This window comes from Paractinoplanes hotanensis (assembly GCF_023717965.1).
GTDB lineage: Bacteria > Actinomycetota > Actinomycetes > Mycobacteriales > Micromonosporaceae > Actinoplanes > Actinoplanes polyasparticus.
The window spans coordinates 1-57,671 of record NZ_JAMQOL010000065.1 but is presented as its reverse complement, the minus strand read 5'-3'; the positions used below and the strand labels follow the sequence as shown (position 1 = coordinate 57,671).

General features: G+C 71.0%; 46 protein-coding genes (1 of these 46 running past the window's edge). 29 read left to right on the top strand and 17 right to left on the bottom strand.

The genetic code is table 11. The features are described 5' to 3' along the window. The 4 genes from LXN57_RS40060 to LXN57_RS40045 form a co-directional block, all read right to left on the bottom strand. Window positions 1-871, bottom strand: the 5' portion of a protein-coding gene (locus LXN57_RS40060) for a VWA domain-containing protein (RefSeq protein WP_251803517.1). Its footprint begins 338 nt before the window's first position; the window shows 871 of its 1,209 coding nt (coding positions 1-871); the start codon lies at window positions 869-871; the stop codon falls past the left edge of the window. After that, window positions 868-3,633, bottom strand: coding sequence for a DUF5682 family protein (locus tag LXN57_RS40055; protein ID WP_251803515.1), 2,766 nt, complete (start codon window positions 3,631-3,633; stop codon window positions 868-870). Before LXN57_RS40055 ends, LXN57_RS40060 begins: the two co-directional genes overlap by 4 nt. After that, window positions 3,626-4,687, bottom strand: coding sequence for an ATP-binding protein (locus LXN57_RS40050; RefSeq protein WP_251803514.1), 1,062 nt, complete (start codon window positions 4,685-4,687; stop codon window positions 3,626-3,628). Before LXN57_RS40050 ends, LXN57_RS40055 begins: the two co-directional genes overlap by 8 nt. Window positions 4,688-4,754: 67 nt before the next feature. After that, on the bottom strand, window positions 4,755-7,529 hold the full coding sequence (locus tag LXN57_RS40045) for an SWIM zinc finger family protein (RefSeq protein WP_251803512.1): 2,775 nt from the start codon (window positions 7,527-7,529) through the stop codon (window positions 4,755-4,757). Between the two features lie 100 nt (window positions 7,530-7,629). Here LXN57_RS40045 and LXN57_RS40040 point away from each other — a divergent pair, with 100 nt between their 5' ends. Next, the gene (locus LXN57_RS40040) at window positions 7,630-8,274 is read left to right on the top strand and encodes a Rossmann-fold NAD(P)-binding domain-containing protein (protein WP_251803510.1); all 645 of its coding nucleotides are present in this window, start codon (window positions 7,630-7,632) and stop codon (window positions 8,272-8,274) included. Between the two features lie 11 nt (window positions 8,275-8,285). Here LXN57_RS40040 and LXN57_RS40035 read toward each other — a convergent pair whose 3' ends face one another. Beyond that, window positions 8,286-9,287, bottom strand: a complete 1,002-nt coding sequence (locus tag LXN57_RS40035; RefSeq protein ID WP_251803508.1) for a glutathione S-transferase family protein — start codon at window positions 9,285-9,287, stop codon at window positions 8,286-8,288. Between the two features lie 118 nt (window positions 9,288-9,405). On the opposite strand from LXN57_RS40035, the gene LXN57_RS40030 reads away from it, so the two are divergent. The 4 genes from LXN57_RS40030 to LXN57_RS40015 all read left to right on the top strand — a co-directional run bounded on the left by LXN57_RS40030 (window position 9,406) and on the right by LXN57_RS40015 (window position 14,960). Then, window positions 9,406-10,506 (top strand): calcium:cation antiporter, encoded by a 1,101-nt coding sequence (locus tag LXN57_RS40030; protein WP_251803506.1) that lies wholly within the window; start codon window positions 9,406-9,408, stop codon window positions 10,504-10,506. 260 nt (window positions 10,507-10,766) lie between these two features. Next, window positions 10,767-13,793 (top strand): discoidin domain-containing protein, encoded by a 3,027-nt coding sequence (locus LXN57_RS40025; RefSeq protein WP_251803504.1) that lies wholly within the window; start codon window positions 10,767-10,769, stop codon window positions 13,791-13,793. A gap of 121 nt (window positions 13,794-13,914) precedes the next feature. Beyond that, a complete protein-coding gene (locus tag LXN57_RS40020; protein ID WP_251803502.1) occupies window positions 13,915-14,286 on the top strand; it encodes a VOC family protein in 372 nt (123 codons plus the stop codon). A 101-nt stretch (window positions 14,287-14,387) separates the two neighbouring features. Continuing rightward, on the top strand, window positions 14,388-14,960 hold the full coding sequence (locus LXN57_RS40015) for a DUF305 domain-containing protein (protein WP_251803500.1): 573 nt from the start codon (window positions 14,388-14,390) through the stop codon (window positions 14,958-14,960). A 51-nt stretch (window positions 14,961-15,011) separates the two neighbouring features. Here LXN57_RS40015 and LXN57_RS40010 read toward each other — a convergent pair whose 3' ends face one another. After that, window positions 15,012-16,409 (bottom strand): DUF1996 domain-containing protein, encoded by a 1,398-nt coding sequence (locus LXN57_RS40010; RefSeq protein ID WP_438872969.1) that lies wholly within the window; start codon window positions 16,407-16,409, stop codon window positions 15,012-15,014. 156 nt (window positions 16,410-16,565) lie between these two features. Between LXN57_RS40010 and LXN57_RS40005 the strand changes: the two genes are divergently transcribed. The 4 genes from LXN57_RS40005 (at window position 16,566) to LXN57_RS39990 (ending at window position 21,270) form a co-directional block, all read left to right on the top strand. Then, entirely contained in the window at window positions 16,566-17,600 is a 1,035-nt protein-coding gene (locus LXN57_RS40005; protein WP_251803498.1) for a LacI family DNA-binding transcriptional regulator, read from the top strand. A gap of 234 nt (window positions 17,601-17,834) precedes the next feature. Beyond that, window positions 17,835-19,394, top strand: a complete 1,560-nt coding sequence (locus LXN57_RS40000) for a methyl-accepting chemotaxis protein (protein WP_251803496.1) — start codon at window positions 17,835-17,837, stop codon at window positions 19,392-19,394. Window positions 19,395-19,649: 255 nt separating this feature from the next. Next, window positions 19,650-20,018 carry a YciI family protein gene (locus tag LXN57_RS39995; protein ID WP_251803494.1) on the top strand — a complete coding sequence of 123 codons (369 nt, stop codon included), beginning with the start codon at window positions 19,650-19,652 and terminating at the stop codon, window positions 20,016-20,018. A 37-nt stretch (window positions 20,019-20,055) separates the two neighbouring features. Further along, entirely contained in the window at window positions 20,056-21,270 is a 1,215-nt protein-coding gene (locus tag LXN57_RS39990) for an RNA polymerase sigma factor (protein WP_251803492.1), read from the top strand. On the opposite strand, the gene LXN57_RS39985 is transcribed toward LXN57_RS39990, so the two are convergent. Both LXN57_RS39985 and LXN57_RS39980 read right to left on the bottom strand, forming a co-directional pair. Beyond that, a complete protein-coding gene (locus LXN57_RS39985) occupies window positions 21,256-22,032 on the bottom strand; it encodes a DUF5995 family protein (protein WP_251803490.1) in 777 nt (258 codons plus the stop codon). The genes LXN57_RS39990 and LXN57_RS39985 overlap by 15 nt on opposite strands. Before the next feature lie 165 nt (window positions 22,033-22,197). After that, window positions 22,198-24,999: an ATP-binding protein gene (locus tag LXN57_RS39980; protein ID WP_251803488.1), complete on the bottom strand. Its 2,802-nt coding sequence runs from the start codon at window positions 24,997-24,999 to the stop codon at window positions 22,198-22,200. A 188-nt stretch (window positions 25,000-25,187) separates the two neighbouring features. On the opposite strand from LXN57_RS39980, the gene LXN57_RS39975 reads away from it, so the two are divergent. The 3 genes from LXN57_RS39975 (at window position 25,188) to LXN57_RS39965 (ending at window position 31,269) form a co-directional block, all read left to right on the top strand. Continuing rightward, window positions 25,188-25,820, top strand: coding sequence for an adenylate/guanylate cyclase domain-containing protein (locus LXN57_RS39975; RefSeq protein ID WP_251803486.1), 633 nt, complete (start codon window positions 25,188-25,190; stop codon window positions 25,818-25,820). A 150-nt stretch (window positions 25,821-25,970) separates the two neighbouring features. After that, on the top strand, window positions 25,971-28,721 hold the full coding sequence (locus tag LXN57_RS39970) for an ATP-binding protein (protein WP_251803485.1): 2,751 nt from the start codon (window positions 25,971-25,973) through the stop codon (window positions 28,719-28,721). A 25-nt stretch (window positions 28,722-28,746) separates the two neighbouring features. Beyond that, on the top strand, window positions 28,747-31,269 hold the full coding sequence (locus LXN57_RS39965) for a DNA gyrase/topoisomerase IV subunit A (protein WP_251803483.1): 2,523 nt from the start codon (window positions 28,747-28,749) through the stop codon (window positions 31,267-31,269). 253 nt (window positions 31,270-31,522) lie between these two features. Here the strand turns inward: LXN57_RS39965 and LXN57_RS39960 are convergent, their stop codons facing one another. Beyond that, window positions 31,523-31,885, bottom strand: a complete 363-nt coding sequence (locus LXN57_RS39960; RefSeq protein ID WP_251803480.1) for a DUF2203 domain-containing protein — start codon at window positions 31,883-31,885, stop codon at window positions 31,523-31,525. A 182-nt stretch (window positions 31,886-32,067) separates the two neighbouring features. Beyond that, entirely contained in the window at window positions 32,068-32,334 is a 267-nt protein-coding gene (locus LXN57_RS39955; RefSeq protein ID WP_251803478.1) for a TM2 domain-containing protein, read from the bottom strand. 293 nt (window positions 32,335-32,627) lie between these two features. Between LXN57_RS39955 and LXN57_RS39950 the strand changes: the two genes are divergently transcribed. From LXN57_RS39950 to LXN57_RS39915, 8 genes are all read left to right on the top strand, one after another. After that, the gene (locus LXN57_RS39950) at window positions 32,628-33,488 is read left to right on the top strand and encodes an NAD-dependent protein deacetylase (protein WP_251803476.1); all 861 of its coding nucleotides are present in this window, start codon (window positions 32,628-32,630) and stop codon (window positions 33,486-33,488) included. Window positions 33,489-33,653: 165 nt separating this feature from the next. Then, complete coding sequence (locus LXN57_RS39945) at window positions 33,654-34,655, top strand: LacI family DNA-binding transcriptional regulator (RefSeq protein WP_251803474.1); 1,002 nt, start codon at window positions 33,654-33,656, stop codon at window positions 34,653-34,655. Window positions 34,656-34,764: 109 nt separating this feature from the next. Next, the gene (locus LXN57_RS39940; protein WP_251803472.1) at window positions 34,765-36,453 is read left to right on the top strand and encodes an ABC transporter substrate-binding protein; all 1,689 of its coding nucleotides are present in this window, start codon (window positions 34,765-34,767) and stop codon (window positions 36,451-36,453) included. Window positions 36,454-36,525: 72 nt separating this feature from the next. Beyond that, window positions 36,526-37,650: an ABC transporter ATP-binding protein gene (locus tag LXN57_RS39935; protein WP_251803471.1), complete on the top strand. Its 1,125-nt coding sequence runs from the start codon at window positions 36,526-36,528 to the stop codon at window positions 37,648-37,650. Further along, complete coding sequence (locus LXN57_RS39930) at window positions 37,647-38,627, top strand: ABC transporter permease (RefSeq protein WP_251803469.1); 981 nt, start codon at window positions 37,647-37,649, stop codon at window positions 38,625-38,627. Before LXN57_RS39935 ends, LXN57_RS39930 begins: the two co-directional genes overlap by 4 nt. Before the next feature lie 3 nt (window positions 38,628-38,630). Continuing rightward, the gene (locus LXN57_RS39925) at window positions 38,631-39,710 is read left to right on the top strand and encodes an ABC transporter permease (RefSeq protein WP_251803467.1); all 1,080 of its coding nucleotides are present in this window, start codon (window positions 38,631-38,633) and stop codon (window positions 39,708-39,710) included. Further along, entirely contained in the window at window positions 39,710-40,714 is a 1,005-nt protein-coding gene (locus LXN57_RS39920) for an ABC transporter ATP-binding protein (RefSeq protein ID WP_251803466.1), read from the top strand. The genes LXN57_RS39925 and LXN57_RS39920 overlap by 1 nt, the downstream gene beginning before the upstream one ends. A 103-nt stretch (window positions 40,715-40,817) precedes the next feature. Continuing rightward, window positions 40,818-42,206, top strand: a complete 1,389-nt coding sequence (locus tag LXN57_RS39915) for a GH1 family beta-glucosidase (protein WP_251803464.1) — start codon at window positions 40,818-40,820, stop codon at window positions 42,204-42,206. A gap of 198 nt (window positions 42,207-42,404) precedes the next feature. Here the strand turns inward: LXN57_RS39915 and LXN57_RS39910 are convergent, their stop codons facing one another. Beyond that, window positions 42,405-43,643 (bottom strand): ROK family protein, encoded by a 1,239-nt coding sequence (locus tag LXN57_RS39910; protein WP_251803462.1) that lies wholly within the window; start codon window positions 43,641-43,643, stop codon window positions 42,405-42,407. A 103-nt stretch (window positions 43,644-43,746) separates the two neighbouring features. Here LXN57_RS39910 and LXN57_RS39905 point away from each other — a divergent pair, with 103 nt between their 5' ends. The 5 genes from LXN57_RS39905 to LXN57_RS39885 all read left to right on the top strand — a co-directional run bounded on the left by LXN57_RS39905 (window position 43,747) and on the right by LXN57_RS39885 (window position 47,478). Beyond that, window positions 43,747-44,568 carry a class I SAM-dependent methyltransferase gene (locus LXN57_RS39905; protein WP_251803461.1) on the top strand — a complete coding sequence of 274 codons (822 nt, stop codon included), beginning with the start codon at window positions 43,747-43,749 and terminating at the stop codon, window positions 44,566-44,568. Between the two features lie 92 nt (window positions 44,569-44,660). Beyond that, a complete protein-coding gene (locus tag LXN57_RS39900; RefSeq protein ID WP_221377795.1) occupies window positions 44,661-44,876 on the top strand; it encodes a hypothetical protein in 216 nt (71 codons plus the stop codon). 147 nt (window positions 44,877-45,023) lie between these two features. After that, window positions 45,024-45,503 carry a hypothetical protein gene (locus tag LXN57_RS39895; RefSeq protein ID WP_251803459.1) on the top strand — a complete coding sequence of 160 codons (480 nt, stop codon included), beginning with the start codon at window positions 45,024-45,026 and terminating at the stop codon, window positions 45,501-45,503. 98 nt (window positions 45,504-45,601) lie between these two features. Continuing rightward, window positions 45,602-46,330 (top strand): hypothetical protein, encoded by a 729-nt coding sequence (locus LXN57_RS39890; RefSeq protein ID WP_251803458.1) that lies wholly within the window; start codon window positions 45,602-45,604, stop codon window positions 46,328-46,330. A gap of 146 nt (window positions 46,331-46,476) precedes the next feature. Further along, window positions 46,477-47,478 carry an App1 family protein phosphatidate phosphatase gene (locus tag LXN57_RS39885; protein WP_251803565.1) on the top strand — a complete coding sequence of 334 codons (1,002 nt, stop codon included), beginning with the start codon at window positions 46,477-46,479 and terminating at the stop codon, window positions 47,476-47,478. Here LXN57_RS39885 and LXN57_RS39880 read toward each other — a convergent pair. Further along, the gene (locus LXN57_RS39880) at window positions 47,452-47,628 is read right to left on the bottom strand and encodes a hypothetical protein (RefSeq protein ID WP_221377799.1); all 177 of its coding nucleotides are present in this window, start codon (window positions 47,626-47,628) and stop codon (window positions 47,452-47,454) included. The genes LXN57_RS39885 and LXN57_RS39880 overlap by 27 nt on opposite strands. 17 nt (window positions 47,629-47,645) lie before the next feature. Here LXN57_RS39880 and LXN57_RS39875 point away from each other — a divergent pair, with 17 nt between their 5' ends. Next, a complete protein-coding gene (locus LXN57_RS39875; protein ID WP_251803456.1) occupies window positions 47,646-48,308 on the top strand; it encodes a hypothetical protein in 663 nt (220 codons plus the stop codon). A gap of 35 nt (window positions 48,309-48,343) precedes the next feature. Here the strand turns inward: LXN57_RS39875 and LXN57_RS39870 are convergent, their stop codons facing one another. Then, window positions 48,344-48,508 (bottom strand): hypothetical protein, encoded by a 165-nt coding sequence (locus LXN57_RS39870; protein ID WP_251803454.1) that lies wholly within the window; start codon window positions 48,506-48,508, stop codon window positions 48,344-48,346. A gap of 25 nt (window positions 48,509-48,533) precedes the next feature. Then, window positions 48,534-49,607, bottom strand: a complete 1,074-nt coding sequence (locus LXN57_RS39865; protein ID WP_251803452.1) for an NAD(P)/FAD-dependent oxidoreductase — start codon at window positions 49,605-49,607, stop codon at window positions 48,534-48,536. Window positions 49,608-49,707: 100 nt separating this feature from the next. Here LXN57_RS39865 and LXN57_RS39860 point away from each other — a divergent pair, with 100 nt between their 5' ends. Beyond that, window positions 49,708-50,541 carry a helix-turn-helix domain-containing protein gene (locus tag LXN57_RS39860; RefSeq protein ID WP_251803450.1) on the top strand — a complete coding sequence of 278 codons (834 nt, stop codon included), beginning with the start codon at window positions 49,708-49,710 and terminating at the stop codon, window positions 50,539-50,541. Between the two features lie 56 nt (window positions 50,542-50,597). On the opposite strand, the gene LXN57_RS39855 is transcribed toward LXN57_RS39860, so the two are convergent. Further along, the gene (locus tag LXN57_RS39855) at window positions 50,598-52,106 is read right to left on the bottom strand and encodes a DEAD/DEAH box helicase (protein ID WP_251803448.1); all 1,509 of its coding nucleotides are present in this window, start codon (window positions 52,104-52,106) and stop codon (window positions 50,598-50,600) included. A 292-nt stretch (window positions 52,107-52,398) separates the two neighbouring features. On the opposite strand from LXN57_RS39855, the gene LXN57_RS39850 reads away from it, so the two are divergent. Next, entirely contained in the window at window positions 52,399-53,238 is an 840-nt protein-coding gene (locus tag LXN57_RS39850) for a sigma-70 family RNA polymerase sigma factor (protein WP_251803447.1), read from the top strand. Between the two features lie 83 nt (window positions 53,239-53,321). On the opposite strand, the gene LXN57_RS39845 is transcribed toward LXN57_RS39850, so the two are convergent. Beyond that, window positions 53,322-53,837, bottom strand: a complete 516-nt coding sequence (locus LXN57_RS39845; protein WP_251803446.1) for a hypothetical protein — start codon at window positions 53,835-53,837, stop codon at window positions 53,322-53,324. A 302-nt stretch (window positions 53,838-54,139) separates the two neighbouring features. Between LXN57_RS39845 and LXN57_RS39840 the strand changes: the two genes are divergently transcribed. Continuing rightward, on the top strand, window positions 54,140-56,425 hold the full coding sequence (locus tag LXN57_RS39840; protein WP_251803443.1) for a HelD family protein: 2,286 nt from the start codon (window positions 54,140-54,142) through the stop codon (window positions 56,423-56,425). A 40-nt stretch (window positions 56,426-56,465) separates the two neighbouring features. Here the strand turns inward: LXN57_RS39840 and LXN57_RS39835 are convergent, their stop codons facing one another. Further along, entirely contained in the window at window positions 56,466-57,383 is a 918-nt protein-coding gene (locus LXN57_RS39835) for a sigma-70 family RNA polymerase sigma factor (RefSeq protein WP_251803442.1), read from the bottom strand. Window positions 57,384-57,671 lie beyond the last annotated feature (288 nt).

The following is a 57,671-nucleotide window of genomic DNA, read 5'->3' as shown; positions in this document are numbered from 1 at the left end:
ACGCGATGGCCCGGTTGATGTCCGTGCCACCGCCCAGCTGGGTCCCGAACAGCACCTCCACCGGGTCGTCGAGCTGCTCGGTCAGGTCGACCACCGCCGTGTCGAAGACGACCAGCGACGTACGCAGGGATTTCATCGACGCCAGCACGGCCGAGAACACACCCGAGAACACCACCGAGGCCGCCATCGACCCGGACTGGTCGACGCAGAGCACGACGTCACGCTGGACGGCCGTCGTCCGCCGCCCGTACCCGATCAGCCGCTCGGGGATCACCGTGCGGTGCTCGGCCTGGTAGTGCTTGAGGTTGGCCCGGATCGTGCGGTTCCAGTCGATGTCGGCGTGCTTCGGCCGGTTGATCCGCGCGGCCCGGTTGAGCGCCCCGCTGATCGCCGCCCGGGTCTTCTGCTCGATCCGCTTCTCCAACTGCTCGACCACGGTGCGCACCACCTGGCGCGCCGCGTCCTTGGTCTTCTCGGGCATGACCCGGTTGAGCGAGAGCAGCGTGCCGACCAGGTGCACGTCGGGTTCGACGGCCCCGAGCATCTCCGGTTCGAGCAGCAGCCGGGACAGGTCGAGCCGCTCGATAGCGTCCTGCTGCATCACCTGTACGACCGTGCTCGGGAAATACTCCCGGATGTCGCCCAGCCACCGCGCCACCTTCGGCGCCGACCCGCCCAGCCCGGCCGACCGCCGGTTGCTGCGCTCGTCGGCGTCCCCGCCGCCCCCCTCGTAGAGCGCGGCCAGCGCCGAGTCCATCGCGCCGTCCCGCCCCTCGGCCTTGCCCAGCGACTGCTCGGCCGCCCCACCGAGCACCATCCGCCAGCGCCGCCGCCGTTCCCGGGTCACTTCGTCGGTCGTGTCGTCGCTCATCGGGTCTCCGCGGTGGGGGTGATGTCGCGGCCCAGCAGGGCGCTCAGCGTGGGCAGCACCAGGTCGGCGCGGGCGGGATCGAAGCCGAGACCGCCGGCTGCCGCCTCGTCGTCGGGGGCGCGCGGGCCGGCCAGGCGTTCGCCGATCGCCCGCCGCTCGCCGGCCTCGAACGCGCCGAACGTGCGGCGCAGCAACGGCAGCACGTCGTCGAACGCCTCGGCGGGGATGTCGGCCAGCCAGTCGTCGAGCAGGGTGAGCAGGGCGTCGTCGTGCACGAGCAGCAGACCGCCGCCGGACAGGAAGCCCTCGACCCAGGCCGCCGCGTGCGCCGGCGGGGTGCCGATCGTCAGCGGCAGGCGCAGGCGGCGGCGCACCTCGGCGCCGTCGAGCCGGCCGGCGTCGAGCAGCAGGCGGGTCAGCCGCCCGGCCAGCAGGCCGTGCAGGTCGGCCCGCCCGGCCAGCGAGGCCAGCGTAGACATCCAGCGTTCGCGCAGGTCGTCGTCCTCGAGCAGGCCGACCGCGGTGTGGACGCCGTCGATGCGGTCGCGCAGCACCTTGGCGGCCTCGTCGGACAGGGAGCCGACGGCCGACGGCAGCCCCGCGCAGACCCGGCCCAGCAGGCTCGCGGTCACCTCGGCCAGCCCGGCCACATCCGTACGCCGGACGTCGCCGTACCGCAGCGTGCGGGCCAGCGCCGGGATCGCCGCCATCAGGTGGTTCACGTCGGCGTCGAGCGCGGCCCGGGTGTCGAGCGACGCCAGAACCTGGGGGTACGCGCCGGAGAGGTCGGCCAGCAGGCACGTCTCGACCAGCGCGGTGACCTCGGCCAGCGTCTCAGCCTTGTCGGCCGCCCGGACCACCTTGGCCGTAGCCGCGGCGGCGACCGTGGTGCCGTACATGCTGCCCTCGACGAGGCGGATGGCGAACTCGGGCTGCCAGCGCAGGCGCCACTCCTCGCGGAATGTGCCGGTGTTGCTTCTGGTCGTGACGGCCTCGCCCCACGGCACGTCGATCGTGCGCAGCCGGTGCAGCAGATGGCTGCGCCGCAGGCCGGTCTCGGTGCGGAGGTCGAGGTCGGCGACGCGCTCCAGCGCCTCCGGCTTGAGGCGGACGGCGCGTTGCTGAGCCGCCAGGTCTTTGGCCAGCGGCACGGCGGGCATGTCGTCGGGCACCCCGCCCAGGCGTTCGCCGACGACCAGCTTGCGGGTGATGAGCTCGACCCGCAGTGGCTCCCCGTCGCACATGACGGACTCGGCCGCCTCGGTGACCTCGGCCAGCCCGGCCAGCGGGCGCCCGCGCAGGGTCGCCAGCGCCTCGGCCAGGCGCGTCGCCTCGATGACGTGCGCGGACGAGGTGGGCACACCCTCGGAGCGCAGCACGCCGGCCGCGTCGACCAGCCAGCGCGGCACCACTTCGTCGGCCGAGGTGAACAGGTGGTGGTACCAGCCCGGCGAATTGACCCCGGCGCCGTAGCCCGACCAGGACGCCAGCCGCCCGTAGGTCCATGGCACCCAGGTGAAGTCGACCTTGGCCTTCCTGCGCCCCTTGAGCAGCGCGGTGTCGTCCTTGACGGCGACCTTGCGGGTGAGCGCCGGCACGTGCCAGGCCCCGCAGACGACGGCGATGTCGTCGTAGGTCTTGCGCACCTCCCGCAGCACGGTGCGCATGTACGCCTCCCGCACCAGGTCGTCCGGGTCCTCCGGCGACTCGTCGCGGATGGCCGTCATCGCCTCGGCGATCGCCTCGAACGCCGGCAGCCCACGGTGCTCGACGACGTCCTCCCACCAGCGCTCCGGATCATCGTAACCGGCCGCCGCGGCCAGCTCCCCGATCGGATCCACCGGCCGCCGCGGCGTCGCCTCCTCCGGCAGTTCCCCATCGCCTGGCGCACTCTCCGAATCAGAGCCGCCCGGCGGCTCAACGCTCGGACCGGCGTCAGAGGGGTTCGGCTGCGAGGTGCCCGGACCGGCGCCAGAGGGGTTCGGCTGCGAGGTGCCCGGACCGGCGTCAGAGTCGTTCGGCTGCGGGGCTCCCGGACCGGTCTCAGAGCCGTCCGGCCGCGGGGCGCCCGAAACTCCGTAGGAATCGTCTGGCGACACGGCGCCCGGTTCGCTCTTCGCGTCGGCCGCGTCCGGCGCGATGTCGGAGTCCGGCCGCCCCAGCGTCACGGAACCCGGAGCCCTCCCCCCGTCCGATCCGCTCGGCGCGGCCGACGCAGCGTCCGAGCCCTTCTCCGCGTGGGCCCCGCCGTCAGCCGGGACCGAAGCGGCGGGGCCGTCTGCCGGGGCCGCTAAGGCGGGGCTGTGCGCCGGGGCCACGGAGGCGGGGCCGTCGGCCGGGGCTACAGCAGCGGGGCCGTCAGTCGGCGCCACAGCGGCAGGGCCGGTGCCGCCCGGAACGGGTCGAGTGTCGGACGGAGCCGGCCGTGGAGCCGGGCGGGCGTCGCCGGTCAGGCGGTACGCGAACGGCAGGTCGAAGAAGCGAACCGGCACGCCCCGCTCGACCGCCCACCGGATCGCCTGCCACTCCGGTGAGAAGACGGCGAACGGCCAGAACGCCGCCCGCCGCGGATCGTCGGAGGCGTAGCCCAGCAGGGCCACCGGCGGCTCGAGGCCGGCGTCGGCCACCCAGCGCACCAGCGCATCGGCCTCGGGCGGCCCCTCGACCAGCAGCACCTCGGGCGGCTGCCGCTCGAGTTCGGCCACGACGGCGCGGGCCGAGCCGGGCCCGTGGTGGCGGATGCCGTAGAGCCGCTCAGGCATCGCGGGCTGCCCGGTAGAAGTCGCGCCAGTCGGGGCGGTCGCGCACCACGGTCTCGAGGTATTCGCGCCAGACGACGCCGTCGGACACCGGGTCTTTGACGACCGCGCCGAGGATGCCGGCGGCCACGTCGCCCGGGTGCAGCCGGCCGTCGCCGAAGTGGGCGGCCAGCGCCATGCCGTTGGTGATCACCGAGATCGCCTCGGCCGTGGACAGGGTGCCGGTGGGGGATTTCAGCTTGGTGCGGCCGTCTTCGGTGAGGCCGCTGCGCAGCTCGCGGAAGACCGTCACCACGCGGCGGATCTCTTCGATCGCGGCCGGCACCTCGGGCAGGTCGAGCGAGCGGCCGAGCTGGGCGACCCGGCGGGCGACGATCTCGACCTCGTCGTCGGCCGAGGCGGGCACCGGCAGCACCACGGTGTTGAACCGGCGGCGGAGCGCGCTCGACAGCTCGTTGACGCCCCGGTCGCGGTCGTTGGCGGTGGCGATCAGGTTGAAGCCGCGCTGGGCCTGCACCTCGGTGTTGAGTTCGGACACCGGCAGGGTCTTCTCGGAGAGGATCGTGATCAGCGCGTCCTGCACGTCGGAGGGCACGCGGGTGAGCTCTTCGAGCCGGGCGATCGTGCCGGTCTGCATCGCCCGCATGATCGGGCTGGGCACGATGGCGGCGTCGGTCGGGCCCTCGGCGAGCAGGCGGGCGTAGTTCCACCCGTAGCGGATCGCCTCTTCGGCCGTGCCGGCAGTGCCCTGCACGAGCAGGGTCGAGTCGCCCGAGACGGCCGCCGCCAGGTGTTCGGAGACCCAGGTCTTGGCCGTGCCGGGGACGCCGAGCAGCAGCAGCGCGCGGTCGGTGACGAGGGTGGAGACCGCGACCTCCATGAGGCGGCGGGGTCCGACGTACTTCGGCGTGATCTTGGCGCCGTCGCCCAGCAGGTAGGTCACCACGGCCTGCGGGGAGAGCCGCCAGCCGGGCGGGCGGGGCCGGTCGTCGGCCGCGGCGAGCAGGGCCAGCTCTTCGGCGTACTGGTCCTCGGCGTGCGGGCGCAGTGCGGTCACGTGAAGCTCCTTGGTCTTCGCCAGAGCCGAAGGCTATCGCCCACCTCTGACAGAAAATCGGGTGTGGTCAGGCCGCCTTCAGCTCGTCGAGCATCTGGTGGCGGAAGGTCAGGGTGCGGGCCAGGTCGGCGACCGGGCGCACCCGGGAGGCGTCGGCGGGTTCCTGGTCGAGTTGGCGGGCCAGGCGCCCGACGAGGTCGGCGTAACCGGGTGGCATGGAGAGCCCGGCCGCGCGGCACAGCTCCCCCAGCTGCCAGCTGTGCCGGTCGGTGCGGGCGCGGTGGGCGATCGTCTCGAGCACGGCGACGGACAGCTCCTCGGGCCAGTGACCCGGGTGCAGCGCCAGCAGCCGGGTGGCCAGCCCGTCGTCGCGGCGCAACGCGTCGGCCGCGAGCCGGCCGAGCTCGTCGGGCGGCAGCACGAGGTGCAGGTCCCATCGGACGGCTTCCCGCAGCGAGCCGGACGAGTCGCGCAGCAGGGCGGCGGCCCAGGCGGGATCTTGCTGCACGACCGCGGCCTTGGCCCAGCCGTGCCGCAGCGGCCCTTCCCAGTCGTTGCCGCGGACCAGCCGCAGCATCGTCGCGGGGTCGGACCACGAGTCGAGCGGGGCGGCCGCGACGATCTCTTCGAGCAGCCAGGCGTTCACCCCGATGCCACGGGCGGGCGTGGCGGCCACGCCGTCGCGGCGCAGGGCCGCGTCGAGCTCGTCGGGCGGGGTGACCGTGAGCCGGTCGGCGCCCAGCAACCGGCGCTCGCGCCGCACGAGGGTGAGCGCCCGCTCTTTCATGCGGGTGCGCAGCTGGGAGCCGGGCAGTTGGCGCAGCAGACCGAGGGCGGCCTCGCGTACCTCTTTGCGGCGGTCGTCGAGGGCCTGCTCGAGGAACGGGTCGTCGGCCAGGGACAGGCCGGTGGCCAGGGCGCCGAGGAACCGGGCCCGGTCGTCGGAGGATTCCTCGGCCCACGTGCTCTCGAGCAGTTCCCGAGCCTGGGCGGGGTCGGTCGCCCGCAGCTCGGTCAGGTGGCCCAGCCGCTCGCCCGAGCTGCCCGTGTGCCAGTCGGCCAGGACCACGGCCACCGGCGTCTCGTCGCGCAGCCAGCGCCAGTCGGCCCGCATGCCGGCCAGCCAGGAGCCGCGGTGGCCGGCGACGCGGGCCAGCGCCGGGCGGACGATCGAGTTGCGGCGCCCCGCGTCGAGCAGCGCGGGCAGCACGACCGCGGGCACGTGCCGGCCGCTCTCGGCCGCGGCGGTGAGCCACTGGGCCAGCAGCTCTTGCGCGAGCTGGCCGCCGCCGGGAACGGCCCCGGCCAGGATGCGCTGCACGCGGGCGCCGGCCGCAGCGGGCAACGGGGCGGTGGTCTCGTCGGGGGCAGCCGGTACGGCCGCATGACCAGCGCCCGGCCGCACGCCTGCGCGGCGCCTGGTGAGCGCCACGGCGGCCGCGTCGAGCAGCGACGACTCGCCGGCCCAGGGACGGCGGTTGGTGCCGACCAGTGCCGCGGCCAGCAGTTCGGGCGGCAGCTCAGCGTGGCGCGGGGCGGCCGGGCCGGGCGCCGGGGGAGCGGCGGCCACGAACGCGCCCTCGACCCAGGCCGCGAGCGGGCGCAGGCCGATCGGCGACCACTCGGCCGCCACCGTCGCCGGACGCCCACCGGCCGCGGCCAGCAGCCACCAGGGCTCGCGGTGGCCGGAGGCGAGCGGCAGGGCGGCGCCGGACTCGTCGACCAACCAGCCGTCGTCGCTCGGCACAACCCCCGTGAGCAGCACCGGAGCGTCGAAGCGCCAGGGCTCGGCGGCGACCGTGGCCGAATAGCCGGCCAGGGCCTCGTCGAGGGTCACCGCGCCGTCGGGCGCCCGGAACGGCTCGGCCGCGCTGACCCGTTCGGCGACCAGCGCCCGCAGCGGGGCCGCGCCGGGATAGAACGCCAGCTCGCCCCGGAACTCGGTGCCGGGGACGAGGTCGGAGACGAGGGGCTGGCCGGGGGCGGCGAACGCGAGCACGAGCGCGAACCGGCCGTGGCCGGAGCCGCGCAGCCAGGTGCGCCGGGTGGTCAGCGAGCCCTCGTCGGACTCGACCTGGCCCAGCACCTGCCACCGGTCGGCGACGCGGGGACCGGCCAGCACCTCGTCGGTCGGCACCAGGAAACCGATGCGGCTGCGGACGGTGGCGGCCAGCTCGGGCGGCAGCTCGGGCAGGCGGTCGTAGCCCGCGACGAGCAGCCGCAGCAGGGCCAGCTCACCGAGCAGGCGGTCGGCCCACTGCGGCCCGACGCCGGCGACCGAGCCGAGCCGCCGCACCGCGCCGGCCGCGGCGCCCGCCTGCGCGTCGACCAGCCGGGCGGCCATGGCCTCGAACGGCTGGTGGCCGCCGCGCTGGGCCCCGGCCAGGCCCTGGCGGATCTGGTCGTCGAGCCAGCGGCGCAGCTCGGCCATGCCGCCGGCGACCCGCTCGGCACGCTGCTCGACCCGCTTGGCCGCGGCGGCGGGATCGGGAGCCGCGGCGGCGGCCTTGGGTTTGGCCGCGGCCCGGGCGGCCCGCGCGGCCTGCCACTCGCGTGCGAACTCGGCCGCCGGGCCGGCCGGCAGATCGGATTCGGACCAGAGCATCAGCAGGCCGAGCGCGTGCTTGCAGGGGATCTTGCGGCTGGGGCAGTTGCACTTGAACGCGGGACCGGCCAGATCGACGCAGACCTGATAATTGCGGCACTGTCCCCAGAGGATGTCGTCGAGCCGCCCGGCGGCCGACCACGACCCGGGGGAGGACAGGCCGCGGGCAGCCTTGACCGACGGGGCATCGGGGGCGAGCGTCTCGACCTGGGCGGCCGGCCATCGTTCAACGGTCACGGGCAAACCCTAGGCGGGAGGTACGACAATTTCGCCGCCCCCGCTCAGGCCGCCCGGAGCGGTGAAATGATCGGTGGCAGGGCTCACCGCGGGAGGAACGATGAAGGTCGTGGTCTTCGGAGCGACCGGGATGGTCGGCCAGGGCGCGCTGCGCGAGAGCCTGCTCGCGCCCGACGTCGACGAGGTGCTGGCGGTGATCCGTACACCGACCGGCGTCTCGCACCCCAAGCTGCGCGAGGTGAAGCCGGCGGACTTCACCGACCTGTCGCCGATCAAGGACGACCTGCGCGGCGCCGACGCCTGTTTCTACTGCCTGGGCATCTCGTCGGTCGGCCTCGACGAGGCGGCGTACACCCGGATCTCGTACGACTACCCGATGGCCGCCGCGCGCACGTTCGCCGAGCTCAACCCTCAGACGACCTTCGTGTACGTCTCGGGCGCCGGCACCAACGCGCAGGGCCGCCAGATGTGGGCGCGGGTGAAGGGCCGGGCCGAGAAGGACATCATCGCCCTGCTGCCCAACGGCTACGCCTTCCGCCCCGGCATGATCCAGCCGATGCACGGCATCCGCTCGAGGACAGGCTGGTACAACGCGCTCTACACCGCGGCCGGCCCGATCGTCCCGCTGCTCGAACGCATCGCCCCCAAGTACGTCACCTCCACCGACAAGGTCGGCCGGGCCATGCTGCGGGCCGCCCGCGTCGGCTTCCCCCACCACATCGTCGAGAACGCCGATTTTCGTTGACGGAACAGACGTCAGGCGCCGTGTCCCGCCGGCACGCGTTCGGCCGGCTTCGGCGGTGGCGGGGGAGTGCCGTCACCGAAGGGGCGGCCGCCCAGTTTCTCGCGGTCGTGCGGGGTCAGCCAGCCGCTCAGGTCGGGGCCCTTGGGCACGATCCCGGTGGGATTGATGTCTTTGTGGACGATGTAGTAGTGCTGCTTGATGTGGACGAAGTCCGTGGTGTCGCCGAATCCGGGCGTCTGGAACAGGTCGCGGGCATAGGCCCATAGCACCGGCATCTCGGTCAGCTTGCTGCGGTTGCACTTGAAATGACCGTGGTAGGCGGCGTCGAACCGGGCCAGCGTCGTGAACAGCCGCACGTCGGCCTCGGTGATCGTGTCGCCGACCAGGTAGCGCTGCCCGGCCAGCAGCTCGGAGAGCTGGTCGAGACGGGCGAAGAGCCGGTCGTACGCCTTCTCGTAGGCCTCCTGCGTGCCGGCGAACCCGGCCCGGTAGACCCCGTTGTTGACGTCGGCGAACACGAACCGGTTGACCTTGTCGATCTGGTCGCGCAGCTCCTCGGGATAGAGCTTCGGCGCGCCCTCGCGGTGGTAGCGGGTCCACTCGAGCGACAGGTCGATGGTGATCTGCGGGAAGTCGTTGGTGACGACCTGCCCGGTCGGCTCGTCGACGATCGCGGGCACGGTGATGCCCTTGTCGTAGCCCGGGAAGCGCTTGAAGTACGCCTCCTGCAGCCGCTCGATGCCGAGCACCGGGTCGCGTCCGCCCGGGTCGAGGTCGAAGGTCCAGCTGCGCTCGTCGTGCGTCGGGCCGCAGATGCCCATCGAGAGCACGTCCTCGAGGCCGAGCAGCCGCCGCACGATGATCGCGCGGTTGGCCCACGGGCAGGCACGGGCGGCCACGAGCCGGTATCGGCCGGGTTCGACGGGGTAGCCGTCCCGGCCGTCCTCGGTGATCCGGGTCGCGATGTACCGCTGGTCCCGGGAGAATTCGCCCTGGGGGTTCACGTACGCCATGCCCCCATCCTGCTTCGTCCGGTGAGCATGCGCCCGCCGAAAGACGATGTCCGGGTCATCGGCGGCATTCGCCCGCAGGCGGGGCACCGACCACGGACGGATCTGACAGAGTTGCCTGATGGCGGCCAGAGTCGGAAGCTATCTCGCGCGGTGGACGGTGTTCGTTCCGATCATCGCCGTCGTCGCGCTCGTGTTCACCTGGGGTCGCGACCTGCCGTCGGTTGTCGTCGTGGTGGCCGCCTGCCTGCTCGGCGGGGCAGTGCTGGCCGCCGTCCACCACGCCGAGGTGGTGGCCCACCGGGTCGGCGAGCCGTTCGGGTCGCTGGTGCTGGCCGTGGCGGTCACGATCATCGAGGTCGCCCTCATCGTCACGCTGATGATCAGCGGCGGCGAGAAGGCCCAGTCGCTGGCCCGGGACACCGTCTTCGCGGCCGTGATGATCACCTGCAACGGCCTGCTCGGCATCTCGCTGCTGGTCGGCGCGCTACGCCGGCACGTCGCGGTCTTCAACGCCGAGGGCACGGGTGGCGCCTTCGCCACGGTCGCCACCATCGCCACGCTCAGCCTGGTGGTGCCCAGCTTCACGACGAGCCGCCCCGGCCCGCAGTTCTCGCCGGCCCAACTGGCCTTCGCTGCCGTCTCGTCGCTCGCGCTCTACCTGCTGTTCGTCACCGTGCAGACCCGCCGCCACCGCGACTACTTCCTGCCCATCACGTCGAGCGGCAAGGTGATCGACGTCGAGGAGCACCTCGACCCGCCGAGCGGCAGGCTCGCCCTGGCCAGCCTGGGTGTGCTCATGGTCGCCCTGATCGCGGTGGTCGGCCTGGCCAAGGGCGTGTCACCGTCGATCGAGTCCGGTGTCGAGTCGATCGGCCTGCCGCCCGGCGTCGTCGGTGTCGTGATCGCCCTGCTGGTGCTGCTGCCCGAGACGATCGCGGCCGTCCGCGCCGCCGCCCGCGACCGCGTGCAGACCAGCCTCAACCTGGCGGTCGGCTCCGCGATGGCGAGCATCGGCCTGACCATCCCGGCCATCGCCATCGCGATGATCTGGCTCGACGGCCCGCTGCTGCTGGGCCTGGGCGGCACCCAGATGGTGCTGCTCGCCCTGACCGTCGTGGTCGGCACCCTGACGATCGTCCCCGGCCGGGCCAACGTGCTGCAGGGCGGCGTCCACCTGGCCCTGATGGCAGCGTTCCTCTTCCTAGCCGCCAGCCCGTAGCCGCGTTCGGGTCCGCCCGTCCGGCGGAGGACCGATCGCCCGGCTGCACATTCGCGGCGCGAGACCTTGGAGAACGCTCTCCAAGCCACAATGGGCCCCTTGCCCCTTCGGCCCGCCGAAAGCCGGTAATGCGTGGTTTCGAGATTATTCAGAGGACGTGACTCACCGTCGGCTATTGACACGCGTGAAAGCCCGGCGTAACACTTCGGCCATTCATGGAGAGCGCTTTCCCCGGCGTCCCGACATCCCCAGGAGTCCCCGTGAACCCGGCTTACTCCCCGCCCCGCGTGTGGCGGCGCCTCGTCATCCCCCTCGTGCTCGGCCTCGCGGCCGCGTACCTGACCCTGGCCGCGCCGCACGGCGCCTACGCCGCTGACACCCTGCTCTCGCAGGGCAAGCCCACCACCGCCTCGTCCAACGAGACGGCCGACACGGTGGCCGCCAACGCCACCGACGGCAACGCCGGCACCCGCTGGTCGAGCCAGTTCGCCGACCCGCAGTGGCTGCGCGTCGACCTCGGCGCCACCGCGACCATCACCTCGGTCGTGCTGCAGTGGGAGGGCGCGTACGGCACGGCGTACCAGATCCAGGCCTCACCCGACGGCAACGCCTGGACCTCGATCTACACGAGGACGGGCGGCGCCGGCGGCACCGAGACGCTGACCGTGAACGGCAGCGGCCGGTACGTGCGGCTCTACGGCACCACCCGCAACGGCGGCTACGGCTACTCGCTGTGGGAGTTCAAGGTCTACGGCTCGACCGGCGGCACGACGCCGACCGACCCGCCGCCGACCACCCAGCCGCCCGGCGACTTCACCACGGTCTGGCAGGACACCTTCGACGGCGCTGCCGGCACGTCGCCGTCGGCGGCGAACTGGCTCATGCGTACCGGCACGTCCTATCCCGGCGGCGCCGCCAACTGGGGCACCGGCGAGGTCGAGACGGCCAGCAACAGCACGGCCAACGTGTCGCTCGACGGCGCCGGCAAGCTGTCGATCAAGGCCATCCGGGACGGCAGCGGCAACTGGACGTCGGGCCGGCTCGAGACGCAGCGGACCGATTTCGAGCCGCTCGCCGGGCAGCAGACCAAGTTCACCGCCGTGCTCAAGCAGCCGTCGGTGGCCAACGCGCTCGGCTACTGGCCCGGCTTCCGGGCCACCGGTGCGGCCTACCGCGGCAACTACAACAACTGGCCCGGGGTCGGCGAGACCGACATCATGACCGGCGTCAACGGTCGCAGCCAGCTGGCGCAGACCCTGCACTGCGGCACCGCCCCGGGCGGGCCGTGCGCGGAGTACAACGGCCGCTCGTCCGGGTTCGCGAGCTGCACCGGCTGCCAGACCGGCTACCACGAATACACCCAGATCATCGACCGCACCAAGACCGACGAGGAGATCCGCTTCTACCTCGACGGCCGGCAGACCTGGGTCGTCCGGCAGTCGCAGGTGGGCGTCACGGCGTGGCGGGCGGCCGTGCACCACGGCTTCTTCCTGCGCCTCGACCTGGCCATCGGCGGCTCGCTGCCCAACGCGATCGCCGGGCGCGCCACCCCCACCGCGGACACCACCTCGGGCGGCGTGCTCAGCGTCGACTCGGTCAGCGTGGCCCGCACGGCGACCGGCACTGTGCCGGCCGCGATGACCGACCCGGCCGCGCCGGCGGCGCCGAACGTGGTGCGGGTGACCGGCAGCCAGGGCAACTGGCAGCTGCAGGTCAACGGAGCCCCGTACCAGGTGAAGGGTTTGACCTACGGACCGCCGCAGGCCGCGGCCGACGGGTACATGCGCGACCTGAGGAACATGGGCGTCAACACGATCCGCACCTGGGGAGTGGACGACGCGAACACTCCGACGCTGCTCGACCGGTCCGCCCGGCAGGGCATCAAGGTGATCGTCGGGCACTGGCTGAACCAGGGCGCCGACTACGTCAACGACACCGCGTACAAGAACTCGGTCAAGGCCGAGATCGTGGCGCGGGTCAACAACTTGAAGAACAGCCCGGGCGTCCTGATGTGGGACGTCGGCAACGAGGTCATCCTGACCATGCAGGACCACGGTCTGCCGGCGGCCGAGGTCGAGGCGCGGCGGGTCGGGTACGCCAGGTTCGTCAACGAGGTCGCGGTGGCCATCCACGCGGCCGACCCCAACCACCCGGTGACCTCGACCGACGCTTACACCGGGGCGTGGCCCTACTACAAGCAGCACGCGCCGGCGCTCGATCTGCTGGCGGTCAACTCGTACGGGGCGATCGGCAACATCTACCCGGACTGGCAGGCCGGCGGCTATACGAAGCCGTACATCATCACCGAGGCCGGCCCGGCGGGCGAGTGGGAGGTGCCCAACGACGTCAACGGGGTGCCGACCGAGCCCACCGACCTGCAGAAGCGCGATCAGTACGCGAGCAGCTGGGCCGCGATCAACGCCCACCCGACGGTGGCGCTGGGCGCGACCGAGTTCCACTACGGGCTCGAGAACGACTTCGGCGGGGTCTGGCTCAACACGTTCACCGGTGGGTGGCGGCGGCACGGCTACTACTCGCTGAGCCGGGCCTGGACCGGGCAGACGCCGGCCAACACGCCGCCGGAGATCACGGCCATGACGGTCTCGAACCAGACCGCCGTACCGGCCGGGGGTTCCCTGACCGTCGGGGTGACCGCCGGTGACCCGCAGGGTGACCTCATCCGCTACAACCTCATGTACTCCGACAAGCACGCGGGCGGCGGCACCGGGCTGACCAACGTGACCTTCACCGACAACGGCAACGGCACGTTCACGGCCAAGGCCCCGGAACGGCTCGGGGTGTGGAAGGTCTACGTGTACGCCTTCGACGGGCACGGCAACGTCGGCATCGAGCAGAAGTCGATCCGCGTGGTCGCGCCGGCCGAGACCGGCGCCAACCTGTCGCGGGGCCGGACCACCACAGCCTCCACCTATCAGCCGACCGGCACGAACGGGCCGCAGCTGCCCTCGTACGCGACCGACGGTGACTACGGCACCCGCTGGGCCAGCGAATGGACCGGCACGGCGTGGCTGCAGGTCGACCTGGGCTCGGTGCAGTCGTTCAACCACGTGCGGCTGGCGTGGGAAGCGGCGTACGCGACCGGCTATCGGATCCAGACCTCGAACGACGGCTCCACCTGGGCCGACGTCTACGCGACAACCAGCGGGGACGGCGGCCTCGACGAGCTGAGCGTCTCGGGCACCGGTCGTTATGTCCGGATGAACGGGGTCGCCCGGGCCACCTCGTACGGGTACTCGCTGTGGGAGTTCGGCGTCTACCGCCGCTGAGCACCCTGACGAAGGGCGTCGCGGCCTCGGTCGCGGCGTCCTTCGTCGCGGTGACCCCGTACTTTCGACCCTTCTTGCGCCGTGCCCGGAGTTCTAGGGTCGTCGGCAAGGAGGTGGCGAGATGGACAAGGTGATCCACTTCGAGGTGCCGTTCGAGGACGGCGAGCGCGCCACGACGTTCTATGCCGAGGCCTTCGGCTGGCAGCTCAACTCGATGCCCGGCTATCAATATTCGCTGGCCACGACGACGCCGACCGACGAGCAGGGCCGGCCCACCGAGGGCGGCATCAACGGCGGCCTGCTGGCCCGCCAGGGGCCCATCACCGCCCCGGTCATCACGATCGGGGTCGACAGCATCGACGACGCGGTGGCCCGGATCGAGAAGCTGGGCGGCAAGGTGGCCATCGGCCGGTCCCCGGTCGGCACGATGGGCTTCAGCGCCTACTTCCACGACACCGAGGGCAATCTCATCGGCCTCTGGGAGAGCGCGTAATTCCCATCATGTGCGACGGGGAACGAGTGCGCGAATAACAAAAACATGCATCAATATCGACTCATTGACACCGATGCCGTTAAACGGTCAGAATCGCGGACGTGAAAGCTTTTCCCCGTCTGCTGCTCGTCGGTGTGCTCGGATTGGCGGGCTGCTCGGCGACGGGGAGTGACGCCGCCACCACCCCGTCCGCCGGCGCCTCGGCGGCGCCCGTCGCGGCGGCCGGCTTCGGCGGCACCGACCTGGCCTGGATCGAGATCAACATCGCGATGGACGAGCAGGTGCTGCCGCTGCTCACGCTGGTGCCCAAGCGCACCACGACGCCGGCCACGCTGGCCATGGCCGTGCAGGTCAAGGCATTCACCGAGGCCGAGCTGAGCATTCTGCGCCAGCTCCACGCGCGGGCCGGCCTGCCCGACGAGAACCCGCACGAGGGCATGCCGATGCCCGGGATGGTCACCGCCGAGCAGGTGCGCGAGGCCGCCTCGCTGGCCGGCGCGGCCTTCGACGAGACGGTCATCAAGCACATCAGGGCCCATCTGGAACAGAGCGAGAGCCTGGCCCGCAGCGAGGAGAAATCGGGGGTCGAGCCGCAGACCCGGGATTTGGCGTTGCAGATTCTGCGCACCCGCGGGGTCGCACTGTCCACAATGCCGAGCACGCCGGCCGAATAAAAGAAACGGGCGTCGTCGATAAAGGACGGCGCCCGTTCCTTCAGTGATCGGTTACGGCAGCTCGTAGTTCTGGTTGAGGGCCGCGCCCCGTTCCGGCTTGTAGAGGTCGTAGCCGCGCGGGTCGCACTGCAGGCCGCCGTTGATGCAGTGGCGGACCAGGGCGGCCAGCGTCGGCCCGTCGAAGGCGTTGAACACGTCGTAGTGGAACGAGAAGCCCCGCCCGCTGGAGAAGCGGACTCCTGCCATGTTGCCGCTGACCGGCCAGGCCATCTTGAACTCGATCATCGGGACGGCCACCGGATGCGAGGCCGGGCAGACCCCCAGCACGGGGTACGCCATGTGGCTCTTGTGATCGGGCGTGTCCAGGTGCAGCCCGTTCCAGCAGCTGGGGGCCTGGAACCGGACGTTGAGCTGGGTTCCCGGCGCGCAGTTGGCCGGGATGTCCCAGTTGAACGACAGGTCGCCGCACTCGAAGCCCTCGACCGCGCCCGGGTGGTTGCGGAAGTCGTCGAGCGTGGCCGTCGGGCTGCCGACCAGGTAGCGCAGGCCGGCCGGGAACGGCCGCACGCTGCGGTAGTCGATGACGCCCGACTTGTAGTAGATGACCTGCCGGCCCACCGGCTGCACGGCGGTGTCGCCGTTCAGCAGGGTCGGCATCCAGTAACCGGTCTTGTCACCGGGCGTGATGCACGAGGTGTTGCCGGCCTTGAGGCTGGCGTACGTCGTACCGGCGTTCGTCGTGGTGTTGCCCATGAACGTGTGCGTGTGCGAGGCGCCGGGCAGCCCGGGGAAGACGATCGGGTCGTCGTTCAGGTTGCCGCGGCTCACCGAGCAGTTCATCTGGAACTCGTGGTGGGTCGTGGGCGGGTTGGTGTCGGGCGGCGTCGCGGTCGACGGGATCACGCCGGTCACCGGCGGGTCGGCCGGCACGTAACCCGGGCCGCTCGTCGGCGGTGTCGAGGTGAGCGTTCCGTACACCTGGAACTCGTACAGCGAGTAGCCGTAGCCGGTGCCCCGCTGCGTTCCGTACATCCGCACGTAGCGACCGGAGCCGGTGACCGGCACCGTCTGGGTGCCGCCGGTGGCCGTGGTGGTGCTGTAGACGTTCGACCAGTTGTTGCCGTCGGCCGAGGTCTGGATCTGGAAGGCCTTGGCGTACGCGGCCTCCCAGGTCAGCTTGACCTGGCTGATGGTGGCCGTGCCGCCGAGGTCGACGCGGAGCCACTGCGGGTCGCTCCACGCGCTGCCCCACCGGGTGGTGAGGTTGCCGTCGACCGCCCCGGCGGCGGGGGCGCCACCGTTCTCGGTCGACGAGGCGAGCGCGGGACGGCCTTGCGAAAGCAGGGTGTCGGCAGCCTGAGCAGCGTGGACACCGGTGAGGACAGCGGTCGCGGTGAGGGCCGCGACCGCGCTCAGGGTCAGGATGCGCCGGGGGTGTAGGGGATTCACGAGGTCTCCTTCGGGGTTGGAGAGCGCTTTCCGAGTGTTACGCCGAGATGTCAAGGCCGTCAATACGTACGCGGGTTTCTGCTGGTTCCGGAACTTCGCCTCGTCACTTCGGCGGGTGCGCGGAGAGCGCTCTCCCCCTGTGCTATAAAGACGTCTATGCGAACCGAGCGGCTCCCGACCCTCGAGGACGTGGCCCGGATCGCCGGCGTGTCCCGAGCCACCGTCTCCCGGGTGATCAACGGGATCCGCAACGTCGACCCCCAGCTTCACGAGGTCGTGTGGGACGCGGTGGGCCGCACCGGCTACGTGCCCAACCGGCTGGCCCGCTCGCTGGTCACCCGCCGCACGGGCACCGTCGCGCTGGTCGTCTCCGACTCCGAGTCGCACGACGACGACCCGTTCATGAGCCGCTTCTTCGCCGATCCGTACTTCGGCCGGGTCGTGGGCGGGCTGATGAGCGTGCTGCGCGAGCGGGGCGTCCAGCTGGCGCTCCAGATCGTCGGCACCGACGACGGCCGCAAGCGGCTCGTCGGCGACCTGCGCAACGGCCAGGCCGACGGCGCGATCGTGCTGTCCCTGCCCGCGATCGACCCGCTGCCGCGCATGCTCACCGAGGGTGGCGTCCCCGCCGTGCTGATCGGCCGCCCGGCCGAACCGGTGCCGATCGACTACGTCGACCTGGCCAACGACACCGGCGCCGCGCTCGCCGCGGAACACCTGCTCGCCCGTGACTGCCAGCGGATCGGCATGATCTCGGGCCCGGCCGACGTGCCGGCCAGCAGCGACCGCGTGGCGGGCTTCCGCCGGGCTCTGGCCCGCCGCGGGCACGGCTGGGTCCCGATCGAGTCCGGCAACTTCACCCGCGACAGCGGCGAGGCAGCCATGCGCACGCTCCTGGCCGGCCACCCCCACCTCGACGGAGTGTTCGTCGCCAACGACCTGATGGCGCTGGGCGCCCTGGCCGTGCTGCGCGAGGCCGGCCGCCGCGTGCCCGAGGACGTCGCCGTGGTCGGCTTCGACGACAGCAGCGCGGCGGTGGCCGCCTCACCCGCCCTGACCACCGTCCGGCACCCCCTCGAAGACATGGCCGCCGAGGCCGCCCGCCTGCTGCTGGCCCGCATCGACGACCCGGGCATGCGGGTCTCGTCGGTCATCTACGAGCCGGTCCTGGTCGAGCGCGAGTCGGCTTGAGGCTTTCCCGGCCCGCGCGGTCCGCGTGTGTGCACATCCAGCTGTCCCGCCGGGCCGAGGACTCGGTGGCCGCCACGGTGCGGGTGCGCCTCGCCGGAAAGCTGGTCTCCTTGTCGGAACGGCCTTCGTCAACGGTGATCTTGGCGGATGATCGGTTGTGGTCGACTGCGGCTACGCGGGTCTCAGCTTTGAATCGCCTTGATTGAGTGGTGTGCCGTGGGATGGTTGTACCGGGTGAATGCTCGCCTGATCGGAGCCTTCGTGGTTCCGCTGGTGGTCTTGTGTGTGGTCGGTGTTCTCGCTTACCGCAACACCAACACGCTGGAAGACACCACCCGGCAGGTCGACCATACCTACGAGGTGCTGGACGCTCTCGACGGCATCACGCAATTGTTGAAGGACGCCGAGACGGGCCAACGTGGTTTCCTCATCACGGGCGCGGACGCTTACCTCGAGCCGTACGACAATGCCTCGTCGGCAACCGCCGGCGCGGTGGACGCGGTCGCTGCGCTCACCGCGGACAACGCGTCCCAGCAGGAGCGCATCGCAGCCCTGCGCCCGCTGATCACGGCCAAATTCGCGGAAATGCAGGAAACGATCGATCTGCGTCGCGCGAAGGGCTTCGAGGCGGCGCGAGCCGCGGTCCTGACCAACAAGGGCAAGACGGTGATGGACCAGATCAGGTCGCTGCTCGACGAGATGTCGGCGGCGGAGTCGAGCCTGCTCGCGGTGCGGGGCAAACTCACCGCGGACACCGCTTCGGGGTCGCGGACGACCATCCTGGTCGGCGTCGGTGTCGCGGCGCTTCTCGTCCTGGTACTCGCCTATTTCGTGTCGCGCAGCATCCAGCGCCCGCTGAGCGCGTTGACGGATCGCCTTCGAGAGATCGCTGACGGCGAGGGCGATCTGACCCAGCGCGTCGACGCGGCGGCACGCGACGAATTCGGGACGCTCGGCGCTGTCTTCAACCGCTTCGTGGACAAGCTCGCCGCCATCATCCGGCAGATCGGCGACCAGGCCACGTCGTTGGCCGCGGCCTCGGAACAGTTGTCCACGGGCACGCAGCAGATCGCCGGTTCCGCCGAGCACAGCTCCCGTGAGATCGGCGGCGTCGCCGGGGCCTCCACGACCATGAGCGGCGCGCTCACCACGGTCGCCGCGGGCGCCGAGGAGATGGGCGCCTCCATCCGTGAGATCGCTTCCAACGCCTCCGATGCCAGCCGGGCCGGCGCCGAGGCTGTCCGGGTGGCGCAGGAGGCGACGAGGACCGTCGCCACGCTCGGTGAATCGTCGGCCGAGATCAGCAATGTGATCAAGCTGATCACCGCGATCGCGGAACAGACCAACCTGCTGGCGCTGAACGCGACGATCGAAGCAGCCCGGGCCGGTGACGCCGGCAAGGGCTTCGCCGTGGTGGCTTCCGAGGTCAAGGACCTCGCCCAGGAGACCGCCCGCGCCACCGGGGACATCAGCCAGCGAGTCACCGATATCCAGAACAGCGCCACCGCCACCGCCGAGGCGATCACCCAGATGAGCGGAATCGTGCTGCAGGTCAACGACTACCAGACGACGATCGCTTCGGCCGTGGAGGAGCAGACGGCGACCACCGCCGAGATGGCCCGCAACATCAATGACGCGTCCAACGGCAGCCAGGAGATCTCCACCAGCGTCACCTCCGTTTCCGCCGCGGCCGTACAGACGTCGAACGCCATCGTCAACACCAGGTCCTCCGTCGCGGAGGTCGCCAAGATGAGCTCGACGCTGCATCAACTCGTCAACCAGTTCAAATACTGATCCCCTTCTGCGCACCGTGGGCCGGAAGACTGCGATTCGTTCACAGGTCGGCTGACTCCGGTTGCGGCCGGCACTGAGCGCCGGAAATGCTGTGCCCCAAGACTTCCGCGCTTTGCGCCGTCTTCGGCCGGGGATCCCGTCTGGGGCTCAGCGATCCTGGCGAACCTCGGCCGGGAAAAGTTCGGCGGGCATGTCGAGAGCGGGTGGTCGGCTCCGACTACCGGCCGACAGCAGCGATCGAGAGGGGTTCCGGCGATGAAGTACAACGTGATGATGTTCGGTGACGGCGGCGAGATGGCGGCCACGGCCGACCCGGCCTGGGTGCGCGACATGATGACCTTCATGGGCGACTTCAACGCCGAACTGGCCGAGAGCGGGGAGCTGGTCGAGGCGCGCGGGCTCGCCTTCCCGTCCACGGCCAAGACCGTCAGTTACGAGGACGGGCAGGTGGCGGTCACCGACGGGCCGTACGCGGAGACCAAGGAGTCGCTGGCCGGGTTCTGGGTCCTCGAAGTGCCGGGGGAGGAGCGGGCGGTCGAGCTGGCCGGCCGGGTCGCTTTCTGGGCGCGCAAGGTCGAGCTGCGCGAGGTGCCGGACGGTCCGCCCGACCACGCCGAGAACTGAGCTGAGCGGGCGCCGGGATGCCGGGGTGGACCGAGCGGTGAGTGAGCCGCGGGTGCTGGACGGGGTGCTGCGTGAGCTGGCGCCGCAGGTGCTGGGGGCGCTCGTACGCCGGTACGGGCAGTTCGACGCGGCCGAGGACGCGGTGCAGGAAGCGCTGCTCGCGGCCGCGTTGCAGTGGCCCCGCGAGGGCGCCCCGGCCAACCCGCGGTCGTGGCTGATCTCGGTGGCCACCCGGCGGCTGGTCGACGAGTTCCGCAGCGACAGCGCCCGGCGCCGGCGCGAAACGGCCGACGTGCTGGCCGACGCCGGGGGCGACGCACCCGACCGGGACGACACGCTGGCTCTGCTCTTTCTCTGCGCGCACCCGTCGCTCTCGCCGCCGTCGCAGCTCGCGCTCACCCTGCGGGCGGTCGGCGGTCTCACCACGGGCGAGATCGCGGCGGCGTTCCTGGTGCCGGAACCGACCATGGCTCAGCGGATCAGCCGGGCCAAGCAGACCATCCGCAGGAGCGGGGCGGACTTCCCGGCTCCGGCGCCGGGCGCGGAACGGGCCGAGCGGCTCAAGGTCGTACGGCAGGTGCTGTACCTGATCTTCAATGAGGGCTACACGGCGAGCGGCGGGCCGGAACTGCAGCGGGCCGAGCTGACCGGTGAGGCGATCCGGTTGACGCGGCTGCTGCGCGACCTCGTGCCGGGCGACCACGAGACGGCCGGGCTGCTCGCGTTGATGCTGCTCACCGACGCGCGCCGGGTGGCCCGCACGACGCCCGGGGGTGAGCTGGTGCCGCTCGACCGCCAGGACCGTTCGCTGTGGAGCAAGGAGCGGATCACCGAGGGGGTCGCGCTGGTGTCGGCCACGCTCGGCCGCGGGCCGATCGGGCCTTACCAGGTGCAGGCCGCGATCGCCGCGCTGCACGACGAGGCCGAGTCCGACGCCGGGACGGACTGGGCGCAGATCCTCGCGCTGTACGAGGTGCTCGAAACGATCTCGCCCGGGCCGGTGGTGACGCTGAACCGGGCCGTCGCCGTCGCTCGCACCCGGGGGCCGCTGGCCGGACTGGCCCTGATCGGCGAGTTGGCCGGCGACGAGCGGATGGCCGGTAACCATCGAGTGGCCGCGGTGCGGGCCCACCTGCTGGAACAGGCAGGCTACGCCGAGCAGGCGCGCGAGGCGTACCTGGCCGCGGCCAAGATGACCACCAGCGCCCCCGAACAGCGCTACCTCACCGCCCGGGCGCTATTGCAGGAATGAGCCCAGTGGCGAGAGCAGGAGTTTGCTGAGGCCGGCGGCCGTCTTGTCGAGGCCGGCGCGCTCGCGGTCGGTGGCCAGCATGTCGTGGCGTACGCCCCACAGCTTCTGCGCGTTCCGCCAGGCCACGTTGCGGGTGTATTCCACGGCCTCGCCCTGCCACCAGTCGTCGAGGCGGCCGTTCATCGTGTCGATCAGCAGCTGCCACTTCTCGAGGTAGCCGCGCCGCAGCCCGGGGATCGCCTCGGCGAAGATGTCGTTGATCTCGAGGTAGTCGTGGTGCTGGTCGCTGTCGTCGACCGGGTCGCTGCCCAGGTGGTCGAACGTGGTGACCAGCGCGAACGGCAGGTCGAAGTTGATGTGCGCGTTGACCCCGGCGCAGGCCGACGGCAACGGACGGCAGTCCGGTCCCGGGACGCGCTGGAACAGGCAGGCCCACACCTCGGGGCAGCGCGGGCTCGTCCCGGCGCCGGCCCAGGCCCGCAGCGCGTCGAAGTAGCGGGCCGCGAACTCCACGTCCAGGCGGGACAGGAAGGCCGGATCCTTGAACTTGCCGGCGTACAACCGCTCCAGCACACCCTCGGTGATCGTCAGGTAGAGCTGGTTGAAGTCGCACAACGGATTTTCCCGCCGCAGCGGTGGCACGTGACCCAGGACGTCCTGCAGGGCCTTGAGCTGCTCGACCACGGCGGGGACGTCGTCGGGGTGGCCTTGCAGAAGATCGGTCATCTCCCGCTGCACAGGTCCCCAGACCGACTGGCTCATCGGTTCTCCTCCACGAACATCGGCGGAGGGCCCCTAGCACCACCCGGCGGCGGTGGCCGCCGGGTGGTGCTCCCCCGTGGCCAAAGACTTCCAAAGCCCGCGTACGCAGGGATCGGTAGATCTACGTATTCGTGGCGCGCGGAAGGCCGGAAGATAACGAAAAGGTCACGCCGCGGTCAGGAAGACCCGGCTCGCCTGCACCCTCGTGCGTACCTGGAGCTTGTCGAAGATGTGCCCGACGTGGACACCGACCGTGCGCTCGCTGATGAACAACCGCTCGCCGATCTCGCGGTTGGTCAGCCCCTCCGCCAGCGCCGACAGCACCTCGCGCTCGCGGGTGGTGAGCGCGCTCAGCTCGTCCTTGGTGTCCGTCTCGATCATCGGCACGGTGGGGACGTCGTCGGCCAGCGCCACCTTGTAACGCTGAGCGACCCCGACGATCTCGGCCGCGAACGGGCGCGCTCCCATCGCGATCGCCGTGGCGTACGCCTCCCGCAGCGCCCCGATCGCCGCCGCCTTCCGCGTGCGGCGCTGCAGGGCCGCCTCGGCCTGCCGCAACCGCGAATACGCCGCCGGGTACGGCTGCCGCCGCTTGTCCCAGGTGGCGGCGGCCCTGGCCCACGGCGCCGGGTCCTGCCGGCCCTCGATGCGGCTCAGCTCGGCGGCGCACAGGTCGAGGTAGCCGTCGATCACCCCGCGTACGGGCAGGGCCGCGTTGCCGACCCCGGCCGCCATCCGCTCGGCCGCCACCTTGAGCCGGCGCAGCGCCCCGGCGTCGACCGGCTGGCCGGCCGCGAACGCCTCAGCCTCGGCCCGCAGGCCGTGCCAGGCCAGCACGCCGATGAGCACCAGGTCGTCGGAGCGGGTCTCGGTGAGCCCGCGCTGCACCGCCGCCCGCGCGGTCGGGTGCTCGCCCTGCCACATGGCCAGGCCGGCCCGCAACGTGAGCATCGGCAGCACGTGCCGCGCACCGCCGCCGGCCAGCAGCGTGGCCACGGCGTCGAGGTCGCGGTGGGCCGCGTCGATGTCGCCGAAGCCGACCCAGAGCCGGCAGCGGGCCAGCAGCAGTTCGACCGCGTCGGCGCCGGACGGCCGGTGCCGCATGGCGTCGGCCAGCACCGCGTCGGCCTCGCTCCACTGCCCGACCCGGAACAGGCCGTTGGCGGCGATGGCGAGCAGCCGGGTCTGGTAGGTGCGGCCCGCGCCCAGCGTGGCCAGCCTCTCGGCGCCGCGGCGGGCCACGAGCACGCCCTCTTCGATGTTGTTGAGCGGGCCGGTCAGCAGCTCGGCCAGGTGCAGATAGGCGACGCCCAGCTCGTCGGGGTGCCCGCTGCGCTCGGCGATGTCGACGGCGTTGCGGATCACGGCCAGCCCGGCGTCGGGGTCCTCGCGGAACGCGGCGCTGAAGCCGAGCGCGGCACTGGCCCGTACGAGATCGGCCGTTGATCCATTGACCTCGGCCATCTCGAGCGCGTCGACGGCGCGGGCGTTGGCATCGGCGTAACGACCCAGATGCAGCAGCAGTTCGGCCAGGTAGGCCGCGGCCGAGGCCCGCTGGCTGGGGGAGCAGTCGGAAGCCTCGAGAGCACGCTCGTATTCCGACTCGGCGGTGGCCGTGCGCCCGGCGGCGGCCAGATAGCGCGCCCGCCGCAGGTGCAGATCGCACTGGCTGGGCGCGTCGGGCCGGCGGGACAGGTCGTCGAGGCGGGAAAGGGCCCGCAGGTGCTCGCCGCACTGGTGAGCCGACTCGGCCGCGTGGGCCAGCAGCTCGGTGCGCTCGGGGGCGTCGTCGGTGGTCAGCTCGAGCGCCGACGACCAGTAGCGGTGAGCCTCGGTGAAGCCGTACAGCTTCTCGGCCGACCGGGCCGAGGCGATCACCGAGGGCAGCGCGCGGCCCGGCTCGCCGGCCTTCTGCCAGTGATGGGCCAGGCGGGCGTGGTCGGGCGCGCCGCCCGGCTCCGCCAGCGCCTCGGCGAAGCGCCGGTGCAGAACCGTGGCCTCGGCCGGCAGCACCTCGCCGGCCAGCACCTCGGCCACCAGGCGGTGGCGCAGCCGGTAGCCGTCGTCGGCGCTGGCCACGAACCGGTGCGCGACCGCGGCCCGGACCGCCTCGATCAGCTCGGCCTCGGGCAGCGGCACGACCCGGGCCAGCACGTCGTGGCCGACCGGCTCGACACCGGCCGCGATCGCGTGGACCACCGAGTGGGCGTTCGGCGGCAGCTCGTCGACCCGGGACAGGAAGATCTCGCGCAGCGTGTCGGACAGCTCGACCCGGCCGTCACGCAGGTCGCGGGCCAGTTCCTCGGCCACGAAGGGGTTGCCGCCGCTGCGCTTGTAGACCCGGTCGGCGTCCTCGCTCTCGACCTGGCCGCCGGTGATCGCGGTGACCAGCTCGACGGTCTGGTCACGGTCGAGCGGGGCGAGCTCGACCACCCGGACGGACCGCAGGCGCCGCAGCTCGGCCAGCACCTTGCGCAGCGGGTGGGCGCCCTGCAGCGCCTCGGCCCGGATCGCCGCCAGCACGGCTATCTTGACGTCGCCCAAACCGGCCAGCAGATAGAGCAGCAGCTGGCGGGTGCTGCGGTCGGCCCACTGCAGGTCGTCGAGCACGAGCAGCAGACGGCGCTCGCCGGCCACCTCGCGCAGGTCATGCGAGACCCGGTCGAGCAGGGCGCCCGCGGAACCGGCGGGCTGAACACTGTGGTCGAACTGCCGCAAGGCCTGGAGAACGGGATGCAACGGCGAGGCGTCGCCGATGTCGAGGCAGGTGCCGGACAGCACGGCGAAACCCGCGTCACGCATGGACAGGATGGTCTCGCGGAGCAGTCGGCTCTTGCCCACTCCGCTCTCCCCGGTGACGAACACCGCGGAGGTGCCACCCGATCCCGCGTTGCGCAGGTCGGACCTGATCTGAGCCAACGTGTCGGTGCGTCCGACAAGTGGCCCGTCGTCCCCCTCGCCGGCCATGAAGGTCACCCTAATGCCCAGCGACCGGACGCGTTCTCGGCGGTTCGGTCGGTTCTCGGTCACATGAGTGACCGGACCACGACAAGGTCCACTCACTGTCGGAGATACGTCGTTCTGCAGATCCGCTACGCGACTGCGGCTGGCACCGTACTCCCGGGGCAAGCAGTGACTTGGGGGAGCGTGAAGACATGACCGCAATCGCTATGGCGGAGCAGGAGCGGCGTCAGACCGTCACCGTCCTCTTCATCGACATCGTGGGCTTCACCTCACTGGTCGACGATCTGGACTGCGCGGATGTCCGTGCGTTGCAGCGCGACTACTTCGGCATCGTGTCCGACGTGGTCCGCGCGGGCGGCGGAGTGGTGGAGAAGTACGTCGGGGACGCGGTGATGGCGGTGTTCGGCACCGGCCCGGGCGGCTTCGGCGCGGAGGCCGCCGCTGCGGCGGTGCGGGTGGGCCTGTCGGTCCAGGAGGCGTTGAGGGGGCGCCTCCTGGCCGGCCGGTTCGCCGTCCGGACCCGGGTCGGGCTCGCGACCGGCGACGTCATCGTCGACCTGGACGCGACGCGCGACTTCGGGCACGGCATGATCAGCGGCAGCGTGGTGGTCACGGCCGCGCGCCTGCAGGCGTACGCGCCGCACGACACCGTGGTGGTCTGCGCCGGGACGCGGGCGATCACCGACCAGCTGGTCGCGTATCAGGAGCTTCCGCCCGTACGGGTGTCGGGCAAGCCGCGGCCGCTCGACCTCTGGCGAGCGCTGGCCCCGCAGTACGCCCGCACGGCGACGCGCCACCTGTGGGCGGTGCCGGCCGCGGCGTGACGCGTGTTGTAGGTCACCTACCGTTTCTTTTGTCCGAATTATCTGTTCACAGGTGGGCCCTCCCGGCTCGGTTGACCAGAAGTGTCGGGGGGCCCCGGTAGGCTCGCCGCGAATTGACCACCACCTTGGGCTGATCGGGAGTGCCACCTCGTGACCGCGGAGATCCTGTACGGGGCTGATGACCTCACGCACCTGGAGGGGCTGGACGCCGTCCGGAAACGCCCGGGCATGTACATCGGCTCCACCGACAGCCGGGGCATCAACCACCTCGCCAACGAGATCATCGACAACTGCACCGACGAGGGCGTCGGCGGCCACGCCACCAAGGTGGCCGTCATCCTGCACGCCGACGGCTCGCTGCAGGTCGACGACGACGGGCGCGGCATCCCGACCGCCATCAACACCAAGTCCGGCCTCAACGGCGTCGAGCTCGTGCTCACCCGCCTGCACGCCGGCGGCAAGTTCGGCGGCTCCGGCTACAAGACCTCCGGCGGCCTGCACGGCGTCGGCGCCTCCGCGGTCAACGCGCTCTCCCTGCGCTTCGACGTCACCGTCAAGCGCGAGGGCAAGGTCCACGAGATCTCGTTCCAGCGCGGCGTGCCCGGCTCCTTCGACGGTCCCGGCCCGCAGGCCCGTTTTCATCCCGAGTCCGGGCTGCGCGTCGTCCGCAAGATGAAACGCGGCGAGCCCACCGGCACGTCCATCCGCTACTGGTACGACGCGCGGTACTTCGAGACGGGCGCCCGGCTCGACGTCGACGCCGTCCGAGCCAAGCTGCGCAACACGGCGTTCCTCGTCCCCGGCGTGATGTACACGCTGCGCGACGAGACGGCCGAGGAGACGACGAACGAGACCTTCCACTTCCCGCACGGGCTCACCGACATGGTCGAGTTCCTGACCCACGCGGGCGACAAGCCGGTCTCCGGCCTGCTGCAGGTCAACGGCGAGGGGACGTACAAGGAAAACGCGGCCGACGCCAACGGCGTGATGCAGTCCAACGTCGAGCGCCGGGCCGAGGTCGAGATCGCCTTCCGGTGGGGCACCGGCTACGAGCGCACGATCGAGTGCTTCACCAACACGATCCGCAACACGCACGGCGGCACCCACCGCAAGGGCTTCGAGCGAGCCCTCGTACGAGCGCTGACCGAGGCCATCCGCAACACGCGCGGCCTGCTCAAGCCCAAGGAAGACCCGCCCGTCCTCGACGACCTGCTCGAGGGCATGACCGCGGTCATCCACGTGCGCATCCCCGAGCCGCAGTTCACCTCCCAGACCAAGGACGAGCTGTCCACGGCCGGCATCACCCGCGTGCTCCAGGGCCTGGTCGAGGCGCACATCAAGGAGTGGATCGACGGCCGCAGGACCAAGGCCGAGGCCCGCACCGTCCTGCAGAAGGTGGTCGACGCCGCCCGCGTCCGCCTCACCCAGAAGCAGCAGAAGGACGCGGCCCGCCGCAAGACCGCCCTCGAGGGCGCCTCGATGCCGCCCAAGCTGGTCGACTGCCGCGCCACCGGCATCGCCCAGTCCGAGCTGTTCATCGTGGAGGGCGACTCGGCGCTCGGCTGCTTCACCGGCGACACGCTGGTGGCGTTGGCCTCCGGTGCGCCGCGCAGCTTCGCCGATCTCGCCACCGACTGGCAGCGCGGCGTCACCCACTTCGGCTATACGACAAACAAGGCCGGCCGGGTCGTGGTGGTACCGCTGGTCGAACCGCGGCTCACCAAGCGTGATGCCCCTCTGGTGCGGGTCACGCTGGACAATGGCGAATCGGTCCGGTGCACTCCCGACCACCAGTTCCGCTTGCGTGACGGTTCCTACCGCCGGGCCGACCACCTCGCCCCCGGCGACTCGCTGATGCCTCTGTACCGGTCGGTGTCGGCGACGTCGGCCGGCGACAACCTCAACGGCTACGAGAAGGTGTGGATGAACGACCGTGAGGAGTGGGTCTACACCCACTACGTCGCGGACGGCCACAACCTGCGGAACGGCACCGACAACATCACGAACGGCAAGGTCCGGCACCACATCGATTGCGACAAGCGCAACAACGACCCGCGCAACCTGCGGCCTATGACCCACGAGGCGCACATCGCGCTGCACGCGGCGATGATGGCGGACAACCGCGACCTGCGTGAGGCCGCGGCTCCGGTAAATCACACGGTCACGACCGTGGATCGGCTGTCCGAGACTGCGGACGTGTACGACCTGACCGTGGACGGCTACCACAACTTCGCACTCGAGGCGGGTGTGTTCGTCCACAACAGCGCCCGGATGGCCCGCTCGTCGGAGTACCAGGCGCTGCTGCCCATCCGTGGCAAGATCCTCAACGTTCAGAAGGCCACTCTCCAGCAGGTGCTCGACAACGCGGAGTGCTCCGCCATCGTGCAGGTGCTCGGCGCGGGTTCCGGCCGCACGTTCGACCTGCCCGCGCTGCGCTACGGCCGCGTCATGATCATGGCGGACGCCGACGTCGACGGATCGCACATCCGGACGCTGCTCATCACGCTGTTCGCCAAGTACATGCGTCCGGTCATCGAGGCTGGCCGCCTGTTCGCGGCGATGCCTCCTCTGCACAAGGTCGTGACCAAGGGCCGCAACTCGGAGACCATCTTCACCTACACCCAGCAAGAGATGGAAAGCACCGTCGCGCGCCTGGAACGGGAAGGCAAGTCCGTCGTGAAACCGGTACCGCGGTTCAAGGGTCTGGGCGAGATGGACGCCGAGGAGCTGTGGGACACGACCATGAACCCGGCCACCCGTACGGTCCGACGGATCACGCTCGACGACGTCGAGCGCGCCGAGGGCGTGCTCGAGCTGCTGATGGGCGAACGTGTGGAACCGCGCCGGAACTGGCTCATCGAGTCGTCCGGCCGGATCGACGAAGAGGCCATCGACGCCTGACCGGCGTACCGAAAGGAAAAGGAACATGGCACGCCGGAAGAACGACATCAAACGGACCGACCTGGCCGCCTTCGACCGGGCTGGAGCGCGAATTCTCGACAATCCGTTGGTCACCGAGGTCGAGGACTCCTACCTGGAGTACGCCTACTCGGTCATTCACTCCCGCGCCCTGCCGGACGCCAGGGACGGTCTGAAGCCTGTGCACCGGCGCATCCTCTGGTCGATGTACGAGCAGAACCACCGGCCGGACCGCCCTTACGTGAAGTCGGCCCGCGTCGTCGGTGACTGCATGGGCCGCTACCACCCGCACGGTGATACGGCCATCTACGACGCGATGGTCCGGCTCGCCCAGGATTTCTCGCTCAACGTCCCGCTCATCGACGGGCACGGGAATTTTGGATCTTTAGACGATGGACCGGCAGCGAGCAGGTACACCGAGGCTCGTATGTCCCGTGAGGCTATGTTGCTGGTCGGCGAGCTGGGCGAAGGAACGGTTGATTTCAAGTCCAACTACGACGGCAGTGACCTCGAGCCCAAGGTGTTGCCTGCGGCTTTCCCGAATCTGCTGGTCAACGGCACGTCGGGGATCGCGGTCGGCATGGCGACCAACATGATCCCGCACAACCTCGGCGAGGTGGTGGCGGCGGCTCGGCATCTGATCACGAATCCCGAGGCTGACCTCGACGCCTTGATGCGGTTCGTTCCTGGGCCCGACCTGCCGACGGGTGGGCAGTTGCTCGGGCTGGACGAAGTACGGCGCGCCTACGAGACGGGTCGCGGCGTGGTGCGCATGCGGGCCCGGGCGCAGACCGGGTTGCTCGAGGGTGGGCGCGGGCGGCAGGCGATCACGGTCACCGAACTTCCGTATGGCATCGGTACCGAGAAGATCATCGAGGCGATCACCGACGAGGTGAAGGGCAAGCTGATCGTTTCGGGGCCCAAGCGCGGCCAGCGACAGGCGGCCCGGCTGGTGGGTATCGCCGATGTGAAGGACCTCACCGACCGCGAGCACGGCACCCGCTTGGTCATCGAGTGCAAGGTCGGCGTCAATCCGCAGGCACTGCTGGCCGACCTCTACCGGCTGACCCCGTTGGAGACGTCGTTCGGCATCAACAACCTGGTGCTGGTCGACGGTCAGCCGCAGACTCTAGGGCTCAAAGCTCTGCTCGAGGTATTTATCAAGCACCGCTACGAGGTCGTCACCCGGCGCACAGAATTCCGCCGCACCAAGCGGCAGGACCGGCTGCACCTGGTCGACGGCCTGCTCATCGCGCTGATCGACATCGACCGAGTGGTCGCGATCATCCGGGGCAGCGACGACGCGGCGTCGGCCAAGGCCGCGCTCATGAGTGAGTTCAGCCTCAGCGACATCCAGGCCACCTACATTCTCGACACGCCGTTGCGGCGGCTCACCCGCTTCGACCGCATCGAGCTCGAGACCGAGCAGGAGCGGCTGCGGAACGAGATCGCGGAGCTCAGCCACATTCTCGACAACTTCGACGTGCTTCAGCAGCTGGTCTCCGACGAGCTGGCCGCGGTGGCGTCCGAGTTCGGCGGGCCGCGGCGCACCACGCTGATCGACGGCGACCTGAAAGAGGTGCTGGCCGCGTCCGCGCCGGCCGGGCCGCTCGAGGTGGCCGACGACCCGTGTCAGGTCATCCTCTCGGCGACCGGGCTCATCGCCCGGACGGCGGCCGAGAGCGAGGAGGCCACCGAGGCCCGGCGCCGGTCCGGGCGGGTCAAGCACGATGCCGTACGGGCCGTGGTGCACTCGACCGCGCGGGGTCGCATTCTGCTGGTCACCAACCGGGGCCGCGCCTTCAAGACCGATGTGCTCCCGCTGCCGGTGCTGCCCGAGCAGTCGGGCACGGTGTCGATCCGCGGCGGCATGTCCGCGTCCGAGCTGATCCCGCTGGAGAAGGGCGAGAAGGTGGTCGGTCTGGCCCCGCTGGGCGCGGCCGGCTCGCCGGGCCTCGCGATGGGCACCCGGCAGGGCGTGATCAAGGTGTGCGCCCCCGAGTGGCCGGTGCGTTCCGACGAGTTCGAGGTGATCACGCTCAAGGAGGGCGACGAGGTTCTGCAGGCCACGTGGCTGACCGACGGGTCCGAGGCGCTGGTCTTCGTGACCTCCGACGCGGCGTTGCTCCGTTTCCCCGCCAAGAACGTGCGGCCGCAGGGCCTCAAGGGCGGCGGCATGGCCGGCGTCAACCTGTCGGCCGGGGCCGAGGCGATCTCGTTCAACGCGGTCGCCACGGCCGACCACGACCACGGCGAGCCGATGGTGGTGACCTCGACCGGCACCCAGGTCAAGGTCAGCCCGTTCGCGTCCTACCCGGCCAAGGGCCGGGCGACCGGCGGCGTCCGCGTCCAGCGGTTCCTCAAGGGCGAGACGCGGCTGACGGTGGCCTGGGTCGGTCCGCGGCCGGTCGGTTCCAGCAACACCGGTGACCCGATCGACCTGCCCGACCCGGACGCCCGCCGCGACGGCTCGGGCGAGGCCGTCCTGATGGGTCCGCAGATCGTCGGCCACCTCATCGAACGCGGCTGAGATGCCGGCCTGCGCGCGGTTCGTCACCGTGCGCAGGCCGGCGCCGGGCGCGCTCAGCTCGGTGTGACCGCTGCCGTCGTGTCGGGGCCGAGATCCAACAGCTGGACGGTTCGCAGGGCGCGGCCGGCAACGCGGCGGCGACGCCCGTCCACCCGGCGCTGACCCCAGGCCCTCACTTCGACGCTCATCGAGGTCAGGCAGGCAGCGCTTCGTCGCCGGTCGGGCCGCGGCGAGGCCCAGCTGTGAAGCAGACCTACGGCAGCGGACGGCGTCCGGCGAAGCCCAGATCGGAGCGGTGGTACCAGCCGAGGTCGGTCTCGCCCTCGAGCCAGCAGAGATCGGCGTCGACCCCGTCCACCTCGCCCGGGAAGTCGACGAGCAGCGGCGCCAGGCTCTTGAGCACCGCGCCGGTCTGCTGCACCTCGATCATCAGGTCGTCGAGGCGTGCGGTGGTCGCCTTCCATTCCGGCATCCCGCCCAGCGGTGTCGGGGGACCGCCGGCCCCGATCACGGCGCCGAGCTCGGCCGCGTCCGCTCGCAGAGCAACGATCTCTTCCAGTACGGGCCGCAACCGCTTCAGTTCGTCCCGCGCCTCACCAAGCGTGAACAACCCCATGCCACTGAGAGTGCCAGCGGGGCAGGCGTCGATCAAGTAGCAGCCACGGCGATGTGCCGGCGTAAGCGGTCTGCGGTCCGCCGTCGACCAAGCCGTGGCTCCGCGAGGTGGCCGCGTGCGCGGTCTGCGGTCGGCGTCGATCAAGCCGTGGCTCCGCGAGGTGGCCGCGTGAGCGAGCTCGGTCAGGCGTCGATCAAACCGTGGCGGGCCATGATCGCGGCGCGGCGGGTGCGGTTGACCGCGCGCACCCGGCGGGCCACGAAGAACACGTCGAGCAGCCACCACACGCCGAGGCCGCCCAGCGTGAACAGCATCGCGATCGACCGGCCGGTGTCACCCAGGTAGAACCGGTGACCACCGATGAGGCCGACCACGCACCACAGGGCGTAGGCAACCCGGATCTCCTTGCGCACGGAGGCGAACTCCGCCTCGGCCCGCAAGACCCGCAACCGCTCCCACTCCGGCAGCGTCGTGCGAGGCGGCGTCGTGCGAGGCGACGGGCAGTCCAGCGGCGTCGTGCGAGGCGAGGGGCAGTCCAGCGGCGTCGTGCGAGGCGGCGGCGGACGAGGCGAGGGGCAGTCCAGCGGCGTCGTGCGGGGCGGCGGCGGACCAGGCGGTGGGCGGCCCGGCAGCAGTGGGCTGGGCGGCACCGGCCGGGCCGTTGGGGGAGTGGGGAACGGCTCCGGGCAGGCTCACCGGCGTAACGATAGCCGCGGCGGGTCCGGCGAGGGACCATTGTTGCGTGGACTTACAGGTTGTGGAGCAGGTGGCCGAACTCGGGGCGTGGATCTCCGAGGGCGGCGTGGTGATTCTGAGTGGCGCGGGGCTCTCCACCGACTCCGGCATTCCGGACTATCGCGGCCCGTCGGGGTCGGCCCGGCGCAGCACGCCCATGACCTACCAGGCGTTCACGCGCGACCCGATCGCCCGCCGCCGCTACTGGGCGCGGTCGCACCTGGGCTGGCGCACGATCGGTGAGGCCTTCCCGAACGACGGCCATCGCGCGGTCGCCGCGTTGCAGGGCTGTGGCGTGATCGACGGCATCATCACGCAGAACGTCGACGGCCTGCACCAGGCGGCCGGCGCGAGCGACGTCGTCGAGCTGCACGGCAACCTGGCCCGCATCGTCTGCCTGGACTGCGGCGATCTGACGGCCCGTGACGCCCTCGCCGCCCGCCTCGACGAGGCCAACCAGGCGTTCGACGCCGCGGCCGTCGCCATCAACGCCGACGGCGACGCCGAACTCGACGACACCGATCTCGACCGATTCACGGTTGTCGACTGCCTGAGCTGCGGCGGCATGCTGAAGCCGGACGTCGTCTACTTCGGCGAGACGGTGCCGCCGGAGCGGGTGTCGCGCAGCTTCGCGCTCGTCGGCAACGCCCGTACGCTGCTGGTTCTCGGTTCTTCGCTGACCGTCATGTCGGGCCGCCGGTTTGTGCTGCGCGCGGTCAGGGAGGGCATCCGGGTCGCGATCGTCAACCGCGGGGTCACGCGCGGCGAGCCGTACGCGGGTCTCCACATCGATGCCCCATTGGGCATTGTTCTGCCGCACCTGGCCGGCGAGGTGGCTGACGAGATGTCCGCACCGGTCCGCATTTGACCGCCGCGCAACCGGGCGCCCGGCCGCGTGTTATCGCACTGAAACTTAAATAATTCAGAGGTCCCGTTGACGTGACGGGCTTCACTGGCGTTAACTGCCGAAACCGCTTCCGAAACCGGTTCCGAAATCCGGCCGCAATGAAGTGGTGACACGTCAGGAGGACCAGTGCCAATCACCATCGCCGATGTGGCGGCCCGGGCGAAGGTCAGCAAGACGACCGTGTCCCGGGTGCTCAACGGCAAGGGTGAGCTGGACGAATCGACCGCCGCGCGGGTCCGTGCGGTGATCGAGGAGCTGGGCTACGTGCCGAGTTCCCGGGCCGTCGGGCTGGCCCGCGGGCGCACCCGGGTGGTCGGCATGCTGGTGCCGTCGCTCACCTGGCCGTGGATCGGCGACGTCATCCAGGGCGCGGTCGACGTGCTCGAGACGGAGCGTTACGGCCTGCTGCTGTTCACCTGCAACCGCGGCGAGGAGTCGATGCGCCAGTTCGGGGCGCAGGTGTCGGCCAAGTCGTTCGACGGGCTGCTGGTCATCGAGCCCGAGGGCACCCTCGACTACATCGCCACGCTGCACCGCCGCGGCCTGCCGGTGGTGCTCATCGACGACCGCGACCAGACCTCGGGCGAGATCCCGAGCGTCGGCACCACCCAGCACGACGGCGCGGGCTCGGCCGCCCGGCACCTGCTCGAGATCGGGCGTACGAAGCCGCTCGTGATCTCCGGGCCGGAGCGCTTCGGCTGCACCCAGCAGCGCCACGCCGGCTTCGCCTCGGTCTTCGCCGAGGCCGGCCACCCCATCGCCGCCGACCGGCTGGCCCTGGGCGACTTCACGGTCGCCCTCGGCGCCGAGGCCGTGCAGGCCGCGATCAAGTCCGGAGTGGAGTTCGACTCCGTGTTCGCTCACAACGACCTCGCCGCCATCGGCGCGATGCAGGCGCTGCTCGACGCGGGCCGCCGCATCCCGCAGGACGTGGCGGTGGTCGGCTTCGACGACATACCGACCGCGGCGCACACCCAGCCGCCGCTGACGACCGTGCATCAACCCCTGCGCGAGATGGGTGAGGCCGCGGCTCGCACGCTGCTCGCCCACTTCGAGGGCACACCCCTGCCCAACCGTCCCACGATCATCCCCACCACCTTCACCACTCGACCCTCCACAGTGGCTTAAACAAGCAGAACACCCCGGGGCCGGCCAGAAATCAGGGCCGGCGCCGCGATAGCGCACGCCCTCTCACCCGATTGAAACCTGATTCCGTCACCCCGAGGAGATTTTCGCGATGCAGAGAAGGAAACTGTTCGCGGTCGCCGTGGCGAGCGTGCTCGCCACGGGCGGACTGGCCGCGTGCGGCGACTCGCCCAACGCCGACAACGCCAACAACGCGAACAAGTCGTCGGTCGACTTCCTCAAGATCGGCATGCCGAACGGCACGCAGACCGAGAACCACAACCCGTTCGCCGGCACGTCGTCGGCCAACGCCCTGGGTTACAAGTGGATGATCTACGAGCCGCTGACCCAGTGGAACCCGGTGCGGCCGGCCGAGCCCGCCATCCCGTGGCTGGCCAGCGCGGTCAAGTGGGCCGACGACTACAAGTCGGCCGAGGTCACCGTGCGTGACAACGCGACCTGGTCCGACGGCCAGAAGCTCACCGCGGAGGACGTGGCGTACACGTTCAACCTGCTGAAGAGCAACGAGGCGCTCAACCAGAACGCCATCCCGTTCGACCAGATCACGGTGGCCGGCAACGTCGTGAAGGTGACCTTCAAGACGCCGCAGTTCGTCAACCAGAACAAGATCATGGCGAGCACCCCGATCGTGCCCAAGCACATCTGGGAGAAGATCAGCGACCCCGCCACGGACGTCAACAAGACCCCGGTCGGCTCGGGTCCGTACACGCTGAAGTCCTTCACCCAGGCCGGCGTCACGCTGTCCGTGCGCACCGAGGGCTACTGGGGCACGGTGCCGCAGGTCAAGGAGCTGCGCTACGTCTCCTACGCCGACAACAACGCCCAGGGCACCGCGCTGGCCAACGGCGACGCCGAGTGGTCGTTCGTCTTCCTGCCGAACCCGAAGGCGACGTTCATCGACAAGGACCCGGAGCACCACAAGGTGTGGGCGCCCGGCGTCCTCGGCATCCACGGCCTCTACATCAACACCACGATCAAGCCGTTCGACGACGTGAAGCTGCGTCAGGCGATGAACATGGTGATCAACCGGACCGACATCTTCACCCAGGCCGAGGCCTCGTACTTCCACCCGGAGATCAAGAGCGTGACCGGCCTGCCGCCGGGCGCCGGTGACGCGTTCATCGCCCCGGAGTACAAGGGCAAGGAGTTCTCGAACGACGTGGCGGGCGCCAAGGCCCTGCTGCAGAGCGCCGGCTACAAGCTGAACGGCAAGGTGCTCAGCGACCCGTCCGGCAAGCCGGTCAAGATCAAGCTCAGCGACCCCGCGCCGTGGTCGGACTACCAGACCTCGCTCGAGATCATCAAGAGCAACTTCGCCGAGATCGGCATCGCGGCGACGGTCGAGAAGCCCAACCAGGACGTCTGGGACAAGAACGTGCAGACGGGCGCGTTCGAGGCCTCGATGCGGTGGACGAACGGCGGCGCCACGCCGTACGACATCTACCAGACCGTGATGGACGGCGACCTGCTCAAGCCGATCGGCACCGCCGCTCAGCAGGGCAACTTCGGGCGCTTCAAGAGCGCCGAGGCGACCGCCGCGCTGACCGCGTACAAGAACGCCACCAGCGACGAGGCCCGCACCACCGCGATGAACCAGATCCAGAAGGTCTTCGTGGAGCAGGCCCCGATGTTCCCGGTCGGCGCGGACAACGTCGGCGCTGCCTACAGCGACAAGAACTGGACCGGATGGCCGACGGACGCGGACCCGTACTCGGGCGCGCAGCCGACCCAGCCGTACGTGTCGCTGATCATCGGCAAGCTGAAGCCCGCCAACTCCTGATCGTGGACGCCGCTCCCGCCCGTGCCGCCGGGCGGGAGCGGTGCCCCGCCGTTGAGACGAAGGAATCCCGGCATGACTCAGGACGCGAAGGCGCCCTCCAACCGGCCCGGGCCCTCCGTGCCGTCCGGAGGACCAGGCATCGGTAATGGCACAGCCGAGGTGGTGCTCGAGGCGATCGGCCTGACCAAGCACTTTCCCGTACGCCGCGGGCTGCGCCAGCTGTTCTCGAAGGAACGGACGGCCGTGCACGCCGTCGACGACGTGCACATCACCCTGCGGCGCGGCCGGGTGGTCGCGCTGGTCGGCGAGTCCGGCTCGGGCAAGAGCACGGTGGCCCGTCTGCTCGCCCAGCTCTATCCGCGCACGGCCGGCGACATCCAGCTGCACGGCAAGACGATCACGGTCAAGGGCGGTAGCGCGTTCCGGGCTTACGCGGCCCGGGTCCAGATGATCTTCCAGGACCCGTTCGCCTCGCTGAACCCCGTGCACACCATCCGCTATCACCTCACCCGCGCGCTGAAGATCCACCACAACGCCGGGAAGACCGACGAGGATCTCGAGAACGCGCTGCGCGAGTTGCTCACCCGGGTCAGCCTCACCCCGCCCGAGCGCTACCTCGACAAGTTCCCGCACGAGCTCTCCGGCGGGCAGCGGCAGCGTGTCGCCATCGCCCGCGCGCTCGGCGCCGACCCCGAGGCGCTGCTGGCCGACGAGCCGGTGTCCATGTTGGACGTCTCGATCCGACTCGGCGTGCTGAACCTGTTGCGCGACCTCAAGGAACGGCTGAACCTGGCCATCCTCTACATCACCCACGACATCGCCTCGGCGCGCTACTTCGCCGACGACACCCTGGTGATGTACGCGGGCCGGATGGTCGAGGGCGGCGACAGCGAGACCGTCACCCAGACCCCCGCGCACCCCTACACCCGGCTGTTGATCGACTCGGCGCCCGACCCCGACCGGCTGGCCGCCGACGCCGACCCGCTGGAGGAGGACCGGGGCAACGGCGAGCCGCCGAGCCTGATCCGCCCGCCCTCGGGCTGCCGGTTCCATCCGCGCTGCCCGATGGCCATGCCGCGGTGCGAGACCGACCTGCCGATCCGCCTCGAGATCGGCGACAAGCCCGGCCACTGGGCTGCCTGCTGGCTCTACGACGAGGCCACCGTGGCCGCCCAGCAGCCGGGGGTGGCGGCGTGAGGTACTTCCTGCAGCGCATCGCGTTCTACCTGTTCACCTTGTGGGCCGCGATCACCCTGAACTTCTTCATCCCGCGGCTCGTGCCCGGCGATCCGGTGCAGTCGCTGATCGCCAAGTTCCGGGGCCAGCTCAGCACCGAGGCCATCAACTCGCTCTACGTCCTGTTCGGACTGGACGAGAACAAGGGCCTGTGGGCGCAGTACATCGACTACTGGAAGCAGCTGTTCCAGGGCGACCTGGGGCTGTCCTTCACCTTCTTCCCATCGCCGGTGTCGCAGATCATCGCCGATGCGCTGCCGTGGACCGTGCTGCTGGTCGGCATCACCACGGTGATCAGCTTCCTGATCGGCACCAGCCTGGGCGTGCTGGCCGGCTGGCGGCGCGGCTCGTGGACCGACGGCCTGCTGCCGGTCACCACGTTCTTCTCGTCGGTGCCCTATTTCTGGCTCGGCATCATCGCGATCTACCTGCTGACCGGCCCGGGCAGCTTCTTCCCGTCGTCCGGCGGCTTCGACTCGTCCCTCATTCCGGCCTGGGACCAGTACTTCATCCCGAGCGCCCTGCAGCACAGCCTGCTGCCCGCGCTGACCATTCTGATCTCGTCGGTCAGCGGCTGGATCCTCAGCATGCGCAACATGATGGTGACCGTCGCGTCCGAGGACTACATCACCGTCGCACACGCCAAGGGTCTCTCCGAGCGCCGGGTCGCGGTGAGCTACGCCGCCCGCAACGCGTTGCTGCCCAACATCTCCGGCTTCGCGCTGTCGCTCGGCTTCATCGTCGGCGGCACGCTGCTGGTCGAGATCGTGTTCTCGTACCCCGGGCTCGGGTTCATCCTGCTGCAGGCGCTCGGGGCCAAGGACTATCCGCTGATGCAGGGCATCTTCCTGGTCATCACGATCTCGGTGCTGGTGGCCAACCTGCTGGCCGACCTGGCGTACCTGCTCCTCGACCCGCGTACCCGCAAGGAGGGCTGAGCGATGACGATCCCCACCTCGAGCACCGCCCAGGTCATCCCCGGCAAGGGGGCGATGGCCGCGCCGGAGGGCGTCAAGCCGGGCAAGGCCAAGCGGCAGCGGTTCCTGTTCCTGAAGAACAAGAAGGCGGCCTTCGGCCTTCTCATCCTGGGCCTGTACGTCCTGTTCGCGATCATCGGGCCGTGGATCACGCCGTACGACCCGGACGCGCGCAGCAACGACCTGATCCAGCCGCCGTCGGCCGACCACTGGTTCGGCACCACCCACCTCGGTCAGGACGTGTTCAGCCAGGTGCTGGACGGCACCCGGCCCGTGGTGTTCGTCGGCATCCTGGCCGGCGCCATCGCGACCGTGCTGTCAGTGATCATCGGCATCACCGCCGGCTACCTCGGCGGCAAGACCGACGACACCCTGTCGGCGTTGTCCAACGTGTTCCTGGTGATCCCGGCCATCCCGCTGATGATCATTATCACCTCCATCCTGGACAGTGCCAGCAACCTGCTGATCGCCCTGATCATCGGCCTCACGTCGTGGTCGTGGAACGCCCGGGTGCTGCGCGCCCAGACGCTGTCGCTGCGCCGGCGCGACTACATCGAGGCGGCCCGGGCCACCGGCGAGAAGACCTGGCGCATCGTCGGTTTCGAGCTGCTGCCCAACCTCACCGCGGTGATCGCCTCCGGGTTCATCGGCACGGTCATCTTCGCGGTGCTGTCGCTGATCACCCTGGCCTTCATCGGCATCGTCTCGGCCGCCGGCTGGAACTGGGGCACGATCCTGTTCTGGGCGCAGGGCCAGCAGGCGCTCGCCCAGGGCGCGTGGTGGTGGTTCGTGCCGGCCGGTCTGGCCATCGCCTTCCTCGGCACGGCGCTCTCGCTGATCAACTTCGCGATCGACGAGTTCGTCAGCCCGCGGCTGCGCAGCGCCGGCAAGACCAAGCTCAAGACGGCCTCCGGCGGCACCGTACGGATGCGGATCGGGTTCACCCCCGTGCTGTCGAACTCGGCCGAGCCGCACACCCGGGCCCGGCCCATCCCCATCAACACGGACGGCGCGACGCCGGTGGCCCGAGAGGTGGCGAAGTAATGGAACCCGTCCTCGAGATTCGCAACCTCAACGTCGAGTACGGCCTCGGTGAGCGGGCCGTCCGCGCGGTCCGCGACGTCAACCTGACCCTGCACCGGGGCGAGGTGCTCGGCCTGGCCGGCGAGAGCGGCTCCGGCAAGTCGACCCTGGCCTACGGTCTGACCCGGCTGCTCGCCCCGCCGGGTGTGATCACCGGCGGCGAGGTGATCTATCACCCCGAGAAGGGCGACGCGTACGACGTTCTCGGCCTCTCGGACAAGGCGTTGCGCGCGTTCCGGTGGGCCGAGACGGCGATCGTGTTCCAGGGCGCGATGAACTCGCTCAACCCGGTGCACAAGATCTCGACTCAGCTGACCGACGTGCTCCGGGCGCACGAGCCCAGGATGAGCGAGCACAGCCGCAGCGCCCGGGCCCGCGAGATGCTCAAGCTCGTCGGCATCTCGCCCGACCGGATGGACGCGTACCCACATCAGCTCTCGGGCGGCATGCGCCAGCGCGTCATGATCGGCATGGCGCTCATCCTGCAGCCGCAGGTCGTGATCATGGACGAGCCGACCACCGCCCTCGACGTGGTGATGCAGCGGCAGATCCTGGGCCAGCTGATCGACCTGCGCGAGCGGCTCGGGTTCTCGGTCATCTTCATCACGCACGACCTGTCGCTGCTGGTCGAGTTCTCGAACCGGATCGCCATCATGTACGGCGGCCGGATCGTCGAACAGGCGCCGGCGGCCACGATCTACCGGGACGCTCTGCACCCGTACTCGAAGGGTCTGCTCGGCTCGTTCCCCGCCCTGCGCGGGCCGCGCCGCGAGCTGACCGGCATCCCGGGTTCACCCCCGGACCTGGCCGCAATGCCCAGCGGCTGCTCGTTCCACCCTCGCTGTCCCCAGGCGTTCGAGCCGTGCGCTCCGCACATCCCGGTGCTCGGCCGCCCCGACACCCCGGACGGAGCCGCACGTTCCGTCGCGTGCTGGCTGCATCCCACGGAGCAACCCGTCGGATGAAAACGGGGCCGGTCCGCTCTCCTTCGCGCGGACCGGCCCCCATCCAACCACCCCACCGCCGCCCTGAACCCGACTGAAGGCTGCGCCGCCTCACTGGAGTGTCATGAACCCCACCACCACCCGGATCCCCCTCGCCACCGGCCTGCCACCGAAGTTCGTCTGGGGCGTGGCGACGGCGTCGTACCAGATCGAGGGCGCGCACGACGAGGACGGCCGCACGCCGTCCATCTGGGACACCTTCTCGCGGGTGCCCGGCGCCGTCGTCGGCGCCGACAACGGCGATGTGGCCTGCGACCACTACCACCGGATGCCCCAGGACGTCGCGCTGATGAAGGGCCTCGGCGTCGACAGCTACCGGTTCTCGGTGGCCTGGCCGCGGGTGCAGCCCGGCGGCCGCGGCCCGGCCAACCCGGCCGGTCTCGGCTTCTACGAGCGGCTCGTGGACGAACTGCTCGAGAACGGGATCGCCCCCTGGGTCACGCTCTATCACTGGGACCTGCCGCAGGAGCTGGAGGATGCGGGCGGCTGGCCCCACCGCGACACCGCCTACCGGTTCGCCGACTACGCGATGCTGGTCTTCGACGCTCTCGGCGACCGGGTGGACACGTTCACGACGCTGAACGAGCCGTGGTGCTCGGCCTGGCTGGGTTACAACGTCGGCGTGCACGCGCCCGGTCGCAAGGACTTCGACGCCTCGCTCGCCGCCACCCACCACCTGTTGCTCGGCCACGGCCTGGCGACGCAGCGGATGCGGGCCGCCGAGACCCGTCGCCACAACTACGGCATCACGCTGAACATGGGCACGGCCGACCCGCACGGCGACACCGAGGCCGACCGTGACGCCGCCCGGCGGGCCGACGGCATGGGGCTGCGGCTCTATCTCGACCCGCTGCGTAAGGGCGCCTACCCGGCCGACATGGTCGAGGACCTGGCCGCCCGCGGCTCGGCGATGCCGGTCCAGGACGGCGACCTCGAGATCATCTCGACGCCGATCGACACCCTGGGCGTCAACTTCTACTTCGGACAGGACTTCGCCGGCACCGACGAGCAGGGCCGCACCCAGGACGCGAACGGCGAGCCGGTCGTGCGTTCCGTGCTTCCCGACACGGCCCGTACGGCGATGGGCTGGCCGATCACCCCGGAGCGCTTCACCCAGCTGCTGGTGCGCCTGCACCGTGACTACCCGGGCCTGCCCATGGTGATCACCGAGAACGGCGCCGCCTTCGACGACCAGCCGGACGCGACGGGCTACGTGGCCGACGACGACCGTACCGAATACCTCGCCTCGCACATCGCGGCCGTCGCGGCCGCCCGCGAGCAGGGCGCGGACGTGCGTGGCTACTTCGCGTGGTCGCTGCTCGACAACTTCGAGTGGGCCGAGGGCTACGCCAAGCGGTTCGGCATCGTGCACGTGAACTACGAGACGCAGGAGCGCACGCCCAAGCAGAGCGCCCTCTGGTTCCGCGACTCGATCGCCGCCCTGCGAGCCTGAACCCCTTCCGCGTCAGCGTCGCGCTCGTTCTCTTGTCGGGGTGCGGCGTTGGCGCGGCGGTTCGGCGTCGCGTTCGTTTCTTTGTTGGGGTGCGGCGCTGACGCGGTGGTTCGGCGTCGCGTTCGTTTCTTTGTTGGGGTGCGGCGTTGGCGCGGTGGTTCGGGGTCACGTTCCCCCGGGCGGCGTTGGCGCAGTGGTTCAGCGTCGCGTTCGTTCCCCCGGGCGGCGCTGGCGCGGGGTGAAGGCGAGCACCTGCTCGGCCTGGTCGGGCAGGGCGCCCTCGGCCAGCAGCTGCGCGATCGGCAGGGTCGCGGCGCCCATCGCCACCGCGTCGACGCCGAGCTCGCAGATGGTGATGGTGGTTTGCGCGTACGGCCGTCGCAGCGCGTGGCGAGCCGCGGCGGCCCGGATCTCGGGCAGGAACCGTGCGCCGAACACCGAACCCGTGACTCCGCCCAGCACGATCCGCTCCGGGCTGAACAGGTTGATCAGGTCGGCCAGCCCCGCGCCCAGATAGCCGGCGGTCTGCTCGAAGACCCGCGCGGCCGCCGCCGGCAGGTCGGCCGTCGCCAGCAGCCGCGGCAACAGTTCCTTCGAGTACGCCTCGCCGGTGGCGTCGGCCAGGCGCCGGGTGATCCGGTCCGACCCGATGTACGCCTCGAGGCAGCCCCGCGCCCCGCACCGGCACTCGTCGCCGTCGTACACCAGCGTGGTGTGCCCCCATTCGCCGGCGTTGCTGTTGGCCCCGCGGTAGTAGCTGCGCCCGTCCATCACCACGGCCGCGCCCACACCCAGACCGGTCATGACGACGACCACGTGCCGGGCCCCGCGCCCCGCGCCGAACCACATCTCGGCCTGCCCGTGCGTCTTCGCGCCGTTCTCGACGAAGATCGGCACCTCGGTGCCCGCCCGCAGCATGTCGCCCAGCGGGACGGCGTCCCAGCCCGTCGACTGCGAGTCGACCACGCCGTCCTGCCCGACCACGCCCGGCACCCCGACGCCGAAGCCGAGCACGTCGCGCGGCGCGACCCCGGCCTCGTCGAGCACCGTGCGCAGGCCGCTCAGCAGCCGGCCGGCGACCTGCTCGGGGCCGTCGTCGTGGGTGAGCGTGACCGCGGCCAGGCGGGTCATCTCGAGGTCGTACAGCTCGACCAGCACCCGGGTCTCGCCCACATCGGCGCCCACCACGTACCGGTAGCCGGGCCGCACCCGCAGCAGCACGCGCGGGCGCCCACCGTCCGAGCCGACCAGGCCGGCCTCCTCGACCAGTCCCTCCTCGATCATCTCGCCGACCAGGTTGCTGACGCTCGCCTGGCTCAGCGCCGTGCTCGCGGCCAGCTGCTGCCGGCTCTGCAGCCCGCCGTGGAAGAGGTCGGTGAGCAGGCTGGACCGGTTCGCCCGGCGCACATCACGCACCGTCGTACGCCTGGTCTCCAAACCCCGCACCCCCGCCGTTCGACCGCGTCCCGAACTGCCATCCAACCTCAGGCGAAACCAAAAACCTAAGCCGCTGACATCGGTGAACGAATATCGTGCCCGGATGACCGACTACCGTGACGTGAACCGTGCAGCCTGGGACGATCGCGCGGCGGCGCACGCGGCTTCGTCCGACTACAAAGTGCAGCGCTTCGCCGACCCCGGCCATCTGAGTGCCGTGGTCCGGTTCGATGTTCCGCTGCTGGGCGACATCTCCGGCTTGCGGGGCGTGCACCTGCAGTGCCACATCGGCACCGACACGGTGTCGCTGTCCCGCCTCGGCGCCACCATGACCGGCGTCGACTTCTCGCCGAAATCCCTCGACGAGGCTCGGCGCATCGCCGAGCTGGCCGGGCAGGATGTCCGCTTCGTCCAGTCCGATGTCTACGACGCGGTCGACGCGGTCGGTGACGGTTACGACCTCGTCTACACGGGGGTCGGCGCGCTGTGCTGGCTGCCCGACATCCGGAAGTGGGCGCAGACCGTGGCCGCGCTGCTGCGGCCGGGCGGCCGGCTGTTCATCCGCGAGGGGCATCCGGTGCTGTGGTCGCTCGACTACGACCGCACCGACGGTGTGCTCGCGCTGCAGGAGCCGTACTTCGAGACCGAGAAGCCGCAGGTCTACGAGGACGAGGGCAGCTATGCCGCCAAGGACACCGCCTTCACCCACAACACGACGCACGAGTGGAACCACGGCCTGGGCGAGACCGTCACCGCCGTACTGGACGCGGGCCTCACGCTGACCGGCCTGGTCGAACACAAGACCGTGCCGTGGGAGGCCCTGCCGGGTGGGCAGATGGCCGAGGTGCAGGACAACGAATGGCAGCTGATCGACCGGCCCGACCGGCTACCGCACACCTACACGCTGCAGGCGGTGAAGGCCTGAACGGGCAGAGCGGGCCGCGCCGAAGCTGTCTCGTTTAGAGGTTGAACGATTCTGGGTATCGGTGGGCATCCCCACGACACAGGAGGCCCCCAATGCGCGCAGGCTCGATCGGCGGGCTGCTTTTGATCATTTGGCTCGTGCTCGGTGGCGTCGCCGCCTACGAGCGCGGCTATTTTTCCGACACCAGCGACACCAGCTGTGCCGAGTTCAGCACGATCGCCGTCACGACGATCGCCGGCCCGCTCAACTGGATGGGCGTCAACCCGAAGGTCTCGTGCGACGTCGACGTACCGGAACCCAGTAAGTAGTCGACGTACCGGAACCCAGTAAGTAAGAGCAACCCCTCGAAAGGCGCCGCTTGCGGCGCCTTTCGCCTGTCCGGGGGATTTCTGGGGGAACGGCCGTAACTCGGAGGAGCGCTGCGCGTTTCGGGTCGAAACGGTAGGTTGGTCGGTGTGACGAACGTGGCGCGTGTGCTTCCCGGGGACTGGGACGGGCACCGCTTGCTGCGCTTCCTCACCGGCCTCGCCATGCTCGCGCTGGCCTTCGCCGCCCACCTCACACCCGCCCACCTCACACCCGCCCACCTCACACCCGCGGACCCCGCGCCGGCTTCGGCCGTAGTGGCCGTGCAGAGCGAGCCGGCCGTAGTCGCCGCGCAGACCGAGCCGACAGCGGTTTCGGCCGCCGCGCAGAGCCAGCCGGGAACGGCGTCGGCTGGTGCCGCCGCGCAGACCGAATCGTCGCCTGCCGAGGCGGCCGCAGGCGTCGAGTCGCTGAGCAGCCCGCGCGGGTTGTCGGCGCACTGGGTGATGCTGGTTGTGGCGGCGCCGATGGCTCCGGCGGTGGCGCTGCTGACCACGGTCGCGGCGATCGTCCTGATCTCCGGCCTTGCGGTGCGCACCTACGCCGTACGTGGTCCGCCTCTTCGCTGACCGCGAGAGCGCAGCATCGGCGGGGAAACCCGCCCGCGGCCGAAGGGCCGGTCTTCACAGCTTCAACAAAGGGGTAAGCCGCGTCCTGTGAGGTTGCGATGGAATCCGCTGTGCAGAGCTTCTTCGTCTCCCTTCCCTACGCTGCAGCGTTGTGGGTCGTCATCCTGCTCGCTGTCGGCCTGGCCGGGGCCCTGGTGTCCCTGCCGATCAAGGCGCCCGCACCGCCGCTCACCGGCCCCCAGGCCGACGCCCTCCGCTTCGCCGGCGAGGTCGCCGTCGCGGCGGAACGTGCCGCGGCCACCGCCACCCGCCTGCGCGCCGAATGGGCCGCCGCGCAGGAACAGGTGGACGCGGCCTGGCTGGCCTACGACGAGGCCGACCGGCTGGCCCGCGAGGGTGCACGGGCCGCCGCCTTCCCGCTGATGAGCCGACGCCGCAAACCGGGCGAGAACGCCGACCGTCAGCGCTGGCTGCACAGTGCGGCCACCGCCGCCTGCCGCCGCCGCGAGATCTCGATCGAGCAGCTCAACGACGTGCTCGCGCACCGGGGCTGGAACCCGCGGCTGCACCCGGTAGTGCAGCAGGGGCTGCTGCTGAACGCCGTCCGCGCGCACCGCCTGTCGCAGTACGAGAACGCCCAGAAGCAGGAGCAGGCGGCCTGGCACGAGTCCGAACTGGCCGCCGAGGCGCTGCGCAGCCTGCGCGCCGAGGCTGCGGCGGCGCTGGTCCGCGCCGGCGTCGCGGGGCGGATCGTCGCCGACGATCAATGGTTCGCCGACCAGTGGGCGACGACCGAGATGCCGGCCCTGACCAAAGCCGTCGCCTGAACGTCGTGTGTGGAGCGGCTACCGTTCGCCCGCGGTTGTCAGGTTGTCCGGGTACCGTAACCGGGCAGGATGACCGCCGAGTGAGGAAATCAGGGGGCCAGAGCGTGGCATCAACTCCGGCGGCCGGGCAGGCGCCCGTGGTTCGGATGCATCGGGCTGCGCGGGTGGAGGACGCCTTCCACGAGATCATCGAGCGCCGCCTGCGCAATCGGGGCTGGCGTCCGGTGATCACCGCGTACACGGGATACGGCGCGCCCGGCTGGGCGCGCGTGATGGGGCGGGTCGTGCTGACGCGGGGCACGCCCACGGCCAAGCGGCTGGAAAAGGTGCGCGGCTGGCGCAGCTTCACCAATTCGCCGGTCAACAACGCCGTCGTGAAGATCCAGATCGGCGACAGCATCACCGAGACCCGCACCGACCGCAGCGGCTACATCGACACCCGGGTCAAGGGTGACCTCGAGCCCGGCTGGGGCAGCGTGCGGCTGTTCACCGAGGGCGCGGCCCCGGCCGAGGCGCCGATCCGCGTGGTCGACCCGGAATGCCGCTTCGGCGTCATCTCCGACATCGACGACACGGTCATGGTCACCGCCCTGCCGCGTCCGCTGCTCGCAGCGTGGAACACGTTCGTCCTCGACGAGCACGCGCGCATGGCGGTGCCCGGCATGGCCGTGCTCTACGAGCGGCTGGTCGCGGCGAACGCCAGCGCTCCGGTCTTCTACCTGTCGACCGGCGCCTGGAACGTGGCCCCCACGCTGACCCGCTTCCTGTCACGCCATCTCTACCCGGCGGGCCCGCTGCTGCTCACCGATTGGGGTCCTACGCCCGACCGGTGGTTCCGCAGCGGTCAGGAACACAAGCGCTCGACGCTCCAGCGGCTCTCCCGTGAGTTCCCGAAGATCCGCTGGCTGCTGATCGGCGACGACGGGCAGCACGACCAGGAGATCTACTCCGAGTTCGCACACGCCCACCCGGACAACGTGGCCGCCGTCGCGATCCGGCAGCTGTCGCCCACCCAGTCGGTGCTGGCGGGCGCGATCCCCGGCCCGTCCGGCGACCCCGAGGCGGTCGGCTCCGGCGGCAAGACCTGGTTCTCGGCGCCCGACGGGGCCGGCTTGTGGTCGCTACTCCGCGATACTGATGTCGTCTGATTCGGCCGCCTCGGCGACCCGCTGGTGCAACCGGTCGCGGATCTCGTCGGGGGTGTACTGCCGGCGCTTGCGCTCGGCCCGGGCCACCACCGCCCCGGTCGCCGCGACGCCCGCCAGGCCGGCCAATCCCACTACTTTCCACCAACGCATTACCTGAGGATAGACACGTGGACGCCGCCTTAAGCCTCGATGAGGCCATCGATCTGACCCGGACGGGCGACATCTGGATCTTCCGCGGGCGCACGGGCGCCGATCGCGCGATCCAGACGCTGACCAACAGCCCGGTCAACCACGTCGGCATGTCGATCGTCGTCGAGGACATGCCGCCACTCATGTGGCACGCCGAGCTGGGCCGCTCCCTGCCCGACCTGTGGTCCGGGACGTTCCAGCGCGGCGTCCAGCTGCACGACCTGCGCGACGCGGTGACCGTCTGGGGCCTCCGCTACGGTCAGCGCGGCTGGCTGCGCCAGCTCGAGCCCGGCGTCGACCAGGCGATGGAGGACAGGGCCCTCAAGACCGTGGCCCGCCTCGACGGCACACCCTTCCCGTCCTCGGCCCAGCTCGCCTGGCGGTGGGTCCGCGGCCGGGTGCCGCAGATCCGGCCGCGGTGGCGGGTGCGCGGCGGCAAGGGCCCGGCCACCGACGCCGCGCTGGAGACCGCGTACTGCGCCGAGGTCGTCGCGGTGACCTATGAGGACATGGGTCTGCTGCCGCGTGGCCGGCAGCCCAACTGGTACGACCCGGGCCGCTTCTGGAGCGGCGACGACCTCGAACTCTGCGACGGATTCACCCTCTCGAACGAGATCGAGGTGGACATCCCGGCCGCGTAGGGGTTCCCGGGCCGTCGCGGCCGGGGTCACGGTGCTCACCGGCCGGGGTCACGGTGCTCACCGGCCGGGCCCGACCCCGACGAGGGCACCGAGGGCGGCTGCCACGTCGTCGCCTCGGGTGTGGTCGACCGGGTGGCGGCCGGAGTCGCCACCGGCCGGGCGATCATCGCCCGGCCGGTGGCCAGCGCTTCGCGCGGCACTGATCGGTCTGGACCTGTACGCGGGTCAGGCGCCCAGCTTCGCCCGATAGTGGTCGAGCAGGAAGGTGCCCTTGAACTGAGCGGTTTCCGTGGCGCCGAACAGGCCGAACTCGGGGGCGTAACCGGCGCCCCCGGCCGGGCCCAGCGTGAGAATCATCCCGTCCGGGAACGGCTCGTATGCGGTGAGCGGCCCGCCCCCGATCAGAGCCCGGATGTTGGCCGCTACCACCTCGGCCTGGGCGTCGGCGGCGCGGCCGGTCTTCAGCTCCGGGGTGCCGTTCAGGTCGCCGACCGCGAAGACCCGCTCGTGCCCGGTCACCCGCAGGTGCTCGGTGACCGCCAGCCGGCCGTCGGGCCGGCGGGCCGCGGCCAGTTCGGCGCCGAGGTAGGAGCTCGGCACCTCGCTGCCGTAGCAGGGGAACCACAGGTCGGCCGCGAGCACCTCGCCGTCGCCGGTCGTCACCGTGAACGGGCGCACCGTCCCGGCCGGGATGCCGGGCGGGGTGTCGAGCTTGGTGCCGAGAAGGACCCGTACGCCTAGCTCGTCCAACTGCCGGGCCAGCTCGGAGCGGAGCTCGACGGGGAACCGGCCACCGAGCAACTCGGGCGCCGGGTCGACGACGGTCACCGGCCGGCCCGGCCAGGCGGCCGCGATCTCCCCGGCGAACTCGAGGCCGATCGCCCCGGCCCCGAGCAGCAGCACGCTGGAGGCCCGATCGAGCGAGTCGTGCAGATCGAGGAGCCGCTGAGCCGCCGCGTTGCGGTCGGCGCCCTCGGTGCGGCTCGGGAACGGGCCGGTCGAGCCGGTGGCGAGCACGACGTAGTCGGCGTCCAGCCGCGGGCCGGAAGCCAGCTCGACCGATTCGAGCCCTACCCGCACGGCGGTGTCGCGCATCACTCGGCCGCGGGTCAGCAGGCCGTCGTACGGAATGAAGATCTTCTCGATCCAGGCCGGGTCGGCCACCGCCCGCAGCTGGGCGACGTGGTGCACGAACGCTTCCCTCGGCTCCACCAGCGTCACATCGGCGATGTCATCCAGGGCGCGAGCGACCACGACGCCGCCGTAGCCGCCGCCCACCACCACTACTTTTGTCGTCATGTCCCGACCCTGCGGCGGCCGGCGGCTCGCAGGGAGACCGCGCTCAGGGTGGTAGCGGCGGGGACACCTTGGCCGTCCGGAACGTCGTTACAGTCGATCCGTGGGCGACAACGAGCTGGGCACGTTCCTGCGGATGCGCCGGGGCGAGGTGACGCCGGCCGAGGTCGGGCTGCCGCCCGGCACCCGGCGGCGCACCCCGGGCCTGCGCCGCGCCGAGGTGGCCATGCTGGCCGGGGTCAGCGTGGAATACCTGATCCGCCTCGAGCAGGGCCGCGATCGGCACCCGTCGGCGCAGGTGCTGGCCGCCCTGGCCGGCCCGCTGCGGCTCACCGCGGCCGAGCGCGCCCACCTGTACCGGCTCACCAAGAATTCCGGCGCGAGCTGCGTGGGCCTCGCCCAGGAACCGGTGCGAACCGTGCGCCCGGGGCTTCAGGCGGTGCTCGACAACCTGGAGCCGGCCGCCGCGATGGTGGTCAACCAGGTCGGTGACGTGCTGGCCTGGACGACCGGCTTCCGCCGCCTGGCCGGGCCGATCGGGTTGCTCGACGGCGAGGCGCCGAACCTCAACCGGTACGTCTTCGCCGACCCGCGCTCCCGTGCGGCCTACCCGGACTGGGCCCATGTGGCCGATCAACAGGTCGCGGCCCTCAAGGACGGTCCGCCCCGGCCCGATTTCGCCGGCGAGCTGACCGCCCTGGCCGGGACGGAGTTCACGGAGCGGGCCGAGCGGGTGCCCGGCCTGCCCCGGGCCCACGGCGTGCTGCGTCTGGAACATCCCGAGGCCGGATCGTTGCGGATGACCTACGAGATCCTGGCGGTGCCCGGCGACACCGGGCTGCGACTGGTGATCCAGCTGCCGGCCGACGAGGCCACCGCCGGGGCGCTCCGGGCGATCGCGCCGCTGCGGCTGGTCGCCTCCGGGCCGGGCGGGTAACCACTGCGAAGGGCGCTGCCGGTCAACGGCAGCGCCCTTGTCAGCTCAGAAGCGTGTCACCGGCCCGAACGGCTGCCGCCCACGCGGGTGCCCGACGAGAAGGCGGCGGCGCCGCCGCTGCGGGACTGCGTCGTGTGCACCGGCGTCGAGCCCGTACGCGCCTGGCCGGAGCGTGCCTGGCCCGTGCGCGCCTGCCCCGTGCGTGCCTGGCCCGAGCGGGGCTGGTTCGACCGGGGCTGGCCCGATCCGCCGCGACGGCGTCCGCCGCCGGCGTTCTGCTCCGGCACGGCCGTCTCGGCCGGCCGGGCCGGACCACGGCCGCGGCCTGTCCTGCGGGCGGCTCCGGTACGCGGCGTGCCGGCGGCGGTGGCCACCGGGGCGGGCGCGGCCGTCGGCGCGACGAACGTGCGCTCGCCCGGGGCCAGCTCGGCCAGCAGCGGGTCGCCGGGGCGGGTGCGGCTGGTCTTGGGCCGGACGCCGGCCTTGCGGGTGAGGTCGCGCACCTCGGACTGCTGGTCGTCGGTCATCAGCGTGATCACCGTGCCCGCCGCGCCGGCCCGGGCCGTACGGCCGGAGCGGTGCAGGTAGGCCTTGTGCTCGACCGGCGGGTCGGCGTGGATGACCAGGGCGACGTCGTCGACGTGGATGCCGCGGGCCGCGATGTCGGTCGCCACCAGGGTGCCGGCGGTGCCCTCGGAGAACGCCGCCATGTTGCGGTTGCGGGCGTTCTGGGCGAGGTTGCCGTGCAGCTCGACCGCGGGCACACCGGCCTGGACCAGCTGCCGGGTCAGCACCTTGGCCCGGCGCTTGGTGCGGGTGAAGACGACCGAGCGGCCCGGGGCCGACAGCAGGTCGACCAGCACCGGGAAGCGGTCGTCGCCGCGGACGTGCAGCACGTGGTGCGACATCTCGATCGGGGCCTCGGTGGCCGAGTCGACCGAGTGCGTGACCGGCTTGTGCAGGAACCGCTTGACCAGCACGTCGACGCCGTTGTCGAGGGTCGCCGAGAACAGCATGCGCTGACCCTCGCGCGGGGTCTGGTCCATCAGCCGGCGGACGACCGGCAGGAAGCCGAGGTCGGCCATGTGGTCGGCCTCGTCGAGCACGGTGATCTCGATGGCGTCGAGCGAGGCGTGCCCGTTGCGCAGGTGGTCGTCGAGCCGGCCGGGGCAGGCGACGAGCACGTCGACGCCGGCCTTGAGGCCCTTGATCTGCGGGTTGGCGCCGACACCGCCGAAGACGGTGAGGGTGCGCAGGCCGAGCTTGGCCGCCAGGGGCGCCAGCGTGGCGTCGATCTGGGTGGCCAGCTCGCGGGTCGGCGCCAGGATCAGCGCGCGCGGGCGGCCCGGGCGGCGTGGCGACTTCGAAGCGGCCAGGCGGGCCAGGACGGGCAGCGCGAACGCGTACGTCTTGCCGGAGCCGGTGCGGCCCCGGCCGAGCACGTCCCGGCCGGCCAGCGAGTCGGGCAGCGTGGCGGCCTGGATGGGGAACGGGGTGGTGATGCCGAGTTCGGCGAGGGCCGTGGACAGCACGGCGGGCACGCCGAAATCGGTGAAGGTGGTCATGTAGCGGGAACTCCCAAAGTATCGAAAGGGTCGTCCTGCCCGGCGCAGACTTTGTTCTCAGTCGCGGCGCGTGGTGGTCGATCCGAAGGACCGTCTTAGGCCGGTCCGGCAGGCGGCCCGAGGCAAGACTGGGCGGGCCGCGTGATCAAGCATACCTGGTCTTGGTCAGCGTCGATGCCGGGCGGCAAAGCAACCGTTCTGCACCCCCACGAGACCCATTTCGCACTTTATCGGGATCACCTTTCTCCTCAGTGCCGGAAACCCCCTCCGGCAGGTACGCGAGGAGACCCCCATGAGCGCTGCCGACCGCCGGCGAGAGGACGTCGTCCAGGCACACATGCCGCTCGTCGGACATCTGGTCCGCGAGATGCTGACGCGGGTCCCGGCCCACGTCAACCGGGACGACCTGCTCTCCGCCGGGTACGCCGCACTGGTCCACGCCGCCCGCGGCTACGACGACGCGCGGGGCGTGCCGTTCGCCCGGTTCGCCGCTGCCCGGGTGCGCGGCGCGCTGCTCGACGAGCTGCGCGGCCTCGACTGGGCCAGCCGCTCGGTGCGCCAGCGGGCCCGCCGCACCGACACCGCCCGGCAGGAGCTGACCGCCGAGCTGGGCCGCATGCCCACGGTCCGCGAGGTGGCCGACCGGCTCGGCTGCTCCGTCGAGGACATCGAGCACGCCGACGACGATGTCCAGCGGGCCGTGGTGTTCAGCCTGCAGGGCTTCGCGACGGTCGGCGCCGACGACATGGTGACCGAGCCCAGCGCCGGCCCGGAGGAGCTGCTGATCCGGCGTGAGCGGGTCGGTTACCTGCGGGACGCGATCGACGCGCTGCCCGAGCGGCTGCGCGCGGTGGTGCAGGGCTACTTCTTCGAGGAGCGGCCGATGGCCCTCATCGCCGAGGAGCTCGGGGTCACCGAGTCGCGTGTGTCACAGTTGCGCGCCGAGGCGCTGACGCTGCTCCGCGACGGGCTCAACACGCACCTCGACCCCGCGCTGGCCGCGCAGAACCGGGTCAAGGAGGGCTGTGTGGCCCGCCGCCGCGCCGCCTACTACGACCTGATCGGCAACCGGGGGACGCTGTCGTCCCGGCTCGCCCGGACCGGCCCGGACGGCCTCACCGTCGCCGCCTGAGTTTCACCACGAATTGAGGGTGCCCGTCGCGGTTCGCGGCGGGCACCCACGTGTTTCCGGGGGATTAACTGGTTTCCGGGGGACTACTGGTTGGCGCAGGTGCCGGCCTTCTTCTGGGCCGCGATCGCCTTGGCCGCGCCCTGCTTGTAGAGGGCCAGGCCCTCCTTGGCGGGCTCCAGCTTCCAGGCGTCGCCCTCGTAGACCATCGTGTACGACTGCGCCGCCACCAGCTGCTTGGCGATGACCACGGCCCGGTCGGCGCCCTCCATGCGGGCGCTGGTGAGCTGGATCGCCAGGCCCTTACGGGAGCAGGCCTGGTTGAGCTTGACGTAGTCGTCCTTGGTGATCGCGGCCTTGCCCGCGGCCGTGTACATGTCCCAAGCGCCGGCGAAGTCGCCTCCGGCGAAGCGGTCGAAGACGGTCTGCGCGGCCGACTTGGCGGCTTCGATGTTCTTGGGCTGGGGGCCGCCCGCGGCCGCCTGGGCCGCGTTGCCGGCCGGCGCCTCGTCGTCGCCGGTGCACGCCGAGGAGAAGGCAAGGGTGACGACGGCGATGAGGGACAGAGCGGCAAGGCGACGGATCGGGTGGTTGTCGGTCATGACCGGGTTAATGGGGATCGGCGGTCGTGCGTAACGGCTCGCCGGGAAACCTGACCGATAGGCGACAGTTCTCCGGCGAGCCGTAACCTGTGTCTCCGGCTTTTGTCAGGAACGGCCCCGGGATTGCCGCCGCGGCGGCCGGCGCCGGCGTCCTCCACTGCCACGAACAAACTCCGCGGGTGGGGATACGGGGATCGATGCGCTAATCTAAGCGTTTCCCGAGCACAAAAAAGACGCTCATAAAGAGCGTCAGGGCCCGAATTTTAACACAAAGGGGAGTGGCTTTGTCAAGCTCCGCCGCGGTGACGCGAGATGACGACCTCCGTGCCGAACAGGCGTACCTCACCACCCTCTACAAGCGGCTCGACAGCCTGCGTACGCAGGCCGACGACCGTCTCCGGGCGATTCTGCTCGAGGCCGGCGGCACCCCGCAGGGCCGTGCGCAACGTGAGGCAACTCGCAGTCATTACGCCGAACAACTGGCGCAGATGAATGCGGTCGAAAACGGTCTCTGTTTCGGGCGACTCGATTTCGCCGCCGATCAGCCGCGCTACATCGGACGCCTCGGACTGTCGGCCGAGGAACACGATCGTGATCCGCTTCTCGTCGACTGGCGGGCCCCGGCCGCGCGGGCGTTCTATCTGGCCACCGCGGTGTCGCCCGACGGCGTGACCCGGCGGCGCCACCTGCGCACCAAGGGCCGGGTGCTGACCGCCATCGACGACGAGGTGCTCGACATCGAGTCCGGCGCCGCCGGCCGCGAGGACGTGACCGGCGAGGCGGCCCTGCTGTCGGCGCTGACCGCGAACCGCACGGGCCGGATGCGCGACATCGTCGAGACCATCCAGGCCGAGCAGGACGAGGTGATCAGGGCCGGACTCAACGGCGTCATGGTCGTGCAGGGCGGCCCCGGCACCGGCAAGACAGCGGTCGCCCTGCACCGGGCGGCCTACCTGCTCTATACGTACCGTGGGCAGTTGACCAAGCAGGGTGTGCTGATCCTCGGGCCCAACCCGACGTTCCTGCGGTACATCTCACAGGTGCTGCCGTCGCTGGCCGAGACCGGGGTGCTGCTCGCGACGCTCGGCGACATGTTCCCCGGCGTACGGGCCCGAGCCGTCGAACCGGCCGCGACCGCCGCCCTCAAGGGCCGCACCGTGATGCTCGACGTGCTGGCCCGCGCGGTCGCCGACTGGCAGACCGTGCCCGCCGATTTTGTCGAGGTCGACCACGACGGCTACCCGCTGCGCATCGAGCGGGCCGTGCTCGAGGACGCGCGGGCCGCCGCCCGCAGGCCCGGCCGCCCGCACAACGTGGCCCGGTCGATCTTCGTCACCGAGGCCATCCACGCGCTCTCCCTGCAGATCGCCGAGCGGATCGGGGCCGACCCGCTGGGTGGCGAGAACCTGCTGTCCGAGGCCGACCTGGCCGAGACCCGGCGCGAGCTGCGCGAGGACATCGACGTCCAGCAGGTGCTGTTCGACTTCTGGCCGGTGCTGACGCCGCGCCGGGTGCTGCGCGAACTGCTCAGCGACCCCGACCGGCTCGAGTCGGCCGGCAGCGAGCTCACTGCCGACGAGCGGGCCCTGCTGCTGCGCGGGCCCGACGCCCGCTGGACGCCGGCCGACGTGCCGCTGCTCGACGAGCTGGCCGAACTGCTGGGCGTCGACGACACACTCAAGGCCCGCCAGGTGGCGCAGGAGCGGCGCGAGGCCATCGAGTACGCCGAGGGTGTGCTCGAGATCGTCGAGGGCTCGCGCTCGCTCGACTTCGAGGACCAGGAGGAGGAGATCCTCTCGGCCACCGACGTCGTGGACGCGAGCGCGTTCGTCGAGCGGCACGAGGTGCTCGACACCCGCACCGCCGCCGAGCGGGCGGCCGCCGACCGTACGTGGGTCTTCGGGCATGTGATCGTCGACGAGGCCCAGGAGCTCTCGCCGATGGCGTGGCGCCTGCTCATGCGGCGCTGCCCGAGCCGGTCGATGACGGTGGTGGGCGATGTCGCCCAGACCTCCGAGCTGGCCGGCACCACCACGTGGGAACAGGTCTTCGAGCCGTTCGTGGCCCAGCGCTGGAACCTGGTCGAGCTGACCGTCAACTACCGCACCCCGGCCGAGGTGATGGCGGTGGCGGCCGACGTGCTGGCGGCCGTCGACCCGGCGCTGGAACCACCCCGCTCGGTCCGCACGGCCGGCGTCGACCCGTGGGCCCTGCGGGTGCCGGCCGTCGCGTTGCCGTCCGAGGTGATCGCGGCCGTACGCCTCGAGGCCGCCGAAGCCGGCGACGGGCGCGTCGCCGTGATCGTCCCCGAGGCCCGCGAGGCCGAGCTCGGCCGCGCGCTGGTCGAGGCCGTCCCCGGTGCGGCCGTGGGGGAGCAGCCCGACCTGCTCAACCAGGTCGTCCTGCTGACCGTGCGGCAGGCCAAGGGCCTCGAGTTCGACGCCGTGATCGTGGTCGAGCCCGACGAGATCATCGCCGAGAGCCCGCGCGGCCTGTCCGACCTCTACGTCGCGGTCACCCGGGCCACCCGCCGGCTCGGCGTGCTGCACACGGCCGAGCTGCCCAAGGTGCTCAGCGCGCTCGCATGAAAAAGGGGGCTCGGCGAAAGCCGAGCCCCCCTGCGGTCAGTTACGCGGCCGCGACCGGCATGCCCCGGCTGAACGAGGTGTGGCCGTGCGCGTTGGTCATCGCGAGCCGGCTGTGCACCGACGTGCTCTCGGCGATGCTGTTGTAGTAGCTGGCGCGACGACGCGCGACGACGCTCTCCGGGTTGTCCGGCACCGGCGCCAGCTCGGGGTTCAGGTGGGTGTTGAGGCCGTCCTTGAGCAGCGACAGCGCCTCGGCGCGCAGCTGCGACACCCGCGACTCGGTGACACCGAGGTCGGCCGCGATGTCGGCCATCGGGCGCTCGTGCAGGAAGTACTCGGTGATGACGACCTGCAACCGCTCGGGCAGCGAGCTGATCGCGTGGTGCAGGTAGCCGATCTGCTCACGGCGCAACAGCATGTCCTCCGGGCCCGGGGTCTTCTCGGTCACCAGGTCGTCGGCGCTGCTGGTCGTGAAGCCCTGCAGCGACAGCACGGTCGCGCGCTGCACGTCGGTGTCGGTCTGCTTGAGGTCGGTGGTCGTGGTGCCGAGGGCCTGGGCCAGCTCGTCGGCGGAGGGCGTGCGGCCCAGCGTGGTCGTCAGCGCCTGACGGGTGGAGTCGGTGGCGCGGGCCTTGGTGCGCACCGAGCGGGTCGCCCAGTCGAGGGCGCGCAGCTCGTCCAGGATGGCGCCGCGGATGCGGGTGCTGGCGAAGCGGTGGAACGGGATGCCGCGCTGCGGGTCCCAGCTGCGGGCCGCGGTGACCAGCGCGTGCAGGCCGGCGCTGGTCAGGTCGTCGCGGTGGATGTGGTTCGGGATGCGGCTGAGCATGTCACGCACCAGGTGGCCGACGAGCGGCATGTGGGTGCGGATGATCTCTTCCTGCTCGGCGGCGGACAGCACCGTCGTGGCGGCGGTGTCGGCAGCGATGTCGGCAACGGTCGTCGCGGTGCTGGTCATGTGATTTCCCCCTGTGGTCGGCGGCCCGTGTGACGGGCTGTCCGGCGTACACAAGGAGGTTCGGAAGGCGACGGGTCCCGGTGAAGTCGCATTGGGGTGCGCCAAGGTTGTTATGACATGGCGTCGCTGTGACATGGCGTCGCTTCGCTCCGCGGCGGTCGCCCCTTTGGGGCTGATGAGGAAGCAGGCGATTTTCCGCCGTCGCAAACCCCTCGACTTTCGCACTTTCGGGGGTCTGCGGGCCGCGGTAAGGCAGACGGTCACGGTGTGTGCGTCGTGAAGGAGTGA

What these genes read in the sequence shown, in the direction of transcription:
- LXN57_RS40055 (WP_251803515.1), bottom strand. Translation starts at nt 3,633, where the DNA reads ATGCCTGAGCGGCTCTACGGCATCCGCCACCACGGGCCCGGCTCGGCC.
- LXN57_RS40040 (WP_251803510.1), top strand. Translation starts at nt 7,630, where the DNA reads ATGAAGGTCGTGGTCTTCGGAGCGACCGGGATGGTCGGCCAGGGCGCG.
- LXN57_RS40035 (WP_251803508.1), bottom strand. Translation starts at nt 9,287, where the DNA reads ATGGCGTACGTGAACCCCCAGGGCGAATTCTCCCGGGACCAGCGGTAC.
- LXN57_RS40030 (WP_251803506.1), top strand. Translation starts at nt 9,406, where the DNA reads ATGGCGGCCAGAGTCGGAAGCTATCTCGCGCGGTGGACGGTGTTCGTT.
- LXN57_RS40020 (WP_251803502.1), top strand. Translation starts at nt 13,915, where the DNA reads ATGGACAAGGTGATCCACTTCGAGGTGCCGTTCGAGGACGGCGAGCGC.
- LXN57_RS40005 (WP_251803498.1), top strand. Translation starts at nt 16,566, where the DNA reads ATGCGAACCGAGCGGCTCCCGACCCTCGAGGACGTGGCCCGGATCGCC.
- LXN57_RS39995 (WP_251803494.1), top strand. Translation starts at nt 19,650, where the DNA reads ATGAAGTACAACGTGATGATGTTCGGTGACGGCGGCGAGATGGCGGCC.
- LXN57_RS39985 (WP_251803490.1), bottom strand. Translation starts at nt 22,032, where the DNA reads ATGAGCCAGTCGGTCTGGGGACCTGTGCAGCGGGAGATGACCGATCTT.
- LXN57_RS39980 (WP_251803488.1), bottom strand. Translation starts at nt 24,999, where the DNA reads ATGGCCGGCGAGGGGGACGACGGGCCACTTGTCGGACGCACCGACACG.
- LXN57_RS39975 (WP_251803486.1), top strand. Translation starts at nt 25,188, where the DNA reads ATGACCGCAATCGCTATGGCGGAGCAGGAGCGGCGTCAGACCGTCACC.
- LXN57_RS39965 (WP_251803483.1), top strand. Translation starts at nt 28,747, where the DNA reads ATGGCACGCCGGAAGAACGACATCAAACGGACCGACCTGGCCGCCTTC.
- LXN57_RS39960 (WP_251803480.1), bottom strand. Translation starts at nt 31,885, where the DNA reads ATGGGGTTGTTCACGCTTGGTGAGGCGCGGGACGAACTGAAGCGGTTG.
- LXN57_RS39940 (WP_251803472.1), top strand. Translation starts at nt 34,765, where the DNA reads ATGCAGAGAAGGAAACTGTTCGCGGTCGCCGTGGCGAGCGTGCTCGCC.
- LXN57_RS39935 (WP_251803471.1), top strand. Translation starts at nt 36,526, where the DNA reads ATGACTCAGGACGCGAAGGCGCCCTCCAACCGGCCCGGGCCCTCCGTG.
- LXN57_RS39925 (WP_251803467.1), top strand. Translation starts at nt 38,631, where the DNA reads ATGACGATCCCCACCTCGAGCACCGCCCAGGTCATCCCCGGCAAGGGG.
- LXN57_RS39920 (WP_251803466.1), top strand. Translation starts at nt 39,710, where the DNA reads ATGGAACCCGTCCTCGAGATTCGCAACCTCAACGTCGAGTACGGCCTC.
- LXN57_RS39915 (WP_251803464.1), top strand. Translation starts at nt 40,818, where the DNA reads ATGAACCCCACCACCACCCGGATCCCCCTCGCCACCGGCCTGCCACCG.
- LXN57_RS39905 (WP_251803461.1), top strand. Translation starts at nt 43,747, where the DNA reads ATGACCGACTACCGTGACGTGAACCGTGCAGCCTGGGACGATCGCGCG.
- LXN57_RS39900 (WP_221377795.1), top strand. Translation starts at nt 44,661, where the DNA reads ATGCGCGCAGGCTCGATCGGCGGGCTGCTTTTGATCATTTGGCTCGTG.
- LXN57_RS39890 (WP_251803458.1), top strand. Translation starts at nt 45,602, where the DNA reads ATGGAATCCGCTGTGCAGAGCTTCTTCGTCTCCCTTCCCTACGCTGCA.
- LXN57_RS39885 (WP_251803565.1), top strand. Translation starts at nt 46,477, where the DNA reads ATGCATCGGGCTGCGCGGGTGGAGGACGCCTTCCACGAGATCATCGAG.
- LXN57_RS39880 (WP_221377799.1), bottom strand. Translation starts at nt 47,628, where the DNA reads ATGCGTTGGTGGAAAGTAGTGGGATTGGCCGGCCTGGCGGGCGTCGCG.
- LXN57_RS39865 (WP_251803452.1), bottom strand. Translation starts at nt 49,607, where the DNA reads ATGACGACAAAAGTAGTGGTGGTGGGCGGCGGCTACGGCGGCGTCGTG.
- LXN57_RS39855 (WP_251803448.1), bottom strand. Translation starts at nt 52,106, where the DNA reads ATGACCACCTTCACCGATTTCGGCGTGCCCGCCGTGCTGTCCACGGCC.
- LXN57_RS39850 (WP_251803447.1), top strand. Translation starts at nt 52,399, where the DNA reads ATGAGCGCTGCCGACCGCCGGCGAGAGGACGTCGTCCAGGCACACATG.
- LXN57_RS39845 (WP_251803446.1), bottom strand. Translation starts at nt 53,837, where the DNA reads ATGACCGACAACCACCCGATCCGTCGCCTTGCCGCTCTGTCCCTCATC.
- LXN57_RS39835 (WP_251803442.1), bottom strand. Translation starts at nt 57,383, where the DNA reads ATGACCAGCACCGCGACGACCGTTGCCGACATCGCTGCCGACACCGCC.